This is a genomic window from Exiguobacterium sp. GL_137, from assembly GCF_057834585.1.
In genome coordinates this window covers 1,014,641-1,072,311 of record NZ_CM174406.1, presented here as the reverse complement: position 1 = coordinate 1,072,311, position 57,671 = coordinate 1,014,641, and the positions used below count along the sequence as shown (strand labels likewise).

Genomic DNA, 57,671 nt, shown 5'->3' with positions numbered 1-57,671 from the left:
CTTTCAGTTCCGGCGTCACATACCGTTCCGCATTCGCAAGTGTCTGTTTCCGTTCATAACGCCCTTCCGGCAACAGTTTGGCATTGGCCCGTGATACTTCGATGTAATAACCGAAGACGCGGTTGTATCCGATTTTCAACGTCTTAATCCCCGTCGCTTGCCGTTCGCTTGCTTCAAGCGTCGCCAGCCACGTCTTCCCGTCTTTTGACGCCACCAGTAATTCGTCTAGCGCCGGATCAAATCCTGTCCGGATCATTCCGCCATCTTTCGTCGAAATCGGTGGAGCCTCGACAAAAGCACGGTCGAGCAGATCGGTTAATTCATCGTGCGGATCAAGTCCAAGTGCAAGCTGTCCGAGCCGGTCACTGAGTAATTCTTCAAGTGCCGCTTGAATCCGCGGAATCAGACGCAGCGTTGACTTCAACTGGACAAGATCGCGGGCGGAAGCGGTCCCGTACCCGACTTTTGCGACCAATCGTTCCAAGTCATAAACTTCCCGCAATGTATCCTTCAACTGTTGTCGCTCGAAATAATGTGCCAGCAGTTCTTCGACGGCGTCCAGCCGCTCGGCAATCGTGTGTTGTGACAGCAACGGTTTTTCGAGCCAACGCTTCAGCATCCGGCCGCCCATTGCCGTACCCGTGACGTCAAGCAGTCCCAGTAACGATCCCTTTTTATCGCCGGTCCGGGCAGACCGGACCAGCTCCAGATTTTTGACCGTATTCGGTTCGAGCTGCATGAAGTCGGCCGCTTCGTAAACGATGGCCGGTTGCAAGTGGGCAAGCGACCGTTTTTGCGTATCATGCATGTAGGCATAGAGCACAGCAAAGGCGTCTGCTTGTGCCGTATCAATCGCCCGGTCACCGTGGGGATGGTTTTCCCGGCGTGCACTCTGCGTCAATGGAATCTGTAAATGGCTGAGTGCTGCCTCATGTTCACTTGTCGTCACGATGATTTCTCGCGGCAGGATGATGCTCAGCTCCTTTGCGACCGCATCAAGCGTCGCAACGCTCGTCAAGGCACTTTCGCCGGTCGAGACGTCTCCGCGGGCAATACCGAACCGTCCGTCCTGCTCGACGACGGCGACCAGGTAGCGGTTTTCTTTTTCCGTCAACGATGACATCAAGGTTCCCGGTGTGATGACTTGGACGACTTCGCGTTTGACGAGCCCTTTCGTCAACTTCGGATCTTCGACCTGGTCACACAGCGCCACCTTGTATCCCCGTTCAATCAATTGTTCGATGTAACCGTTCGCTGCGTGATGCGGGACACCGCACATCGGAATCGGATGTTCGGCATTTTTGCCGTTTTTCGCTGTCAGCGTCAATTCGAGTTCATGTGCGACTTGTTTCGCATCTTCGAAAAATAATTCGTAAAAATCACCTAACCGATAAAACAAGAAGGCATCCGGATAGTCGGCCTTAATCGAAAAATATTGTTTCATCATCGGCGTGTTATGGACTGCTTCCATGCTGTTCACCTCATTCGCGTAAAAAGCCGACGGGAATCCGTCGGCTTTTCCAATTCAATTCATTGATTAATAGCCGCAACCGCCGCTTTTATTTTCTGCATCCATGCCGCTGCCTGTTTTCCCCGCCAAGACATCGCCGTCAGTCGCTTCGATGATTTGATCCGTGATGCCGTTTGAAATCGTCACCGTCACGTATTGAAGAAGTCCGTTTACTTCTTCCTGTGATTCCTGGAATTGTTGCACGACGGGCATTTCGTCGAGTTCAGCGAATAATTTATCCAGTTTTGCTTCGACACGTGCCAAGGCTTCCGTTTTACCGTAATGCTGGCAGTTAACGGCTTCTTTTTGCAGGAACTTGATTTGTTTCATCATCTTTTGAACTTTTTCGTTCCCGTTGATGTTTGCTTCAGCAGCTTTGAATCGTTCTACTTCTGATGTCTCAGAAATCATTTTCGCGATCTCATTGGCCTTTTCGATGATTTGTTCATCTGTGTACATAAACATTCGTCCCCTCTATCGGAAGCGGTGATCCCGCTACGCTTATCATATCTACAAACGATGACTCGTTCTTAACGCATTTATTATACCGTTCTCTTAGAGGGGTGACAAGAATAGTTCCTTATTCAATCGAGCGCCACAGCAGATAGGCGGCGTGACTACGGTATGGGGCAAATTCTTCCGCCAGTGAAACTGCCTCTTCAACACTCGGCCGGGTCCCGTGCAAGTGCTCAAACGCCCGTAAAATGCCGATGTCCGACGCCGGAAACAGGTCCTCCCGTCCGTATCCGAACATCAAAACGTTTTGTACCGTCCAGGGACCGACTCCTTTTAAGGCAATCAATGTCTCCGCGATCGTTGCGTCGGATGCTTCCGTTAACCGGTCAAAATCAATCCCGGCCCGCGCTGCTCCCAGGAGGTACTCGACTTTTCGTCCGGACAGTTGCAGTACCCGAAGCTGTTCCGGTTCAAGCTTCCGTAACCGGTCTGCCGTCGGCGGGAAAATCACCCCGTCCTGTTCCGTTCCGAATGTCCGGCAAAACCGTTCCATCAGGACTTGCGCAAAGGCCAGATTGATTTGTTGATGGATGATTGACCGGATGAGTGCAGTGAACGGACTAATATCCAGCACAAGCCGCTCCGCTCCAAACGTGGCCACGACTTCTGAAAGCGAGGTGTTTGATAAGTGCTGGCTTGGATTCGTCGTATCTAGACGAAACCGGCGGCGCAATTGCTGCACCATCGGTTTCTGTGGACCGTTTCCGGACAAGAGCAGTGTCCGCGGACCGGATGCTTCCATCTGACCGATGAAGTTTCCCTCCGGCAACAAGAGCGGAACAAACAACCGACCGTCCTGTTCGACCTGTAACCGGTCACCCCGAAGGCGTTTCCGGATACCGGCAAAGTCATAGTCGTCTTCTAACAGTAACTGTTCCTGCCACATACAATCGCTCCCTCAACCAATGAATAGTTTGATCCCACCAAGAATCAGACCAATGAAAAATCCGCAAATCGCGCCGTTAACGCGAATCCATTGCAAATCGTTCCCCACCTTGTCTTCAATCATATGAATCAACGTTTCCGTATCAAAACGGTTTAAGTTTTCCCGGACCAGGCCGCCGATTTTTTGGTGGTTTTGATCCACGAACCGTACGAGCTGATCTTTCATCCAGCGGTCACTTTCTTCTTTGAACGTCGGATGCTGATCCCACTCGTTCAGCGCTTGGTTCATCAACGGTAAAGCACGATTTTCCCAGAAAGAATCAGATGCCAAGTACGTTTTCAGCTCCTCGATTCCTGCCGTGTAGGCCCGGTTCAAGACCGGTTTCAAATCAAAACGATCAACTTCTGCCGCTTTCCATTGATCAATTTTTGCAAGCCGCTCTTCATCTTGCGTCAATTGCGCCAAATTCCGGCGTACATGATCAAGAATCGCCAGACGGTTCGGGTGATGCACCTGCTTCATATCTTCAATCACACTCAGCAGGACGGATTGAATGACAAGGCTCAACCGTTCTTCCGAGTAGACTTTTTGTACCGTCTTCGCCGTAACGCGTAAAAAGGTGTTTTTTTCCTGATCAATCATGGCGTGATACGCCAAACGGCCAATTTGATCACGGATCACGGGATCTTCGAGCAACCGTTGCCCGTACCCGAGCAATTGGTCGATGGCGAGTTCATCAAGACGCCGTTCCTCGTTTAATCCCATCAGCCGTTCTGCCAATCGTTTGGATGGATACGCTTTGACCGTGTCGGAAATCCGTTCATCGACGACCTTCAGGATCGCTTCTTTCGGCAGTTTGTGTAGAATACCGGCCAACAGTTCCGTGACCGTCGAACGAAACGCCGGTAACAGGACAATTGAGCGCAACAATTTGATGAAACGGTCGGCGAGCGTCATATGCCGTAACTTTTCAACGATACTCTCTTTATTGAGCAAGTCTTTTTCGAGCATCTGGACGATCGACTCGATGACCCGCTCCCGGTTTTTCGGCAATAGGTTCGTATGGGGAATTTTCAATCCGAGCGGGTGCCGGAATAATGCCGTGATGGCAAACCAGTCTGCAATTCCGCCGACAAGCCCTGCTTCAAAACCGCTCTGCAACCAAAATACCCAATCGTTTTCTTTAAACGGCAATGAGGCGATAAAGCCGACTGCCATGAAAATCAAGGACACGGTCGCCAGACGCCGGGTCGATGATTTTGGTTTTAATTGTTGTTGCAAGATGGTTCCTCCTTCTCGCTGCATGTTTTGTCATACTTCGTATACGTTCAAAAACGCATCCAAGTTTCGACATGAAAGAGTCCCAGCCTCAACCGGACTGGGACTCATTATGTAGTTAAAACGTAAATTCACCGAAATTTTCGCCGTCCCATGTTGCTGTCGCTGTCGACACAAAGTAGACGAGTCCGTTTCCAAATGTATTTTCCATCAATGAAACGATTTGATGACCGGCTGTCTGTTCGACGAACGCCAATCGGACTTCTTCTTTTCCTTGATAAATTCGTTCATATACGCTTAATCCCCGGGCATTGATGAAGGTGCGGGCGTTTGTAAAAATCAACGGACCGACTTCCGGGCGACGTTCTTGAATGAAATCTTGACACTTGTCTTCAAACTGATTCAATCTCGTTCACTCCTTCTCTCTCTTTTTTCGCTCATGAATAACTACTTCCCGTCTCGCCTCAATCATAATCCTGTTCTCAAAAAAAAGCGACCATCCGGCCGCTTCTTTCATTATTTCCCAAACTCTTTTCTAAATCTTCACACCGAACTCCCGGGCCACATGAATGGCGGAAGTCGTCGCTCCGATTGTTCCGGCACCCGGAAATACAGTATCGCCGATGATATAAAGTCCCGGGACACCCGTCCGAAACGAGGCAGCGCGAAACAAACTTGTCGACGGCAATTGCGGATATCCGCCGACACCGCCATCCGGACGTGATGTATAGCGGACCCAGGCACCCGGTCCACCGGGATGGCGTTCAATGACTTGATCTTGAAAACCGGGGAATTCTTGTTCTAAAATCGTTTCGAATTTTTCCTGCATGGTTTCGACTTGCCGGTCATATTGCGCGCGGTCGTCGCGTGTGAACTGACCGATCGGAATATGGCAGGACATCGTCAACGTCCGACACCCGATTGGTGCCCGCTCGATGTCTCCCGTCCGGGATAAGGAGATGAACGCATGACCCGACGGTAGAAGCGGATCGTGAATTTGCCGAAAGGCGTGATCCTCTTGAATGATTGTCTCAGGAATCGCTGCGTAATACGTAAATGTTGCCCACTGCGTTAAGTCAGCTTGTCGCTTGTACGTCCGGCCCAATGCAAGTCGCAATGACGGTTCGACCAGTTTCTGCATCGCTTCGATCGGCAAGGCACCGATGACGGCATCGGCAAGTAAAAGTCGTCCCCGCCGGTCTTCCAGTAAAAATCCATCCGCCGTTTGACGGACAGAGGTGATTTTACGACCGAGCAATACTGTTGCTCCGTCCGCTTCAGCAGTAGCTTTCAGACGTTCTGCGACTTGATACAGTCCACCCGGAACGTAATACGCGCCGTCATGATAAATCGACAATGCAACGGCTCCAAGCAACGCCGAAGCTTCTTTTCCCGTCTGCATGCTATCGAGTAAAATCCCGTCGATCAGTTGTGCAAAAACCGTCCCGTCCAACTGATGTTTCCGGAGAATGTCACCAACCGTCCGCGCCAGATAGGGGAGTAGCGGCAGACTTGCTTTTGTTTCCCGGACAATCATCCGCGCATCACGCAACGTTTTGAGCGGTAACGCCGGTAATGCCTGCATTAACGGTTGGACGTGTTGCTGGATCCGGTCCAGTTCATCAAAAAAGTGTTGAATCGCATCTGCCTGCTCAGGAAACTGGTCCTTTAAATGCGCAATGAAACGGTCCCGTTCCCGATAATAGAAGATATCATGCCCGTCCAACTTGATTGTCATGACGGTTTCGAGCAATTCGACAGGCTGGTCGATTTGCAGGTGCTGCAGCACCCGGTCATGAATACCGCCGGACTCAAAACCCATTCCGAGTGTCGCACCGACCGGATAGGTAAAGTCTTTGCGGGTAAACTTACCCGCTGACCCGCCCCATTCACGGCTTCCTTCGCACAAAGTCACATCATGCCCGTTTCGAGCGAGTAACGCCGCAGCGGTGACGCCCGCTATTCCGCCTCCGATGATGACAATCCGTTTCATGACGGTTCCTCCTCTGTCTCTGTGACCAGATTTTCTTTAAACAAAAAATTGCGGACTTCTTTGAAAACCGGTTCCCGGCGATGGATCGTAAAATGATCATACTTATAGGATTTCGTTTGAATGTTATCCGTATACGCATCAAGCGCAAACGAGCTTTTGAGCGGAATCAAATTGAAGTCTCCGCCTTTCGCTCCAAAAGAATAGACCAGCACATCCCGGGGCCATGTCTCCAAACGATCCTTCAGATTTTTCATCGCTGCCGAGTTTTCAGCCAAATCCTGAATCGCCGGACTGTTTGTATTCGTACCGAACGGAGCAAGCGTCAGCCCGAGCGTCGCATAATCCGAGCCGCTGATCGGTGCATCGAGCGTCACGAGTTTTCGGATATGGTACGGGATATCTTCTTTCAGTGTATAAGCGACGACATCGACTCCGCCCATACTGTGACCGACGAGTTGGATGTCCGTAAACGTCGCCTGTTGCTTTTGGTCATATTGTTCAATTGCTGTACTGAGCCATTTTTGTTGATTAGCAAGACTTGCTTCATCGTCTTCAAAGACAATCCGGACAAGCGGATAACCGGTCGTAGACGGTTTGACGTCACAAACTACTTTCCCGTTTCGTGACACATCACATCGTCCGCCGTCATCTGCCAGCTTCTTTTTCGTGAAGTTCTCCATCATCGGCAGGAAGGTCCGTTCTGTCCCGAACAGACCGTGAACCATGAATGTCGGCGTGATTTCGCCGACCTGTTGCGCGACAATCTGTTTTGTCGGCGGTGGTGCACTCGACGTCTCATCGGCAAAGAACCACCAGGCACTGCCACCGACAAGCAGACAGACGAGTACCGAGATACCTATGGTCTGCAGTTGTTTGCGGCGTAATTTCCGGACGTGATGAACAATCCAAAAGATAAGCAGACAAACCCCGATCAACAAAAAGATTCCCGTGACGATCCAGCCGGTCGGATTCGGAACATAGGCGATCAGCTGTAACTCGTTAGCCTTTGTCCCGTACAGTTTCCACGAGACATTATTATGATTCGCCCAGTCGATTTTTTCCCCATTTTGCAGACCAATCACTTTCGGTCCATGAAGATTGATTTCAATATCTGCCTGCCGGAGATAACGATCGGCTAATTTTTTAACCTGTCCGGTCGGCTGATAGCCTTTAATGTTCAACCGGTCGATACTTAAATCAATGTTCGTATCCAGTCGATACGTATTAAACCAAAATCCTTTTTCCTGCTTGACTTCATACGTCGTATCCGGCGGGATGAGGATACCGCCGATCCCTGTTTTCCATTCATCTTTAATCGTTGCCAAATCTTCGAATTTGGCAAATTTCTTTTCCATCCGGATGCCTTCGTAATCATCCTGCGTCTTGAACGTCTTTGCCGCGTACCCGTTCTTCTCAGCCTGTTTGACATACGTATTCCAGTCCGGGTTCAGATTAAGTAATCGCGCTACAGGATGCTCTTTTGCCGCGTATGTCGTTTTCAAGGTGACACTTTTGTCGGTATGGACCGTCGCATCGTATTGGATCCGGATACATCCGCCAAGTACCATTGCCATCAACGCGAACGACAGGACAATAAGTTTTTTTCGTTTGCTGATCAAATCGTCACACGCCCTTTCTCTCTGCTATCAGCTCGTTTTTCTTTTCCCTAACTCGGAAGTCCTCATGCTTCAAAATGAGAATGTCCAAAAAAATGTAACAGACTTTAAGCCGTCACGCTCTAGTTGTTTAGACATGAAGAAGTCACTTCAGTCTTTGTCATTCTACTTTTCCAGAAAAATATCCGACGCTTGTATCTGTTGTGAACAAATACATTCATTCAACTTCTAATCATTTAAATTCTGTTGTTTTTATGATTATATCAGCTGATTTGACCGTTATCAGCAAGTGATTGCTGCTTTATTAACATATGAATTTTGTAAAATACTTCGAGATTTTTATTTCCGTATAGTTTATAGAAATAAAAAATCGGAAAGTTCAGCAAACAAAAATTGTCATTGCATCTCCAATTTTTGTTTGCTATCATTCAACTTGAAGATGACAATGATAATCATTATCAGTTAATTCGTGAAAGAAAAACACATACATATTCACAAAAGAATTGATTTGATGCATTGTCTAAAACCAAAAGGAGATGAATTAAAATGGGGACACTCAAAACATCGATGGTGATGAGCTCACTCGCCGTCTTACTTGCCGCTTGCGGCACAGCGAACGAAACGACTACAGACAGTAAACAATCTGCTGCAAAAACGGTCGAAATCACGGATGCACACGGTACGGTCAAGGTACCCGTACAACCGAAGAAAGTCGTTGCACTCGATAACCGGACATTCGAGACACTCGCTGCCTGGGACGTCGAGCTCGCTGCCGCTCCGGTCGGACTGTTGCCGGCTGAATCGCCGTACGCCAAAGACAAGGAAATCGTCGACGTCGGCATGCACTTCGAACCAAACCTCGAAGCCATCGCCGGTGTCAATCCGGATGTCGTCATCGTCGGTCAACGTTTTGCGGATTACTACGACGAGATCAAAAAGTTAGTCCCGGAAGCTGCCGTCATCGATTTGGACATCGAATTGCCTGAAACATCCGGAACACCGGGTGAACTGTTAGTCAAAGGTCTTGAAGATACGACACACACTCTCGGTCAAATCTTTGCCAAGAAAAAAGAAGCCGACCAACTCGTCTCGACCTTCGAACAGTCGATTCAGGATGTGAAAAAATCCTATAACGGAAAAGACAGCGTCATGTCGGTCATCGTCTCGGGTGGAGACATCGGTTTCTCCGCTCCGATGAGCGGTCGTGTCTTTGGACCGATGTATGACATCTTCGGCTGGAAACCGGCACTTGAAGTCAAGCAGAAATCAGGTAACGATCAAGGAGACGAAGTGTCGGTCGAAGCCATCGCGCAAAGCAATCCGGACCGTTTGCTTGTCTTAGACCGTGACGCTCCGCTCGGAAACGCCAAAGATGCTGTTCCGGCGGAAGATGTCATCAATCGTGCTCCGGCGCTTCAAAAGACGACAGCCGTCAAAGAAGACCGGATTGTGTATACACCAAAGGACATGTACTTAAACGAATCAATTCAGACCTATTCAGAATTTTTTCAAAGTGTGTCGAAAGCATTTGTGAAGTAAATGGACCAGATCAAGCCGCAACAAGTGAATGGAAGTGTTGAGCCGATTGCTCGACCTTCCTTTTCTGTCGTTTGGACGCCACCGTTTATCATCGCCCTGCTGATCATCGGTCTCCTTGCCGTTACTTCCCTGTTTACCGGAGTCTATGATCTCGGGAACACGGCAAATGACTTTTCTATGTTTTGGATTACACGCGTCCCGAGGACGATTGCCCTGATGCTGACAGGTGCAGCCATGGCGATGGCGGGACTCGTCATGCAACTGATTACACAGAACCGGCTCGTCGAACCGACGACGACCGGCACGATTGAATGGGCGGGACTTGGACTATTGACCGTCTATCTGCTTGTTCCGGCACCGACATTGATGATGCGGATGACCGGTGCGATCGTGTTCGCTTTCGCCGGCACGATGGTGTTCTTTTGGTTCCTGCGTTCAGTCCAGCTCCGTTCTTCATTGATCGTACCGATCATCGGACTCATGCTCGGTGCTGTCATCTCAGCCATTTCCACCTTCTTAGGTTTATATTTCCGGTCGAGCCAGGCGCTGGAGGGATGGTTTGTCGGATCGTTTTCATCCGTCCAGATCGGGCGCTATGAATACTTATGGATTATTGTCGGGGTCACGATGTGTATTTTCTTTCTCGCCAATCGTTTGACAGTAGTCGGTCTCGGCGAGGATATCGCGACGAGTCTCGGCATTCATTACAACCGTCTGATGATCATTGCAACGGGTCTGATCGCCTTGTCCGTCGGCATCGTCGCGACGGTTATCGGAAACTTACCGTTTCTCGGTCTGATCGTGCCGAATCTCGTCTCGATGATGCGCGGGGATGACTTGCGCAGTAACTTGCCGTGGGTCTGTATCATCGGGATGGGGACGGTTCTCGTCAGTGATTTAATTTCGCGGACGTTGATTCAACCCTTTGAATTGCCGGTCTCACTGATTCTCGGAACGGTTGGTGCAGCCGTCTTCATTCTCATCCTGTTGCGGCAACGAAAAAGAGGAGGTATTCGATGAGTACAGTCATGCACAGAAAACCGAAACCTTCCCCAGCTGAACGAACGACCGCTCATAAGAGCAGCCGGAATGCTTCGGCCTTCCCTTCTAAGCGACTTGCGCGCCGCTACTGGATTTTGTTGTCCCTGTTTTTGTCCGGTGGACTGCTCTGTTCGCTTGGTCTCCTGCTCTACAACAATCCGGTTCCCGTTCAATCACCGTCCTTTTGGCCGGTCGTCGAACGCCGGATCACAGCCATCGTGACAATGGCGATTGCCGCACTCTGCCAAAGCCTTGCCACCGTCGCCTTTCATTCGGTCACGAATAACCGGATTATCACACCGTCCCTGCTTGGATTCGATGCACTGTACTCGACGATTCAAACGTCGATGATCTTTTTCTTTGGTGCAGGGGCTCTGATCGGTTTTTCAGGGACGGGAGCATTTTTGACCCAAGTCGGTCTCATGCTCGTGATGAGTCTGCTCCTCTATGGATGGCTATTATCCGGAAAATATGCCGATTTACAGCTCATGTTGCTAATCGGCATCATCCTCGGCACCGGACTGAATTCTCTCGCAAGCTTCATGAGACGGATGCTCGATCCGTCCGAATTCGATATTCTGCAGGCGCGACTGTTCGGTTCAGTCACAAATGCCGATGCTGCCTATTTTCCAATCGTGATTCCGGTCGTTCTGATCGTCAGTATCTTGTTGTTTCTGTCGGCGAACCGTCTGAATGTCATCGCCCTTGGAAAAGACGTCGCGACCTCGTTCGGCGTCAATCACCGCCGAAGTGTCATCTATGTCCTCATCCTCATTTCCTTACTCATGTCGATGTCGACGGCACTGATTGGACCACTGACGTTTTTCGGTTTTCTCGTTGCCACACTCAGTTATCAGGTCGCTTCTACATACGACCATAAATACGTCTTACCGATGGCATTTTCGATCGGCTTTCTCGTTCTGACGAGTGCCTATTTCTTCATGTATCATATTTTCAATGCACCGAGCGTCGTCTCCGTCATCATTGAACTCTTTGGCGGTCTGATTTTCTTAACGGTGTTATTACGAAAGAGGTCCCTATGATTAAATTAACGCAAGTCAAAAAAACGTATTCGGATCATGTTCAAATCGGTCCGCTTGAACTTGAAATCCCGCAAGCCGGGCTGACCGCACTGATCGGACCGAACGGCGCCGGTAAATCGACGACACTGATGATGATCGGTCGTCTGTTGCATCTCGACGAAGGACAGATCCAGGTCGCAGGACTCGATGTCTCAAGTACGAAGTCCAAGGATCTGGCAAAAATCCTGACGATTCTTCGTCAGGAAAATCATTTTGTAACCCGGTTGACGGTTCGCCAACTGGTCGGGTTCGGCCGTTTCCCCTACTCCCAGGGGCGCATGACGCCGGACGACGAAGCCATCACATCAAAATACATCGACTTTCTTGACCTGACACCACTCGAGAACCGTTATCTCGACGAACTGTCAGGCGGACAACGTCAACGGGCTTATGTCGCAATGGTCTTATGTCAGGAGACGGATTACGTGTTGCTGGATGAACCGCTCAACAATCTCGATATCGCCCGGTCCGTCCAAATGATGGGGTATCTTCGTCATGTCGCGGATGAGCTCGGACGAACAATCATTACCGTCTTACACGACATCAATTTTGCAGCGAAATATGCCGACCATATTTGTGCCATGAAACATGGACAGATTGCTGCGTTCGGTACGGTACAGGAAATCATGGTCGCGGACACGCTATCCGATATTTTTGAGACCGATCTCGAAATCATGGATGGACCATACGGACCGATTGCCGTTTACTGAGATAATCCAGCAGGAAACATATCAAAAAGAAGGACGGCGCATCGAGTGATGGCCGTCCTTCTTTTTAGTTTCAGACTTTCTTATTTAATCAATTCTAACTCTTGTCCGACTTGCTTAAATGCTTCGAGTGCCTGCTCTAAATCTTCGCGTGTGTGTTCCGCTGTGACGATCGTCCGGACACGCGCTTTGCCTTTCGCGACCGTCGGGAAAGCAATCCCTTGTGCAAAGACACCGTGTTGACGCAGACGGTCTGACAGCTGATGACATAATGCTTCATCACCGACGATGACCGGTGTGATCGGCGTCGTTGACGTGCCGATATTAAAGCCGAGTTCACGCAAACCATGTTTGAAGAATTCCGTGTTTTCCCAGAGACGGTCAAACAGTTCCGTTTCTTCTTCCATGACGCGGAGCGCTTCCCGGTTCGCTTCGACGACTGCCGGTGGATGCGACGTCGAGAACAGGAACGGACGGCCTTTATGGATCAGATAGTCTTTGACGTGTTGTTCACACGCAACATATCCCCCGAGAACACCAATCGCTTTTGAGAGTGTCCCGACCTGTAAGGCGACTCGTCCGTCGAGACCGAAGTGATTAACGGTTCCACGGCCACTTTTTCCGAGAACACCGGATGCATGGGCATCATCGACCATGACGAGGGCATCGTATTTTTCAGCCAGTTCGACGATTTCCGGGAGTGGCGCAATGTTACCGTCCATCGAGAAGACGCCGTCCGTTACGACGAGACGTGTCCGCGCATCTTGTGTTTCCTGCAGCGCCGCTTCCAGGTCCGCAAGATCAACATGATTATAAATACGGCGTTTCGCTTTTGTCAGACGAATTCCGTCGATGATTGACGCATGGTTCAAGGCATCAGAAATGACGACGTCTTCCGGTCCGAGCAAGGCTGACAACACACCGAGGTTTGTTGCGAATCCGGATTGGAAGACAAGTGCCGCTTCCGTATGTTTAAAGGTCGCCAGTTCCCGTTCGAACGCCTGGTGCATTTCGAGTGTTCCGGCAATCGTCCGGACCGATCCTGTTCCGGCACCGAATTCAAGTGCTGCGTCCGCTGCCCGCTTCGCGAGACGCGGGTGCGCTGCGAGTCCGAGATAGTTGTTCGACGACAGTTGAATCAATTCTTTCCCGTCGACCGTCACCCGGTTGTGCTGGGCACTCTCAAGTGCGACGAGTTCGCGGAACGTTCCCGCTTGTTTCATCTCTTCTAATTCTGTCCGTAAATGCTCAAAACCCATTAATTTGTCCCCCTTGGTTGTAGTACGACCTTTCCACATTTCCCTTGTCGCATCAATTCGAATCCTTCTTCAAACCGTTCGAGTGGTAACGTATGCGTAATCAACGGTTTCACATCGACTTTTCCGCTCGACAGGAAAGCGGACACCTGACTCCATGTCTCATACATCTTCCGCCCGGTAATCCCCTGAACGCGGACTCCTTTGAAGACGACATGGTTCGTCAAATCGATTTCAACCGGTTTGACCGGCAGACTCAAGATGTTAACGTCTCCTCCTGCTGTCACCATCTCGAATGCTTGACCGATCGCGACCGGATGACCGCTCATTTCGCAGACGACATCAATGCCGTCTCCGTCCGTCATCAAACGGACCCGTTCTAGGACATCTTCATGACGCGAATCGATGACGACATCTGCACCCATCGTCTTCGCAAGTTCCAAGCGGTACGGATTGACATCGATTGCGATGACTTCCGCAGCACCTGCCGCTTTCGCGACGGATACGGCCATCAGACCGATTGGACCACAGCCGACGACTGCCACCGTTTTCGCACTGACATCACTTGCAAGAACCGTATGGACGGCATTGCCCATCGGCTCTTGAATCGATGCGATGCTGGCCGGCATGTCGTCCGGATTGACCCAGAGATTTTCTTCAGGCATGACGACGTACTCCGCGAAACAGCCTTGCGTGTCGACCCCGATGATTTTTGTGTTTTTACAAATATGATATTGACCACGTAAACATTGTTTACATTGATGACAGACGATATGTGTTTCCGCCGAGACGTGGTCCCCGAGCTTCAGACGTTTTGTCCCTTCCCCGAGTTCCACGACTTCGCCTGAAAACTCATGTCCGAAGACGTACGGTGGATTGACACGGGACGCTGCCCAGGCATCCCATTCGTAAATATGGACATCCGTCCCGCAAATTGAAGTCGCCTCGACGCGGATCAAGACTTCACCGCGTTTTGGTGACGGAACCGCCACTTCTTTTAAAACGGCGCCAAATCCCCGTTCTTCTTTGACGAGTGCCCGCATCGTTTTTACTTTCGTCGTGTCTTCTACAGCTGTCACTAGTTTTGTCATCATTCCCCGACTCCTTCGTGGTCCTTGCCTCTTTCTCTAATCGGTCAAGACCAAGTATTGAGCATCCCCAACTAACCAAACAATCATTCACTTCTAGTTTACATGAATTCAGCCGCAAGTTTACCAAATGTTTCTTCATTCATGTCGAGATTTGCAAAAGTCAGCCCCTGATCGGCATACCCGTCGATTTGGGACTGATAATCCGGACGCGAATCGTCCTGATAAATCAAGCCCATGACGAGACCGTTATGTTCGTGGACGACCCTTTTCGCGAGATCAAGATTCGTCGCATCATAGTCATCGAGATCATCCAGTTTCGTCAGATTCTGTTTGAACCAGTCGTACGTGTTGACTTTATTGAACGTCACACACGGACTGAACACGTTGATAAAGGCAAATCCTTTATGTTGCGTCGCCTGTTCAATCAGACTCGTCAATCCTTTCAAGTCATTCGAAAAGCTTTGGGCAACGAATGTTGCGCCTGCCGTCAATGCCAGTTCGACCGGTGAGACACTTTTTTCGATGGATCCTTTCGGTGTCGACTTCGTCTTAAAACCGAGCGCCGACGTCGGGGATGTCTGTCCTTTTGTCAAACCATAGATTTGATTGTCCATGACGATGTACGTCATATCGACATTTCGTTTGAATGCATGAATCGTATGTCCCATCCCGATGGCGAATCCGTCCCCGTCACCGCCGGACGCGATGACCGTCAACTCACGGTTCGCCATCTTGACGCCCTGGGCAATCGGTAACGACCGGCCGTGGACACCATGAAATCCGTACGTATTGATATAACCGGAAATCCGTCCCGAACAGCCGATACCGGAAATCAAAGCCAGTTCCTCCGGCTCCAGTCCGACGTTTGCGACCGCCCGTTGAATGGCCGCCTGAATCGAAAAGTCACCGCAGCCGGGACACCAGTTCGGTTTGACATCGTTTCTGAAATCTTTAAAGGTTGCCATGGAAAACCCCTCCTGCAACGACTTGTTCCACCACTTCCGCCGGATAGAACGGATCGCCGTTGAATTTTAAAATATGTTCAATTTTTTCTGCAAAACCGCAGTTCATCTGAATCAGTTTCGCCAGTTGTCCCGTCGCATTGTATTCGACGACGACGACCTGTTTGGCCCGCTCGAGGTGCGGACGGACGAGTTCACTCGGAAACGGATGCATCTGCCGGATATGGAGATGATCGACATGAATGCCCTGTTCTTCAAGACGCGGCATCACTTCTTCAATCGTTCCGCGCGTCGAGTTAAAACCGACAAACAGAATATCCGGTGTGGCATGCTGTTCTGTGACAAGGACGGCATCCTTCATCCGGAACCGGTTTAACTTGCGGAGACGTTTCGTCATTTGATCGACCCGATTCTTCGTCGCTTCCGACGGACGGCCTTCTTCGTTATGTTCGACTCCCGTCACATGATGAATACCGTGTTTCGTACCCGGGACGACACGCGGACTGATTCCGTCTTCCGTCACTTCATAGCGTTTGAAGTACGCTTTTCCTTCAAGTTCCGGCAGTTCATCAAGCATCAATTTCCCGCGGCGGATTTCAACGCGGTTGACATCAAGCGGTTCGACAGACTGTTTCCCGAGCGATAACATCAAATCCGTCAAGAGAATGACCGGACATTGGTATTCTTCCGCGATGTTGAATGCTTCCGCTGCATCATAAAAAGCTTCCTCGACTGTCGACGGCGCCAAGACGACTTTCGGAATCTCACCGTGTGTGCTGTAAATCATCGCCATCAAGTCGGACTGTTCCTGTTTCGTCGGCAGTCCGGTCGAAGGCCCCCCCCGTTGTGTATCAATGATGACAAGCGGCGTTTCCGTCATTCCGGACAAACCGATTGCTTCTGCCATCAGCGACAGACCGGGTCCGGCTGATGCCGTCAAGGCCCGGACGCCGGCGTAGTTGGCACCAATTGCCATCGTAACTGCGGCCAGCTCATCTTCCGTCTGAACGACGGTTCCGCCGAACTGCGGTAATTTTTTAATTAAGTACTCCATGATTTCCGACGACGGAGTAATCGGATAAGCTGCCATCAGACGGGCACCCCCTGCAACTGCACCAAGCGCAATCGCATCATTGCCGATCATAAACATCCGTTGCTGTCCGTCTGCCGGATCGAGGACGAAACGTTCCGCTGTTCCAGCCATCGCTTCAAATGCCGCTGCCCCTTCGCGAATCGCCGATAAGTTTTTCTCGACCATTTCCGGTCCTTTGCGGCCAAAAATCTGTTCCACGACCGCCTGGAAACGTTCCGGTGCAATCCCGAGAATCGCACTCGATGCCCCGATGGCAACCATGTTTTTCATCAACGACGTTCCGAGTCCGGACGCAATTTCCGTAAAAGGAATCGGATACAGGACGGCACGTGTCTGATCCGGGTTGGTCGGATTGAACTTCGCATCGGCAATGATGATTGCCCCTTGACGCAACTCATGGAAATTGACATCGATCGTTTCCTGGTCAAAGGCAACCAGAATATCGAGATCGTCGGCGACGGTCCGGACTTCGTGTGTCGCGACCCGGATTTTGTTGTTCGTATGTCCACCTTTGATGCGTGAAGAAAAATGACGGTATCCGTATAAGTAATAACCAAGGCGGTTCAAGGCAATGGCAAAGATCTCACCCGTCGATTCGATCCCTTCCCCCTGCTGACCGCCTACTTTCCATGACAATTGATTGTACATCGACGTTCGCTCCTTTAATCCCCTGAAATGATTGAAGCTGTCTGCTTCACTATCCTCCCCCATGATACCGATTTCCCGATGCTTGTACAATGCTCCGCTGACGAATCCGTTGATTTTTTCCTGTAATCCGTCATAAAAAAAGGCCATCTACTCCAACGAGTAAATGGTCTGGTTTAACGTAGGACCTATGTCCAATGATGCATCATCGTGGTTCAATGATTAATTTGATTGCCGTCCGTTCCTCGCCATCAATCATGATGTCGGTAAATGCCGGAATACAGATCAAATCCATGCCTGACGGTGCGACAAATCCTCTTGCGATTGCAACCGCTTTGACGGATTGATTGAGTGCACCTGCTCCGATTGCCTGAATTTCGACAGAACCTTTCTCTCGAAGTACACCTGCGAGCGCTCCGGCGACCGCATTCGGATTCGATTTAGCTGATACTTTCAGGACGTCCATGCATGTACCTCCCAATCAAAAATCAAAACTCAATCAAAGAAAATCGATTGATCCGTTAAATGGATGCGTTCAATCTTCGTTGCTTTTTTTGATACATCATCAATATGAATCAAGACTCCATTTAATTGTTCCCGTCCTTCAGCAACTTCAAACCGGGTTGGGAGCTGTGTTTTAAATTTTCGCAAGACATCTTCTTTGCGCATCCCGAGAACACCGTCGAGTGGACCTGTCATGCCGACATCCGTGATGTAAGCCGTTCCACCTTCAAGAATCCGTTCATCCGCCGTCTGGACGTGCGTATGTGTCCCGACAACCGCCTGGACACGACCTGCCAAGTGATAGCCCATCGCGATTTTTTCACTCGTTGCTTCCGCATGAACGTCAACGAAGATTGCATCGACTTCACCCTCGACTTCAGCAATCAGTTCATCGACTGTCCGGAATGGATCGCCGAGCGGCGGTAAGAAGACCGTCCCTTGAACGTTGATGACGGCGATTTTCTTGTTGCCGACTTTTAAGACCATCATGCCACGACCCGGTGTACCTTCCGGATAGTTCGCCGGACGGACGATCCGATCCGCGTCATCGATCCAGTCAAAGATGTCCCGGTTATCAAACGTATGGTTACCCATCGTCACACCATGGAATCCAAGTTCAAGTAACTGATGATAAATCGATTTCGTGATCCCGCGGCCATGCGCTGCATTTTCTCCATTGACGAGCATGACAGTCGGATTATATTTGGATTTAATGCGTGCTGTAAACTGCTGTAAGATATGACGGCCGGGTGCTCCGACGACATCTCCGATAAATAAGATTTTCATGAAACATTCCTCCAAGTAATTAAAAAAAGTGGCGGTCGCCCGCCACTTTACTTATTTTGCGTATTCGACCGCTCGTGTTTCCCGAATGACCGTGACTTTGATATGACCCGGATAATCGAGTTCTTCTTCGATTTTTTTCCGGATATCGCTTGCCATCTTATGGGCAAGGACATCGTCGACGACATCAGGACGAACGATAATCCGTACTTCACGACCTGCTTGAATCGCAAAGGACTTCTCTACCCCGTCAAATGATTCTGAGATTTCTTCCAGACGTTCGAGACGTCGGATGTAACTCTCGAGTGTTTCTTGACGTGCACCTGGACGGGCGGCAGATAAGGCATCTGCTGCTGCGACCAGAACGGAAATGACAGATGTCGCTTCCGTATCCCCGTGATGGGAAGCAATCGCATTGATGACGGTTGGATGTTCTTTGTACTTCGTACCAAGTTCCACTCCGATTTCAACGTGACTTCCTTCCACTTCGTGGTCAATCGCTTTCCCGATATCGTGGAGGAGACCAGCGCGTTTCGCAAGTGTTACATCCTCACCGAGCTCTGCTGCCATCATACCGGCAAGATGAGCGACTTCGAGTGAGTGGAACAATACGTTTTGACCGTAACTTGTCCGATACTTCAAGCGGCCGAGAATTTTGACGAGATCCGGATGAATCCCGTGAATCCCGACATCATATGTCGCTTCTTCACCGATTTCACGAATCCGTTCGTCGACTTCCCGGCGTGACTTGTCGACCATCTCTTCAATCCGAGCCGGGTGAATCCGACCGTCTTGAACGAGTTTTTCAAGTGCCATTTTTGCCACTTCCCGGCGAATTGGATCAAACCCGGATAAGATAACCGCTTCTGGTGTGTCATCGATGATTAAATCGATACCTGTCAACGTTTCAAGCGTCCGAATGTTTCGACCTTCACGACCGATGATCCGGCCTTTCATTTCGTCATTCGGCAAGTTGACGACAGAAACCGTCGTCTCTGCGATATGTTCCGCGGCGAACCGTTGAATCGCAAGTGAAAGGATGTTGCGTGCTTTTTTGTCTGCTTCTTCTTTTGCTTTTTGTTCGATTTCTTTTTGAAGAATGGCTGCATCGTGCATGGCAGCTTGTTTCGTCTCATCCATGATGATAGCTCTGGCCTCGTCTTGCGAAAGATTCGCAACACGTACGAGCTCTTGGCGTCCCTGTTCATACAGGTCCTCTACTTTGCGTTCTAACTCTTCAGCTTGATGCTTCCGTTTCGCGATCTCTGCATCACGCGTATTGATTTGTTCTTCCTTGCGGTCGATGGAATCAACACGGCGATCGAGTGTCTCTTCTTTTTGGAGCAATCGTCCTTCTTGTTTCGTTAACTCTTGACGACGTTCACGAAGCTCTTTTTCGACTTCATTCCGAAGTTTAAAGGCTTCATCTTTCGCTTCGAGCAATGCTTCTTTTTTCGTTGCTTCCGCTGATACTTGTGCACGTTCCACGATTTTCGTCGCTTCTGTTTCCGCGCCTTGAATCTTTGCTTCTGCAATCGATTTCCGCAAGAAGTAGCCTACGATGAATGCGATCAGTATTGCGAGGAGAAGTATGACAATCCAAGTTGTTGTACCCATGGGTTCACCTCCCCTTTACAAGGTGTTTCTTAGTTCATTTCGGTTATTCATCGAAGCTGTCTAAAAAACGTACATCTATATTGTAAGGATAGCACTCGTTCATTGTCAACGAACGGGCGGGAAAGAATTCCTATGTTTTCCTCTTTTGAACAAAAAAAGAGCAGAATCTGAATCGATTCCACTCTCTTTCGGCTTATTCTGCAAACAGATCTTCATCTTGACCTTCTTCAAAGTCAACCGGATCTTTGCGGTCGACGAGACCGTGATGTTCACGAATCAATCGTTCGACCTCATCCGCAACATCTGGATGTTCAATCATGTATTGTTTTGCATTTTCACGTCCTTGACCAAGACGCTCTGAATTGTATGAATACCAAGCACCACTTTTTTGGACGATATCAAGTTCTGTTCCAAGATCAATCAATTCACCAAATTTCGAGATACCTTGTCCATACATGATATCGACTTCCGCTTGTTTGAACGGCGGAGCGATTTTGTTTTTAACGACTTTCAGTTTCGTCCGGTTTCCGACGATATCTGTACCGTTTTTCAAGGCTTCTGCACGACGGACTTCAAGACGGACAGATGAGTAGAACTTCAAGGCACGTCCACCTGGAGTCGTTTCCGGGTTACCGAACATAACACCAATTTTTTCACGAATCTGGTTGATGAAGATGACGATTGTTTTTGATTTGTTTGTCGCACCCGACAATTTACGTAACGCCTGACTCATCAAACGGGCTTGCAGACCCATATGCGAGTCACCCATTTCGCCTTCGATCTCGGCTTTCGGAACAAGTGCAGCTACTGAGTCGACAACGAGGATATCGACAGCTCCCGAACGGACTAAAGCCTCCGCGATTTCAAGTGCCTGTTCTCCTGTATCCGGTTGTGATAACAGTAACTCATCGATGTTGACACCGAGTTTGCTGGCATAAGCAGGATCTAGTGCATGCTCGGCATCGATGAATGCTGCCTGCCCGCCTTGTTTTTGAACTTCAGCAATCGCATGAAGCGAGACTGTCGTTTTACCAGAAGATTCCGGACCATAGACTTCGATTACCCGTCCACGTGGATATCCACCTGCACCGAGCGCTATATCTAATGTGATGGATCCAGAAGAGATTACGGATACTCTCTGATCTGGACTTTCACCTAGTTTCATGATTGAACCTTTACCAAATTGTTTCTCAATCTGGCGTAATGCCATCTCAAGTGCTGCTTTACGATCACTCACGTAGCAGGCCTCCTTTTATTTATCTTACTGAGATTATTGTACTTCTTTTGAGACCGAATAACAAGCTTTTTACGAACATTTATTCGCATAGTTGAAAGAAATCATCTTTTGCCTATTTCGTCCGTCAGGCTGATATTTTGAATGAGCATGAAGTACGCATCTTTGACAGAACGTAATCTAATCATACCACGGTCGAAGGCGGGATATGTCAGTTCAAGTACTTCCGTACCGCCTGAATGTGCCAGGGCACAATAGACCGTCCCAACCGCTCGTCCGCTGTTGCTCGTCGGACCTGCTTCACCGGTTAAAGCGATCGCGAGATCCGTTTGATACAGTTTGCGTGCCCCTTCCGCCATGGCAACGGCAACTTCTCTGCTGACGGCAGTCTGTTCATCAAGTAAGGTATGCGGTACACCTAAGACGTTCACTTTAGCGGTATCCGCATAGACGACGGCACTGCCGCGGAAAACATCACTTGCGCCTTGAATATCGGTCAAACCGTTCGCAAAAGCACCTCCGGTCAGTGACTCCGCTGCAGACAGGGTCAGACCGGCTTTCCGGCAGCGGTCGAGGACGACCTCGGGTAAACTCGTTTCGCCGTAACCGTAAAAGTGACTCCCGACTTCGGCAAGTATCTGCTGCTCCAGCGTGTCAAGCATACCAAGGGCGACTTGTTCATCAAGCGCCTTTGCCGTCAAACGAAGACGGACTTCTGCTAATTCGGCATACGGTGCGACGGAAGGATTACGGGCGGTCCGGATGAGATTCGCCAACTGATCGTTTAATGCCGACTCTCCGATGCCGAAGAAACGTAATGTTCTCGATTTAATCGTTTCCTTGCCTAAAAGATGATCGAAATGGTCCGCAATGATCCGTTTCATTTCCCGCGGAACACCCGGTAGCAGAATGTATTGATGGTCCGGTGTATGAACGGACATACCCGGTGCAAGTCCCGCCTGGTTCGTCAAAACATCGGCTTGATCGATGACAAGGGCCTGTTTTTTTTCGTTCTCCGTCATCGTGCGTCCCCGCGTTTTTAAAAATGCCTCAATCCGGTCGTAGGCCGGTTGATCCACATGAAGCGTCCGTCCGAGCAGGTCCGCCACGACCTCTTTCGTCAAGTCATCTTCCGTCGGTCCAAGTCCTCCGGTAATGACAATCAATTCCGCCCGTTCCTGGGCCCGTGTGACGACTTCGACCATCCGATCCCGGTTATCTCCGACGACCGTATGGTAATGCACGTCAATGCCGCATGTCGCAAGCCACTCCGATAAATACTGGGCATTCGTATTCGCAATTTCCCCTAACAACAATTCACTTCCGACAGCAATGATTTCTGCTTTCATCCTACGTCCCCGCTTTCTTAACTATACGAAAAGACTGTTCGGTTTGACGAACAGTCTTGTTTGATCCACCTTACATGGATTTCGTAATTAATTTGATATTTTTCGAGAAATACTCGAGACCTGAATAAATTGTTAAAATCAACGCCAACCACATCGTGATTTCCGCAAAAGGAATGTTGAATAACGCAAATCCGATATCGTGCAGTAAAAAGGCGATGATGGATGTCAACTGGACCCAGGTCTTTGCTTTTCCGGAATTTCCGGCCGCAAGGACGATCCCTTCATCTGAAGCGACAAGACGGAGTCCTGTCACAGCAAATTCACGGCATAAGATGATGACGACGACCCAGGCAGCTACGAATCCGAGTTCGACTAAATAGACGAGTGCCGCAGCGACAAGCATCTTGTCGGCGAGTGGATCCATAAATTTACCGAAGTTCGTGACCAATTTGTTTTTCCGGGCAATATACCCGTCGAGCCAATCAGTGATGGCGGCGACGGAAAAGATCATCGCGGCGACGAAGTGGGAAACCGGGAGTTCCGCTCCTAAGACATCCCACTGTCCCCAGTCTGGATTGATGGCTAAGACGGCAACGAACACGGGAATCAGTAACACGCGTAAGACCGTCAATTGATTGGGCAAGTTCATTCTCGTATCCCTCCTTTTCGGGTTATGTATGTCAGCAAAACGGCTGACATGAAGAAGACACGCCTTATGGCGTGGCTACTTTCTTCAAGTAAATATTTTGAACGAGGAGGGAGCGGTTAAGCTTAAGCTCCTGATTGTTGACGAGAATCCGGTCGATTCCTTTGATGGAGCCGACCCGAATCCGAATCACGTCCGTTTTGGCATTTTTGACGACGATCGGGTTTGGATCTGACGCATTGATATGGTCAGGTGCGAGTGCTTGTCCTTCTAAAGAAGTATCCCGTACACCGACGAACGGTGACGGTGATGCATCTTTTTTGATCCGGATGGATACACTCATTGTACCATCTGTCGGGACTTCATAGGTGATGTCTTGACCGACTGTCGTCTTGACTGCCAATGGTTTTTTCGTTTCTTTTTTTACAGGTTCTTCTTTTTTCGCCGGTTCGTCTTTCGATTCTTCCGCTACCGGCGCGTCTGCTTCCTCACTCGGTGCGTCACCTTCATCAATCGTGACCTCACTTTGTTTCGGTGTCGCCGTTTTCGTTCCGTCACCATCCTGGAACGCCTGGAATCCGTAATACAAGGCTACCCCGATTGCAAAAATCAAGGCAATGATGATGATATTCGGAATCCACCGTTTGGCGACACTTTTCTTCGGTGCCGTTGATTTCGAATACGTCGCACGCCGGGACAGCTCAACGACAGGTTGCGCTTCCGGTTCCGGCAAATCACGTTTGTAAGTCGTAAACACTTCATCGACATCAAGACCGAGTGCTTCCGCGTATGTCTTGATAAAGGCACGTGCATAAAACGCACCCGGCAATTGTTTATAGTCGCCCTCTTCAATCGCAACAATGTAACGTTTTTGAATTTTTGTTGTACTTTGAATTTGTTCAAGAGAGATTCCTAGCGTCTCCCGTTGTTCCTTTAAGTAGGTTCCGAGCTCAGTCATCGGTAACACACCTTCCATTTTCAATACTTATTCGAAATTGAACCAATCGTTCCCGCCATGGGCACGAGGTGGTTCGGTGACAATGATTTCTTCTGTCGAGTTGCGTAATTCAATGATGTAATCAAAATCATCCCACGTGTATTCGCTCGATTTAACAAAAGCATCTGGATGTTCAACGATTTTTGTAGCGGGAAGTCGCATGACTTCACGTAAAATCTGCCAATGCCGCTCGTCGAAATGGCGCTGTGAGACAAGCGCATCGATGATATAAACATAATCGCCTGTCCGTTCATCATCGAACAACGAAGTCCGGACCGTCTGTTTGATTAACGTCGATGAAAGAAATAACCATTTTTTATTGGCACTGACACTCGCCGCAACGATTGATTCGGTTTTCCCGACACGCGGCATACCGCGAACGCCAATCAACAGATGTCCATCCTGTTTGCAGAGTTCGGCCATGAAATCGACGAGAATCCCTAAATCTTCCCGGACAAAACGGAACGTCTTGATTTCGCCGCTGCTGTGGTCGATGTAACGACCATGGCGAATCGCAATCCGGTCCCGGAGTTTCGGTTTACGAAGTTTGATCACGTCAATCGTCGTCATCGTCTTCAGGATGGCTGCGAGTCGCGGGATTTGATCCGGTTGCTTGGTTTGAAGCAACATGCCCCGACGCTGGTGATCGACACCGTTAATCGTGACAATCGAAATATGTAGCATCCCCATGAGTGACGCGATGTCCCCTAATATACCAGGACGATTGACGTTCAGTTCGTACTCCAGATACCACTGTTCGAATTCACTCACGCGCCCTGCCTCCTCTTCAAATCGATTATCCATCCCTCATGTTAAATGATTTTTTGAAAAATGAAAAGCATTCCCCTAAGCAAATTTCACCGGATTACATCCAACCTCCGTCAATTTTGAGAACGGCACCATTCATATACGCCGAATCTTGTCCCATTAAATACGTTATGGCGGATGCCACTTCCTCGACCCGTCCAAAGCGACCGGCAGGTATTTCAGCGAGTGCCAGGTCCCGGTCTTCTGCGGAAAAGACGGCATTCATCGGGGTCTCGATCCAGCCCGGCGTAACGGCATTCACCCGTCCATTCATCGCACCGAGCTCCTTACTGTATGACTTGACGAAACCGAGTTGTGCCGCCTTACAGGTCGAATAGACGACTTCACCGGCGGCACCGAATTCACCTAATACACTGCTGACGACGACGATCGAAAGTGATGCTGAAAAAGCTTTTCGGCTCGTCAAAGTCTGGGCAATCCGAATCAGGGATTCGACATGCAACGTCATCATCGCCTCGATCGAGGAACGGGACTGATCAACGAGCAGACCACTGAAACTCGTTCCGGCAATGTGAACGAATCCTTCAACGGACGGTAATTTCTCACAAAATGCCGTCAAGTTCCTCCGGTCAGACAGATCGCCTGTGACGATCTCCGCCGTCACAGGCAACTGCTTCACCATCTGTTCAAGCTCATGTTGTTTTTGGTGGGTGTGGAGGACGAGTTCATGCCCTTCCGCCGCTAAGCGGAAGACTGTCGCCCGACCAATTGCTCCGCTTGCCCCCGTAATTAAAATCCGCATCGGTCAAGCATACGGTTTAACGATGGAAATCGCACGATTTTCAAGCGCGAACAATTCATCGAACCGGGCTTCGATTTCTTCTTTTGTAATCGATGCAATCAAAGTCGGTAACGTAAACAGATTCGTTCCGGCAAGAGCATGACGTGAGAATTGATTTGCGATGAATTCCGGTGAGTTCAACGAACGGAGGAACTTCCCTTGCATCATGTTCCGCTTCCGGACGACTTCTGTTTCTTCAAAGTCGGGACGGACAGCCAACAGTTTTTCATAGGCTGTGATGAAACGGTCCGGATCTTCCGTCTCCATTCCGAATGTCGCGAAGGCAAATTCTTCTTCACTCGAATAATCAAAGCTGAACGTATCGTCGATCAAACCGTCTTCGTACAACTCGAGATATGTGGATGACGTCTGGTCAAATAACAGGTGTAACAACAGTTCGCTTGTCAGTTCACGACGCAATTGTTCCTGTCCGCCGAGTGAACTGTCTTTATAACCGATCAAGACTTTTGGTGTCTTGACGTCCAGCTCAAGTTCAAATCGTTTACGGAAGACATTGTCTGGTTCGACGCCGTAATCGCGTTCGATCGCCGGACGATCCGTATAATCTTTTTTCGCCTGGTTCGCTTTGATCAAGGCAAGCGTCTCGGCAGGATCGATATTACCGACGACGAACAGCACCATATTGGACGGATGATAGAACGTCCGGTAACACGTATAAAGATCATCCGCTGTAATCTGATCGATTGATTCCGGTGTCCCGGCGATATCGATCCGGACCGGATGTTTCGCATACATCGATTCAATCAGACCGAAGAATAAGCGCCATCCCGGATTATCCTGATACATCTGAATTTCCTGAGTGATGATGCCTTTTTCTTTTTCGACACTCTCTTCCGTGAAATACGGATCCTGGACGAAATCAATCAGCGTTTCAAGATTTTGTTCAATCAACGATGTCGCCGAGAACAGATACGCAGTCCGCGAGAACGATGTAAAGGCGTTTGCCGATGCACCGAGGCGTCCGAATTCTTGGAAAACATCCCCTTGCTCCGACTCAAACATCTTGTGCTCGAGAAAATGCGCGATACCGTCCGGAACATTGACCCACTGTCCATCCTTTTTAAAGCGGTTATCGATTGATCCGTAACGCGTCGTAAACGTCGCATACGTCTTTTCGTAGCCTTTTTTCTGAAGTAAATAGACAGCAAGTCCGTTATCGAGCTGTTCAAAAAATACTGTTTCGTCTGTATCGTGATACGTCAACTGTTCCATTATTCTTCACCTCGCAATAGATAAACTGCCTCAAGCTCGATCGTTGCCGCTAAACGGACGACATCCTCACGTGTTGCCGTCTCGATGAGATGAATCTCATCTTCAAGCGTCAGTCCGCGCATCTTTGATCCATTCAACCAGCCGATTAATTGTCCCGGCTGATCCAGAATTTGCCGACGGGCATTGATTAACATCGCCTTCGTCTGCGTCAGTTCCTGATCCGTGAACTGCCCTGCCTTGAGATCCTTTAGTTGTTCGCCGATAATCGTCTCGGCCCGTTCCGCCTGTTTCGTCTCTACGCCGGCATAGACATACAATGCACTGTTCAGTGCGGCATAACGGGATGCCGCGTAATAGGCGAGACTTTCTTTTTCACGGACATTCATGAACAGCTTCGAATGCGGGAATCCTCCGAATAGGCCGTTCACGATTTGCATCCGAATCGAATCGACGGACGTCGGATCGACACTGACACGATATCCTAAATGCAATTTACCTTGTTTGATCGGTTGCGTCTCTGACGAACGTTTGACACCTGCCACCTGTTTTTGAGCCGGAATGTAGTGACTCGCCTTTTGATCATGGGAAGGTAAGAATGATAAGGCATCTTCCATCTCATCTTGCGTGACATGACCGACGACAAATACATCAATCCGGTCCTGTTCGACCATCGAGCGGTATGTATCACGTAAGGAAACCGGCGTGATTTGTTCGAGTGCTTCAAGTGTACCAAGTGAAGATAATGAAACCGCTTCTCCCGGTGCCATCAGCTCGAGCAAACGCTGCTGGGCAAAACGCATCTTATCATCGTATAACGAGCTGATCCGGAGAGCATGCAACCGTTTTTCTTGTTTGACGAACTGTTCCCGGAATCCACCCTCTGTCAAGTCCGGATAAAAAATCATCTGCTCCAGTAAATCGAGCGCTTCTTCAAGCAGCGTCTCATGACGTACAAGGTTACCGCGGACGACATCGAGCTGGAACGAGATGACGTGTTCTTCCCCGAATTTCGAAGCATCGGCATACAGACCTGCGTCATATAATGTTTCGAGCGGCTCACGTAATGCCTTCATCGAAGGATAGGCAGCTGTCGACTTTTCCATGATGTAGGGCAATAAGGCGCGGCTCGTCAGTGTCTTCTCTTCGAGTGGTGCTGAAAACGTCACGAGGACCGTCGTCGTCTTGAATTTATCGGTTGGAACGAGATGAAAGGTCGTTCCTTGTTTGTTCCACGTTTGAAATGACTGACTCATGCTTCTCCATCCTTTCGTTTAAACACATGGGCACTGCGTAAATATTCGATGTCCGCTTTTTCATTGACCGCATTTTCATAACGGGCCGCTGTAAAGAAGAAATCGCTTAGACGGTTGATGAACGGTAACAAATGATGTGCCTGTTCGACATCTATCATCGCCCGTTCGACACGCCGGCAGACCGTACGGGCAACGTGCAGGCAAGCCGCTGCTTCCGTGCCTCCCGGTAAGATGAATTTATCGAGCGGCGGCGACAATTCCGTCAGACTGTCAATCCAGCTTTCGAGATCTTCCGTCGCAGTCGTGCTCAGACGGGATGCTTTCGGTTCGACGTACATCAAGTCACTCCCGCAATCGAACAGGACATGCTGGATGACCGTCAATTGTTCTTTGACTTCGATTGATGTCGCTTTTGTCCGGGCCAGTCCGACAAAACTGTTCAGTTCGTCCAGTTCGCCCATCAGCGTAATCCGCACATCATTTTTTTTGACACGTCCACCGACGAGTGACGTATCTCCCTCATCACCTGATTTAGTATAGATTTTCAAACGACTCACTCCTATAGCGAAAGGAAGCGAATCATAAAGTTCGCTTCCTTTGTTTTTTTGGTAATTGAATTCGGAAAACGGATCCTTTGCCCAGTTCACTTTCGACCTGGACTTCTCCATCGTGCGACCGGACGACGTTTGCAACAATCGCGAGACCGATTCCGGTCCCTGTCTTGCCGCGTGTCCGGGCTTTGTCCGCCTTGTAAAAACGGTCAAAGACAAACGGGACATCCTCTTCCGGAATACCGTCCCCTGAATCAATTACAGATAAAGATATAGTTTCCCTATCTTCTGTGATTTCAATCTTGATTTGTCCATCTTCTGTATACCGTAACGCATTTCCAAGCAGATTTGTCATCACCTGATCCATTTGATCCGGATCAGCTTCAAACTGCACGTCGGGACCGGTCACTTCAAACGATACCCGCTTTTCAAGTCCCATCTGCTTAAACTTCTTGATCATCCGGTTCGCGAACGGAACGGCATCAATCGGTTCAACCCGTTTTTCCTGATATCCGGCTTCCATCCGTGCCAGATCGAGCAAATCATTGACGAGGCGGGACAACCGTTGCGACTCATCGTATATGATGGACGCAAACTCTTTTGTCGCTTCATCACTTTCGGTCATACCGTCGACAATCGCTTCCGAATAACCTTGCAGCATGACAAGCGGTGTCCGCAGTTCGTGGCTGACGTTTGCGACGAAGTCGGCACGCATCTTCTCGAGTTGCTGCGCTTCCGTCATATCACGCAGGACAGCAACTGCTCCGATTTGTTCTTCCTGCTCAAGCAACGGACTGACGATGATGATATAAAAGCGGCCTTCCCGTTCAAAGGAAACCGTCATTTCTTTTTCTTTGCGCATGACCGTCTGGAACAACTCAATCAACTCATCCGGAACCGGTCCACCTGCCAGGAACGCTTCGGCCGGCGGATTAGTAGCCAGTAACTCACCTGATTCCGAGAAGGTCAAGACACCGTCCGCCATACACCTTAAGATGGACGATAACAAATGACGTTCCTTATCAAGATCCGTGACGTACTGATTGAGCTGACTGCTCATCTCATTAAACGCAAGCGCCAAATCTCCAATTTCGTCGCGCGAGCGCTGGGTCAGACTCTGATCAAACTTTCCTTCACCGGCCTCGACGACCGCTTGACGAATCGTTCGGAGCGGAGCCGTAATCCGGGTCGACAGGAAGAAGGCAAAGACGGTCGTTCCGATGATGGCCAGCAGGACACAAAGCTGAATGATTTGACGCGCTCCTTCATTGGCCTGTTCGATGTTCGTCAACTGTTCGATCAGATACATCGTCCCGCTTCCGCTTTCCGTGATGAACGGAGCACGGTAAGCAAGAGCTGCTTTTCCGTTAAACGTCTCGTAGTTCCCGATCGCGGTCTCCCCTTCTTCACCGTCAACGGCTTTCCAGTTCTGACGTTCGAGTTCCTTGATGATCCGCTTTGCTTTTGTTTCCGAGATATTCGTTTCGACCGTATTATCCTTCGTCGTCGCAATCAAGGTCGCCCCGTAAATATCGGTAATCTCGATCGCGGTCGCAGATCCTTCTTCGAGACCGCTGTGGGCCTGGAAGACCGTTTCGACCTGTTGCCCGAGTTTTGCCAAATGGCCCCGTTCCTGTTCGATATGGAACGAGTTGAAAAATTCGAGTAATAAAATCGTCAAGGCAATCAAGACGACGGAAACGAGTAATAAAATCGTTCCCCACAATTTAATGACGACGCTCTGTAACCATTTCATCGTCAGGCGGGATTATTCTCGAACTTGTAGCCGACACCCCAAACCGTCGTAATCATTTGGGCTGCATTTGGTGACAGACGGTTCAGTTTTTCACGCAGTCGTTTGACATGTGTGTCAACGGTCCGTAAGTCGCCGAAAAACTCATAGTTCCAGACTTCTTTTAATAACTGTTCCCGCGAAAAGACTTTGTCCGTCTGCTTCGCCAGGAAATACAGCAATTCATATTCTTTTGGTGTCAAATTGACTTCCTGCGATTCGACTGTGACACGGTGGGCATCATTATCAATCGTCAAGTGCGGGAAGACGATGACATCTTTTGTTTTCGCATCCGTATGCAGGAACTTCGTTGCGCTTGCCCGGCGCAGGATTGCCTTGACACGTAAGACGACTTCGCGGGGACTGAATGGTTTGACGATATAATCGTCCGCCCCCATTTCAAAACCGTGGACCCGGTTCGTCTCTTCGCCTTTTGCCGTCAGCATGACGATTGGTGTCGCTTTCGTTTTCCGCAGTTCTTCACAGACCTGCATGCCATCGAGCTTCGGCATCATCAAATCAAGTAGAATCACATCATATTCCGTTTCAAGTGCCATCTCGAGAGCCGTTTCTCCATTGTCGGCTTCTTCAATCGTAAAGTTCTCACGTTCGAGATACATTTTTAATAAACGTCGAATCCGTTCTTCGTCATCGACGACTAAAATACGCGCTTCTTCTGACATCAGTTGATTCCTCCCATAAACTAATCTGTCTCACTCTATCCTACTACTCTTCTAGTATACTATGAAACAAAAGAAATAGCGTCTCTGACCGTGGAAATCAATCGTCTCGCCTAAAAAAGGATGGACAGCGGAAGTTTCCTTCCACCGTCCATCCTTGACTGATGATTCCAGTAATTGATTTCGTTACTTACGCGTAAGAGTGAAGACCTGCAACGACCAAGTTGACGAAAACGAGGTTGAACATGATGACGGCAAATCCGCCGACACACAACCACGCTGATTTTTTACCAATCCAGCCGCGCTGGATCCGCATGTGCAGGTAGAAGACATAGAACAGCATCGTGATCAAGGCCCATACTTCTTTCGGGTCCCAACCCCAATAACGGCTCCAAGCCATCTGTGCCCAAATCATCGCGAAGATCAATCCACCGAGAATGAAGACCGGCAAACCAATCGCAATCGCACGGTAGCTGATTTCATCTGCTGTCTCGAGATCAATCTTACGGGCGATCGGTTTCAGGCTCTCCGCCAAACGTTTCCGTAAAATGACGAAGCGAAGCAGAATATATAAGACTAAACCGCCGATCAATGACCATAAGACCGTATTGACTTTATTGGCATTGAGGAAATTCGGTAATTCAACGACAGCACCAGAACCGGAAATGATCTTTCCGTTTTCAGGACCAGTCAAAACTGGCATCGTGTAGTCATGTTGCATCGTCGCACCGTTTTTCGCGACATACTCGATCGTCGAGTTCGTTCCGAGTGCATTGAACAATAAACCGACGATGATATAACCGACGACACATGCGAGTGAAAACATGACAACTTCAAGCCATGTCCGTGTTTTCGATTCTTTGTTGAAGTCTGTCGCATGGATCAGATACAGCAATCCGGTTGCGAAGCTGACTGCAAGAATCCCTTCTCCGAGTGCTGCCGTCGTCACGTGGATTTTCAACCAGACACTTTGAAGTGCCGGAATCAACGGTTGAACTTCATCCGGGAACATCGACGCGTAAGCGATGACAAGCAACGCGACCGGCATCGCCACAAGTCCGAGGACATTGTTGCGATAAATCCCGTAGACGATCAGGAAGCCGAGTACCATCATCATTCCGAAGAATGTCGTGTACTCATAAAGATTCGAAACCGGAACGTGTCCAGCTCCTGCCCAGCGTGTGAAGAAGTAGCCGAGCTGGGCCACAAATCCCAAAAGAGCAAGTGAGAAAGCAATTTTCCCGGAACGGCTTGGTCCCTTTTTACCACTTGTTGCGACGGCAAAGAAACCGGTACTGATCAGATATAAGATGAACGACGTAAGCAGTAAATTACCGCTTAAACTAAGCAGATTCATTTCGATTCCCCCTCTTCCCGCAACTTCTGCCGGTCTTCCAGTTGCGGAAGTCCCACTTCAGTCAAGGCGAGATTGACTTCTTTTTGAAGTCCAAGTGCATTTTTATTCGTAAATCCGGCAATGTTGATCTGCCCGTTTGTTTCTTTCAACCAGAGTCTGCGGTGCGGCCAGTACATGCCGAGCAGCAACCCGATCATGAATATCATACCGCCAGCGAACAGGAACGGCAGCGTCAGATCTTTTTTAATCCGGACGCCGGAAATGTTCGACAGTTCCGTACCGGCGAAGCCCATCTTATACTGGTTTTCATCGCCGCCGACATTCAGCTTAATTCCGATCAGACTCCGTTCCCCTTTTGGATGTTCCGGTGATTTGATCGTAAAGACAAACGCCGGATTGACGGGACGGGACGAGTTCGTTGTCGGTTTTCCATCCTTGACGACGAAGTCCGGCAAGAAGTCTTTCAGTTCGACGTCATAACCGTTCTTTAATTTGTAAGTTTCCTGCGGATTGCGCAAGTCGACTTTAATCGTATCGACGACTTTACCCGTTTTTTGATTCTCGATGTTGAATGACATCGTCTTGAATTCCGGATCCGCTGCATACTGCTCTTGGAAAACTTGATAATTACCGAACTCGAACGGTTGGTTGACGGCTGTTTCACCGGTTTTGACTTTCTCAAGTTTCGGTTTAAAGTCGTCCTTCATGCCGGTTTTTTTATACAACGTCATCTGGGTGTCATAGTTTTTCGGAACACTTCCACCGGCCCGTTTTAGAGCTTCTCTGAATTTCTCGGGTTCTTTTGCCGGATCATAAAACTCAATGTTAAACGAGTTATTCTCGAGATAATACTTATTGTCCGTCGCTTCGACCGGCAACGTTTCGCCTTCACGGATCCACATCAGCTCATCTTCGTGCATGCCGGGAACGATGCGTAACATCGCTCCACCGAAGAACAGGACAAGCCCGATATGGTTGATATACGGACCCCAGCGCCCGAATCGTTGTTTCTCCGCGAGCAAGGAACTGTCTTGACGACGGACCTTGTAGCCTTTTTTCTTCAGTAACGGTTCAATGGCATCAATCTGTTTGACCGTTCCAGTCGCTTCAGCGCCAAATCGCTGACCGCCCATAAAACGGTCGGACTGGATGACCGGTTGTTTCTTCAACGCACGATACAGCGGGAAGAAACGGTCGATCGATACGATGATGATGGATAACAGTAATAATGTGATTAAGCCGATGTACCACCAGGATTCAAACAAATTATGGAAGCCGAGGGCATAATAAATCTCCCCGGCCGTCCCGTATTCTTTTCCGTAAAATTCTTCCGGCGGAATCGCTTGCGGAATGTACATCTCCTGCGGGAAGATGGTTCCGACGCCGCTTGCAATGATGATTAAGCCGATCAACCACAAACCGACTTTAACGGATGAAAAGAATGTCCATGTCCGGTCGATCCATGATTGATTTTTTCGTTTTGAACGAAGCTCGGCTTCCTCATAACGCATATCCAGTTGCTTATATTCCTGCTGCATCATAAATTCCCCCTCGATGCGTTACTCGTTTGCTTTTTTGATCATTTCCTCTAACTTCGCTTGGTCAATTTCACCTTCATACTTTTCAACGACCTTACCTTCTTTGTTGATGATGAAGGTCACAGGCAGGTTGTAGATCCCGTACGCCTTCTCGACGGCACTGTTCGTATCCATCAGGACCGGATAGTCGGTTCCTCCGATTTCCTTGATGAAACTGGATACTCGGACCGGTGTCTCACCGACGTTTACTGCCGCAAAATTAACACCTTCTTTTTGCATCATGTCGTAATTGTCGTTGATCAACGGCATTTCTTTTTTACAGGGCTCACAGAATGTCCCCCAAAAATTGAGTAAAAGTCCTTTGCCTTTGTACTCGTCCATCGTATGTTGTTTTTCTCCATACAAATCGACAAGTGCAAATCCTGGCGCGTCATCTCCGGCAAGGACACGACCGTCTTTATCCCGTGTCGCCTGATCGACAAACTGCATGATAACGACCGCACCGGCGAATAATACCATCGTCATGATCATTAACCGCCAAAATGAACGTTTTTTCTTCTTTTGCTTCGCGGCTGCTAGCCGCTCGTCCGGGTTCTGATTCGTTTTTTTCATGTTGCACCGCCTCCACCCATATTGTACTTGAAATCGCTTAATTGTTGACAGAATGTGAAATACGTTAATCGTTTTGTCACAAACAAAGAAAACTCAACCCGCAGGCTGAGCTTCTCGCTTTACAAATTAACGTTTTTTTGTGTTCTTACGTCTTTTCGTAGGGGGAGCAACCGGATCCGCCAGCTCACGCAATTGATTGACTTCTTTTTTCGAAAGTTCACGCCAGTCGCCTGATGTTAATCCAGCAAGCGTCAGGAAACCAAACTGTTCCCGTTTCAACTTGATGACTTCTGCGCCGAGTGTTTCGACCATTTGACGGACTTGACGGTTATGGCCTTCATAGATGACCATTTCTAAAATCGCGGTATTTTTTTTCTTATCGACATCGCGCATCTCGACGCGTGCTTTACCGGTCTTGAATCCGTCCGGCAAGACGACACCTTTTTCAAGACCTTTGACATGATAGTAGTCCGGCACGCCTTTGATTTTGACGATGTAACGTTTCGGTACTTTGTATTTCGGGTGGAGCAGGAGATTCGAAAACTCGCCGTCGTTCGTCAACAGCAGTAATCCGCTTGTGTTGTAGTCAAGACGACCGACCGGGAAGACGCGGTGACCCGGGGGAACAAGATCGACGACCGTTTTACGGCCTTTATCATCTTCTACCGTCGAAACGACACCTGTTGGTTTATACAGCATGTAGTAAACGTGTTCTTCCCGTTCCAGCTTCACTCCGTCGACTTCGACTTCTGCACGTCCGCCGACTTTCGTCCCGAGTTCCGTGATGACTTTCCCGTTGACTTTGACGCGACCTTCTGTGATTAGTTCTTCTGCCTTGCGTCGTGATGCGACACCGGCCTGGGCAATAATTTTTTGTAGACGTTCCATTAATTTATTCTCTCCTCTAGTGACGGTTCATTCCGGAAAAACAAATCCCCGTCCGCTTCAAGTGTTTCTTCAAACTCAAGCGGCGGCAATTCTTCGATACTGTTCAGTCCGAAGTGATCCAAAAAATGATCCGTCGTCTTATACAATTTGGCACGCCCGACGCCTTTGGCACGTCCGGCTTCATCAATTAATCCTTTTGCACTTAACGTGTGGATGACACGCTCCGTCTTCACACCACGAATGACTTCAATGTCCGCCCGGGTAACCGGCTGTTTGTAGGCGATGATGACGAGTGTCTCCATCGCAGCGCGTGACAGGCTGTCCTCTGCAAGAGAACCGGCATATGCCTGCACATACGGTGACATCTCTTTCCGAGTGACCATCTTGAAGACACCGCCGGATTCGACGATTTGCAACACCCGTTCGTCCGCTTCAAATGCCGTCTGAAGAGCATGTAGCTGTTCCCGAGCCGCTGCCTCACTGATTTCAAGGACTTGACTCAGACCACGCGGATCGATTCCGTCGTCTCCGACGACGAATAACAAACTTTCAATGATTCGCTCATACGCCAATCTGATTCTCCTCCTTCACTAAGGCACGCAACAGGATATCATCGTTCATTTGCTCACAGGCGACGACCCGTTGTTTGACCAGTTCGAGTACGGCCAAAAAGCTGACGACCAATTCTTCAACGGTCGGTTGTTCCGTGAAAAAACCAAAAAACGTCGTTCCTTCATTGGCAAAAACATATTCCGAAACGTGAACCATCTGTTGTTCAAGTGTCCGTTCTTCCCGTTTGACGGTTTTTGAACGGCGTACTTTCCAGGCGACGCGTTGACGCATTTTCTCATAAGCGCGCAACAAGTCACTAAAAGACAGGTTTCCACTGTAATCCTGATTGTCCGCATCCAGATACGTCATCAAGTCTTCCGGCTGTTTTGAAAACAGTTCGAGCCGCGCTTCTTCCTTTTCCTTTAAGACAAGTGCAGCTTCTTTGTATGCTTTATATTCGATCAGTTGCTGAATCAACCCTTCACGTGTCGGATCCTCTTCAAAATCCGGAACTTCTTCGAAATCCGTCTGTTCGACAGGTAACAGTTGTTTACTTTTTAATTGCAGGAGCGTCGCTGCCATGACAAGGTATTCACTCGCAACATCCAGTTCGAGATGTTGCATGGCCCGAATATAGGACACATACTGATCCGTCACGATTGAGACGGAAATGTCATACAGGTCAATCTCCAGTTTACCAATCAAATGTAACAACAAATCCAACGGGCCTTCAAACGCATCCATCTTTACACTGTATGATTCCATGATTCTCCCTGCCCATCAACGTTTTTTGCGCCTTAGTATACCATACATCACCTGATTTCGACTATGCTATATTAAAAGGAAAGGAGATCCATCCATGCATCCAATCGAACAATTTGCCTTTGAATTCAACGTCCAACATGACTATTTCGAATGCCACGAAGTACTTGAAGAGCTGTGGCAGGCCGGGCAACGGCAAGATGAATCCCTCGTCGCCTTGATTCAGCTCGCCGTCGCCCGCTATCATCATCGCCGCGGCAATGTACAGGGAGCGATGCGGACCTACCCGAAAGCTTTCCAAAAACTCGAACGGCATGCCGGATCACTGTCCGCCCAAGGAATCGACGTCCCCCGTCTGCTTGCCTTACAACCAGTGTTCATGCAGCCGGACTACGAGCATATTCCGTTACCCCTCGCACATGACTTGGACCAACGGATCAACAGTCTGCCGATTGAACAGTTGCAGGACCTGTCGTTCTTGCGACATAAACACGTCCTGCGGGACCGGCAGGATGTCATCATGGCACGACAAGCGGCACTTGCCGCGCGGCAGAAAAAATGAAAAACCGGTCCGTAACTACATGGACCGGTTTTTATTGATTTTTCCATTTCTCAACAAGTCGACTCGTTTCGTCCGTTGCACCCGTGATTTCTGTCCGCAACATCTTTTCGGCTGCATCCAGTAACATATACGACATCCGTTCCCCGCGGAACGATGGCGACAAGGCGATATGTTTCAATTCAGCGTGGCCATCCACTAATTGAAATCCGATGATGCCGATAAAATCTTCATCCTGTTTATAGAGATACAACTGTTGATTCTCGTCTTGTTCATAGGTTTGAACCGTTTCAAGCAAATACTTCGGATCCTTCACTTCGCACGAAAAAGCGATTAACCCCATCGCGGTCCGTTCATTCAACTTTTTATATTTTACTAGCATCTGATTCTACACCTTCCTAGTTTCAACAACTCTCAGGAACATGATCAACTGAGACTTATTTATTCTACACCTTCTCGACCTGAAATGCTTCACTTTTCGTCAAATCCATCAAAAAAGCGGACTCCTCTAAAACAAATGCCTCTGCCCCATTTCAAACAAGACCTCCCTGTCCGGTGACAGGGAGGCGCGCTTTTTAGACGATACTGTTTTACTTCGAATCTTCCAGTACTTTAATGAATTCGCGCATATAGTCCGGTAAATCCGGTGGACGACGGCTTGAAATGATGTGTCCGTCAACGACGACCGGTTCATCATGCCACGTTGCTCCGGCATTTGTCATATCATCTTTGATTCCCGGTGTACTCGTGACATTGACACCATTCAAGACACCTGCTGAAATCAGAACCCATCCGGCGTGACAAATCTGACCGATCGGTTGTTTCGTTTGGTCAAAATGACGGACCATGGCGAGGACGGAATCAAACCGGCGCAATAAATCGGGTGACCAGCCACCCGGTACTAAAATCGCATCGTAATCTGCCGGATTGATTTCGTCAAACGTTTTGTCCGACACAATCGGGACACCATATTTTCCGATGTATTTTTCATCGGCCTTCTCACCAACGATGTCGACCGTGGCGCCCTCTTCGCGTAACCGGTGGACCGGATACCACAGCTCTAAATCTTCAAAATCATTACTGACAAGTTGGATGATCTTTTTTCCTGCTAAACGCATGATGCATCGCTCCTTCGTTTTTCGGTTCTGTTGTCACTTCCCGTATTGAACGAAAAAAAAACTCCCCTTCTTTCATCAAAGAAGGGAAGAAATCACTTACGCTTCGACACGAATTTCTTTAATGCCAGCGCCTTGCTTCATTTTTGTCGCATGTTCAAGACCTGATGTCACTTGTCCGAAAACTGTGTGCACGCCGTCGAGGTGTGGTTGCGGCTCATGAACAACGAAGAATTGGCTTGATCCTGTGTTACGACCTGCATGTGCCATTGAAAGTGAACCGGCTTTATGCTTGTGCGGGTATGATGTTGACGTTTCACACGGAATCGTCTTACCTGATCCGCCTGTACCGTTTCCGATCGGGCAACCGCCTTGTGAGACGAAACCAGGGATGACACGGTGGAAGTTCAATCCATCATAGAAGTTCGAGTTCGCAAGGTTCTCGAAGTTTTCTGTTGTGATCGGTGCATCGTCGTTAAACAGTTCAAACTCAATTTTATTTCCGTCTTCCAATAAGATATATCCAGTTTTTTGCATCGTATACCAACCTTTCGCGCTTTTCAGCTGTGGTGTTCGCCACGACATTCGCGGCTCCGTTACCTAGTGTATCAAATCTTTACAAAAAACGCAGGTTTTTTACTCACTCGACCGCGGATTCGAGAATTTCGAGCACAACCGTTTCACCGGCAGTAACCGATGCCTGAATGCCGTTCGGTAACGGGAAGACCGGATCCGTATGTCCGAAGTCTGCCTCAAGCACAATCGGGAAGTCATATCCACGGGTCGCCCGCAGGAGGATGTCCTTCAGCGTGAAATCCGGATCAAACTCGACTTTTCCGTGAAAACGTCCGACGACAATCGCCGAAATCTTTTCATACGCCCCGAGATGACGCAGTTGCGTAAAGTACCGGTCGATCGTCGCCGGTGTCTCACTTTCATCATCCTCAAGCATTAAAACAGCACCGTCGAACGACGGCATATACGGTGTCCCGGCAAGCAACAGCAGCGTCCCGAGATTGCCGGCGATGATCGGTCCTGTCCCTTCTCCTGCGCGGGCGACGACGTATCCGTCGTTGACGACATGCGTCCGTTTCCGGTCATCGTTGATGTCCCAGCGCAAGCCTTCATCCGTCCATTCATCCGATGCTTCGATTTGACCAATCGGTCCGGTCTGCATCAACGTTTTTTCAAACCACTTCTGCGTATATGCATCCAGTCCGTGCAGTTGACCAAACTGCGGTAAGATCGCGGGCCCGACGAACGTCGTCAAACCGGTTTTCGTCTGGATGCCGGAAAGCAGAGCCGTAATGTCACTGTACCCCATGAAGATTTTCGGATTATTCCGAATCAAGTCGTAATCGAGTTCATCGAGCAATTGATGTGAGTTAAAGCCGCCGATCGTCGCAATGATCGCTTTGACATCCGGATTTCGGAATGCCATATGTAAATCTTGAAGCCTTTCCCCGATTGTTCCTGCCGTATGACTGTAGATTGCTGTCGTGTTCGGCATCACGAGGACTTGAAAGCCCATCCGTTCAAGCGTCTCGATTCCCCGTTGCAGACGACGCGGTACGTACGCTGCGACAGCAGAAGCCGGTGAAAGAATCGCAATCGTATCCCCGACATTTAATTGAGCTGGTTTCATCTGTTTTCCCCCTCACGTTATTGTTTTTACTATACCAAAAAACAACCGACTGGGAAAGAAACCCAGACGGTTGTCAGAAAACACCTTATTGAATGACCGCGTGAACGAGCGGACGTGCTTCCGGCTTCGTATCACTAATATGATAGGCATGATCCATTTTTTCGATCGCTTGATCGAGTGTTTCTTTGTTCGAACGGAGTGTCGCGATGACATCGCCGACTTCGACTTTGTCGCCGACTTTTTTGAACAATGTAACGCTTGCTGCGTGATCGATGACATCCGTTTTCGTTGCCCGGCCTGCACCGAGAATCATTGCTGCGACACCAACTTCATCGGCAATGATTTCTGAAACGTATCCGGCTTTCGACGCGACGAAATCTTTTTCGAACTTCGTTTCGAGTGCTTTTGACATATCATCGACGAGTGAGGCGTCGCCGCCTTGCGCTGCGATGAACTTCTTGAAGACGTCGAGAGCTGCTCCGTTTGCGAGACGTGTCTCGAGATCCGCGTATGCTTCGTCAAACGTCGGGTAGAACTCACCAAGGACTGCCATGTGTGATGCAATCGTCAAGGCGATGACTTTCAAATCGCGCACATCTTTCCCTTGGAGCACTTCAATCGCTTCCTTGACTTCGTTCGCATTTCCGATTTCGTTTCCGAGCGGCTGATCCATGTCCGTGATGACGGCAATCGTCTTCCGGTTAACACTTTTCCCGATTGATACCATTTCTGTTGCAAGTGCTTTCGCGTCTTCAAATGATTTCATGAAAGCACCTGAACCCGTTTTAACGTCAAGGACGATGCTGTCCGCACCGGCTGCGATTTTTTTCGACATGATTGAGCTTGCGATCAATGGAATCGAGTTGACCGTCGCTGTTACATCACGTAACGCATATAATTTCTTGTCAGCAGGTGTCAGGTTGCCCGTTTGTCCGATGATCGCCATCTTGATGTCATTGACTTGTGTCACGAAAGCTTCTTCCGATAACTCGACATCAAATCCAGGGAACGCTTCGAGCTTATCGATTGTTCCGCCTGTGTGACCAAGACCACGTCCGCTCATCTTCGCGACAGGAATTCCGATTGACGCGACGAGTGGCGCGACGATCAGACTGATTTTATCGCCGACACCGCCTGTTGAGTGTTTGTCGACTTTTTTACCGTGGATGCGTGATAAATCAATCACGTCACCTGATTCGACCATCGCCATCGTTAAATCCGCGATTTCGCGGTCTGACATGCCTTGATAGAAAATCGCCATCGACATCGCTGACATTTGGTAATCCGGGATGTCACCGTTCGTGAATCCTTCAACCATCGCTTTAATATCGGCTGTTGGTAACTCGCCGCCGTCTCGTTTTGTTGCAATCAAATCTACCATACGCATAATAAGTTCCTCCTCAGGGGGTCGTTCGTATTTTATCGGGCTTCAATTCTTAATCTTACATTTTTTTGATCGAACCGCGGACAAGTGACAGGAAGTGCGCACGGACACGTTCCGTCGTTTCCATGACTTCGTCGTGGTGAAGCGGTTGATCGAGAATGCCGGCTGCCATGTTCGAGACACACGAAATACCAAGCACGCGCATATCCGAGTGACGGGCGACGATGACTTCCGGAACTGTCGACATACCGACGACATCTCCACCGAGCAACCGGGCGAGTTTTACTTCTGCCGGTGTTTCGTAGGTTGGACCTGTATTGCCGAAGTAAACGCCTTGACGCACTTGAATACCAAGTTCGTCTGCTGTTTCTTGGGCAAGACGCAACAATTCAGCGTCATACGGCTTCGACATATCCGGGAACCGTGGTCCCATCTCATCAACGTTTTTGCCGATTAACGGGTTTGTGCCGAAGAAGTTGATGTGATCCGTGATCAGCATCAAATCTCCCGGTTCAAATGCTTCGTTACACGCACCGGCTGCATTCGTGACAATCAGTGTTTCGACACCGATTGCTTTCATGACACGGACCGGGAAGGTAACCATTTCCATCGAATAGCCTTCATAGAAATGAAAACGTCCTTGCATGGCAACGACTTGTTTGCCTTCGAGCGTTCCGAAGACGAGCTGCCCGGCATGACCTTCTACTGTCGAGACCGGGAAGTTCGGGATATCGCTGTAAGGAATCGCAATCGGATTTTCGATGTCATCCGCCAGGACACCGAGTCCTGAACCGAGAATCAAACCGATTTCCGGTTTCGCCTGCATTTTGCTTTCTAAATACGACCGTGTTTCATTCCAATTGACTGTCATCTGAATCGCTCCCTTAAATTAAAGTTCTGACAAGAAACTCGTACCGTGCGCCGGCAGCTTCACGTTGAAGTTATCGGCAACTGTTGCTCCAAGGTCGGCAAACGTCGAACGGATACCAAGATCTTTTGCAGCCCCGTTTTTCGAATAGACCAACAGCGGAACGTACTCACGGGTATGATCTGTTCCCGGATGGACCGGATCATTGCCGTGGTCTGCTGTGATGATCAATAAATCATCTTCCTGCAGGCGGTCAAAGACTTCCGGCAGACGGGCATCAAACTCTTCTAATGCCTGACCGTATCCTTGCGGGTCGCGACGGTGACCGAACAACGCATCAAAATCGACGAGGTTCAAGAAGCAAAGTCCTGTAAAGTCACGATCGAGCTGGTTGACGAGTTGATCCATACCGTCCATGTTCGATTTTGTCCGAATCGCGTCCGTGACACCTTCACCATCAAAGATATCTGCAATTTTACCGAGCGAGATGACATCAAGACCCGCTGTTTCGAGTTCATTCATGACAGTCCGGTCAAACGGCTTCAGCGCATAGTCATGACGGTTTGAAGTCCGGACCCATGCTCCCTGCTCACCGAGGAACGGACGGGCAATGATTCGACCGAGCATATACGGGTCGTCGCGTGTAATATCACGGGCATACTCGCAAATCCGGTAGAGTTCTTCAAGCGGAACAACTTCTTCATGCGCTGCGATTTGAAGCACGGAGTCTGCTGATGTATAAACAATCAAAGCACCGGTCTCGACATGTTCCTGTCCAAGTTCATCGAGAATTTCTGTTCCGGATGCCGGTTTGTTCCCGATGATTTTTCGGCCCGAGAATGTTTCCAGGCGACCGATTAAATCTTCCGGGAATTTCTCAAAGACGCGGAACGGCGTGTCGATCCGCAAGCCCATGATTTCCCAGTGACCAGTCATCGTATCTTTTCCGGCTGAAACTTCTTCCATCTTCCCGTAAGAAGCAAGTGGCGCAGCATCTGCTGATATACCTTGAACAGGTTCGATATGCGACAGACCAAGCTGAGCGAGATGAGGCATATTCAGACCATCACGTTGTTCTGCGATATGCCCGAGTGTGTGCGCACCAAGGTCACCGAATTGTTCTGCATCCGGTGCTTCTCCGATTCCTACCGAATCCATGACGACTAAAAATACGCGTTTGAATGGTTGAGCCATATTAAAATTCCTCCTATATGCTTATTACTAAATATAAATCCCGTTAGAATTTTCCCGTAAATGGACTAGACAAAACACCCTATTTGTCTGAAGTCAGACCTTTTAAGCGTAAAACCATCATGCACGGGGATGATGGTTCTTATAGACATCATGCAGCCTGGCTTTATTGACATGTGTGTACATTTGCGTCGTCGATAAATCGGCATGCCCTAACATTTCCTGAACGACACGCAAGTCTGCTCCGTTCTCAAGAAGATGGGTCGCAAACGAATGACGCAAGACGTGGGGAGTGATGTCTTTTTCAATTCCCGCTTCTTTTGCCCGGCGTTTAATCATCTTCCAAAAACCCTGCCGCGATAAACGATCGCCGCGACTGTTGAGGAACACATAATCCGTTTGCCGTCCACCGAGACTGTTGCGGGCCAGCTCAAGATAAGTCGAGACGCTGTCAATCGCTGTCTGACTGATCGGGATAATCCGGGTTTTGTTACCTTTTCCAAGACAGGACAAGTAACCAAGTTCAAGTTGCAGATCACTCAGTGTCAACTGTAACAATTCACTGACACGCATACCGGTTCCGTAGAGCAATTCAAGCATTGCTGCATCCCGTCGGACAAGCGGATCATTTCCGACGACCGAATCAAGCAAACGGACGATATCGGTTTGACTCCAAACGACCGGCAGTTTTTTATCCGGTTTCGGCAAATCAAGATGACGTGACGGATCATGGCGGACAATTTGACGTTCCACTAAAAACTGATGGAACGATCGAATCGAGCTCGTCGACCGCCGGACCGTCGACCGTGATTTTTGCGCCTGTAACAAGGATTCAATATGAAGGACAATATGGTGGCGTGTGACTTCTTCCGCGGACGAAATCCCTTGCTGTTCAAGCGTCGTCAAATACTGGTTTAAATCATTTCGATAAGCAGCTGCCGTGTTCGCTGACATCTGCCGCTCAATCACTAAATAGTCGATAAATGTCTCCAGTTGTTGCCTCACTGAACTCATCCTCTATCATTAAGAAATCGCTTACTTTCCAATCATATCAAAGGTGTAAACCGTTGTGAAGAGGTCTGACCTATATTTTTCAAAAAGAAAAACCGTCCCCTTTTTGATGAGGACAGTCAGACGGTTTGTGTTTGTGATTGTTCCAGTGCTTCGCGTGCATGCCGCTCCTGGCAAACGCGACATACACCATGGAACGTCAAGCGGTGATCTTTGATTTTAAATTGGAAACGCGTGACAATTTCTTTTTCGACTTCTTCTAACATATCATCTAGGATTTCCTCGACAGATCCGCATTCGATACAGACGAGATGATGATGCGAATGGCTCGCACCTTCCTGCCGTAAATCAAATCGGGATACGCCGTCTCCGAAATTGACTTTATCAACGACTTCAAGCTCCGTTAATAATTCAAGTGTCCGGTAGACCGTCGCAAGTCCAATGTCTGAGTTTTTTTCTTTGACCAATAAAAAGACATTCTCTGCACTTAAGTGGTCCGACTCATGCTCCAGTAAGATCCGTACGGTCGCTTCACGTTGGGGAGTCAGCTTATATCCTTTACCGCTCAGCTGTTTTTTAATGCGTTCAACACGACTTTCCATCATAGCGCCCCCTTTGGTCGAAACTGATGGTTTTATCATAGCCGATAATCTACTGTTTTTCAAATTAAAATGATTATCAACTGAAAATCATTCGTTTTAGAATGATTTTAATGTACGAATGTGCCAATGCTGAATCGCCATGATCGTTTTGGCATCGACAATCGTCCCGTCTGCGACAAGTTCAAGTGCCCGTTCAAGCGCCAACGTTTGGTTCTCCAAGAATTCATCCGGATCGAGTTGGCGTTGTCCCGCAGTCAAACCCGTTGCTTCATAAATATGTACGCGTTCGCTGCAAAAACCGGGTGCTCCGTAAAAATCAAACACATGCGTCAGCTCATCTGCCGCGTATCCGGTCTCTTCCTTCAATTCACGTCCTGCGCACTCTTCCGGATTTTCCCCTTTTTCCAGTTTTCCGGCCGGGATTTCAATCGATAATTGTTCAAACGCTTTCCGGTATTGCTCGACGACTAACAAATCTCCCTTTTCGTCAAACGCAATGATTGCGACTGCGCCGTTATGATAGACCAATTCACGGACAGATGTATTACCGTTCGGAAGACTGACGACATGTTTCTCGACGTTAAAGACTTTTCCTTCATAAATAACTTCCCGCTCTAATGTTTTTTCTTCCATCATAGACACCTCTTCTAATCGAATTTCTTCTCTTTCACAGTATGCCTGTTTTTTGATTCCCGTTGCAAGTCTGTTTCCTTTTCCTACGGAATGCCCATTCCTTACAAATCCATCCGGGAACATCCTGTATCAAATATGCTAAACTGATACTCAGTAGCACTAGTCGAAAGAAATGAGGGATTGATATGACACTAGGTTTAGGTACGATGACGATTTTAAAACGGGGTCAAGAGGAAGCAACCGAGATACTTCGGACAGCGCTCGACGAAGGCATCGTCCACTTCGATACAGCAGATGTCTATGCCAACGGCGCAGTCGAGTCACTGATTGGACAGACTTTTTCACCGGAAGATCGCAGCCGGATGTTTTTGGCCTCAAAAGGCGGCAACCGGATGAATGATACGGGGACCGGCTGGACATGGGACCCGAGCTACGACTACCTGAAAAAAGCGTGTATTGAGAGTCTGAACCGTCTCGAAACACCGTATCTCGACCTCTATTATGTCCATGGCGGAACGATGGACGATGATTTGGACGCTTCAATTCGTGCCATGAAAGACTTGCAGGAAGAAGGACGGATCAAAGAATACGGCCTCTCGTCACTCCGTCCAAACGTCATCAACTATTGGCTTGACCATAGTGATTTCAGTTATTTGATGACACCTTATTCTCTGCTCGACCGACGGATTGAAGAGTTGTTGCCGCGACTTCAAGAGCGAAACATTAAACTCGTTGCCCGCGGACCGCTCGCCAAAGGTCTTCTGACTACAGAGAGCACGTCTCGTCTTCAATCGGTCGACCGGTTCGAACAGTACGATAAGGAACAGCTGGAACACATTTTATCGACGTTACAAGACTATCCCCTCCCGGCCATGGCACTGCAAGCCATTGATCAACAAGCTGATATCGTGCTGCCGGGTGCGTCAAGCGTGTCGCAACTGCAGTCGAATCTGCACGCGATGCGGGAACCGTTGACGGCTGAACAGATTGCGCATGTCTTATCACTTCTTCCCGTCCATACGTATACAGAACACCGGTGAGGTTTGATTTTTTCAACAGCAGGGAAACTTCTTCTTTGTAACGTTATTACAGAGGAGGAGTTTTTATCATGTCAAAAATTTTAATCGTATCTACAAGTGCTGACGAAATGAACGGCCATAAAACCGGTTTATGGTTCGAGGAGTTTGCTGCACCATATAACCTGTTCAAAGAAGCCGGTCATGATGTCACGGTCGTTTCGGTCAAAGGCGGCGACGTTCCGATCGATAAGGCATCAATGGTGAAAGAAATCCTGCCTAAATTCCAGGAAGCACGCCGTGCCTTACACGACACGACGCCACTTGCGGATGTAGATGCTACATCATTTGATGCTGTTTACTTCCCAGGCGGTCACGGGGCAGTCGTCGATTTCCCGAATAATCCGCTCGTCGCAGGTGCAATCGAAGCGATGGTCAAAAAAGACGGTATCGTCGCATCCGTTTGCCACGGTCCTGCTGCCTTTGCCCACGTTACGATTGATGGCAAACCATTCGTATCAGGTCGTCAAATCAACGGCTTCACGGATGAAGAAGAAAAATCAACAGGACTCGAAGACAAAGTTCCGTTCTTACTTGAAACTACATTACGCGGTGAAGGGGCAACCTTCCTGACTTCCGATGCCGGAAAAGAATTTGCTGTCATCGACGGTAACGTCATCACAGGTCAAAATCCTGCATCAAGTGAAGCTGTCGCTAAACTCGTCATTGCTAAACTCGCAACCGTCTAACTCAATCCTGCAAGTGAAAACCCCTTTCCGGTGTCTGCACCGAAAAGGGGTTTGTTGTTTTTACTTTATAGTAAAACCCGCTCATACGCTGCGATTTCACGACTCAGTTCTTCAAGTTTCTGTTTTTGTGTTTCGTATTGTGGTGTCAGCTCGAGATGTTCCTGCTCTAAACTCGTTTGTTCCGCCGGAGTGAACGCACGGGGAACAACCCGTTCCCGCCGGTACCACCGTTTTGGGATAATCGTCGGTTCCGGCCCCGTCTTCAGGAGATGACCGACCTGATTGTATGCCGACCGGACTTCTTCAAACTGATCTTTGACAGATGGATGCTCCTGACGCAATTGTTCGAGGCGTGTCGCGACGAACGGTTGCGACTTCAGCACCAGCTGTTGTTTAATCGATTGCTTCAGAATCTGTTTGACTTGTGACCGTTGTACATCTGATTCTGCTTCGTCTGCTACGATTTCAAGATTCAGCTCTCCCGCTTCATCTAAAATCTGTTCCATTTCCTCAAACGATAACCAGACCAACTGTTGCGTGACAAACCGGTCAATCAATCCGGATTCTTCATAATAGTCACCGATCTCTCCGCCTAATTTCAGTTCTGCGACGGCGTAATGCACTTGATGTTCAATCATCTCATCCGTGACTTCATCCAACCATTCTTCATAATCTGTAAATACACTCACGTTCGTAGTCCTCCTCTAATCCCTTTACAATTCATTTACTGTACCATATCGTCTGTCTCGAATGCTCTTTTGACGACGCAAAAAAACAATCCCCTGTTTTGACAAAGGATTGATGACATCACTGTATGGTTCAGACATTCGTCTGACTTTTCTTTATTTCCTCCATCGCCCAGTCACACCAGTCGAGATAATTCAGCATCATGCGTAAGCCGTATTCACTCGTCAAGGTTTCCCCGAGCGTTGCCCCGTTTTCTAAATGATCTTTCCGCCAGACCTTCATCATATCGACGGCAAACTGATGATGTCGCTTCGATTCCTCCAAATACAGAATCGCTTCATCCGGCGGCAAGAGATGCAATAATGACACCCGCATCAAATTTTCATCTTTCATCTTCGGCTTGAATTCGCTTGGTGCACGCAACCAGGCGACAAGTGCCGTTTGACCGGCTTCCGTAATCGAATAGACTTTTTTATCCGGTAAGTCTTCTTGGACGATATAGACGCTCGTCACAAGCTGATCGTCTTCCATCTTCAATAATTCACGGTAAATTTGTGTATGATGCGCCGTCCAAAAGTGTGTCATCTGTTTTTTGAACGTCGTACTTAAATCATATCCGGTCGCTTCTCCTTGAGTTAGCAGTCCGAGCAATGCAAATCGTAACGCCACTGGCTGCACCTTCTTTCATCAAATGTATATATTGTTAATTATCTCAAAGAAATGTCCATTATGCTACTTTTTGCCTAGCTTTACCACAAAAAAAAGACGAAAGGACTTCCGCAGAAAATAGCGTGACCGTCCTTTCGTTACATTTGTTGTACACGATATGCTTGAATCCCTTCGCTCACACGTCTAAAGTATGCAAGCGGATGCGGGACGAATTGATTTCGCCGGAGGATTTCTTGATCAACTGTCTCAAACGTTTCTGCTGTCCCGTCTGCCAGTCGTACAAATTCAGAAAATGGTAAGGCGATCAATCGACTGACCTCTTCTGTTTGCAGGACATAATGTTCGAGCGGCATTGGTGAATCCGCCAGGAACAGATGGACTCGTTCACGATCTTTCAAGTCCCCTACTATCAACTCTTCCAGGAAAACGCCAAGGGGGAACAACTGATTAAACTGCCGGACAAGCCCAATCTCTTCTTTGAGTTCGCGGATTCCATCCCTTGGCGTCTCACCTGCGAGCAGATGTCCGGCAGCCGTGATATCAATCAAATCCGGAAAATCCTTTTTCTGCTTCGCCCGTTGCTGTAACAAAACGTGTCCTTTGTCGAGATCAATGACAAAGCAATGAAACGTTTCATGCCATAATCCATCCCGGTGTACCGTTTCCCGGGTCTCCGGATACAGCCGCTGACCGGATGAATCGACGACCATCAACTGTTCCGATTCACTCATCGCAACACCTTCGACGCTTGATAAAACCGTTCGCCGACTGTGTACAATTCAGCAATCAAAAAGATGACGGCAATCCAAATGATGGCGCTTGGGAACAGTAACATTGCAGTCAGGAAAAGAAATCCTTCCGTCCGTTCGACAAGACCCGGCTGATACTGAAATGATTTGAATCCGTAATTATCGCTGACTGCACCGATTGCAAGAAACATCGTCATACCGATGACGAATGAAGCGACGAGTAATAAAATAACGACCTGCGTCTCCGGAAAGCGCAGGGCAATACCAATCAGGACGGATAATTCCACGATCCGGTCGAGGACTAAATCAAGAATCGTTCCGATCGGCGTTGTTTTTTCCCGTCGTGCCATCGTGCCATCGACGACATCAAGCGCTCCCGACAGCCATAATAATAAAATTGCAATTCCCATCATATCGTTATAGACAAAGAAACCGGTCGAAGCACCGATGATGCCGGAAATGATTGTCACTTGGTTGGCTGAAAGCCCCATCTTCTTCAATAATGTCGCCATTTGCTCAAAAAGGGGCTGGACGACTTTTCTGGCGCGCGTATCTAACATGCTACCCCTCCTTCCTCACAAGATAAGCTGTCACTTTCTCACTGAACGTCTCTGTCGTTTGAACGACAAGCCGCTCTCCCGTCTGGCGTTCAACTTCATAAAATCGAACACCGTACTGTGTCAGCTCTTTCGTAATCGTAACACGTTCCTGTAATCCGTTCGTCGGTCTTAAGACCAACTTCACTTCGGATAACGGATACCACTCTCCGTCCAGATACAATCCGTCACCAAAAAATGGACTTTTTTGCGCTAATTCAATCGGATGTCCCTGATCAATGATTTGTCCCTGTTCCATGACGTAAACATAATCCGCCATCGCCATCGCTTCCTCACGGTCATGCGTGACAAGTAACGTCGTCACACCTTCTGCGACCGTTAAGCGCCGAATCAGCGTCCGCAGTTCACGGCGGCGTGGTAAATCAAGACTTGAGAACGGTTCGTCAAGCAACAGGAAATTCGGTCCGCTTGCCAAAGCCCGTGCAAGACTGGCCCGTTGTTGCTCTCCGCCGGATAATTCATGGACATAGGCATCGGCCCGCCCTGTTAATCCGACTTTGGTCAACCACTCTTGGACGTCCTGTTGACGACCTGTCGCCATACCAATCCGGATATTTTGTCCGACCGTCAAATGAGGGAACAGTAACGGACGTTGGAACAACATCGTCACCCCCCGTTGATTTGGAGCAGCGTGCGTCATGTCGGTTTCACCGAAACGAATGATACCGCCTGATACTTTCTCAAGACCTGCAATCAATCGCAGCAGCGTCGTTTTCCCGCTTCCACTCGGACCAACAAGTGCAACACATTGACCGGACGGAATGTGTAAATCAATCGCCTGCAGGACTTGTTTTTGGCCAAATCGTTTATTGACGTGCTGAATCGTAACGTCCATCTAACAGCCTCCGAACTACTTGCACCCATCCTTCTAATAAAATGAGTTGCACAAAATAAATCAAAAAAGGTAAAACCAATAACCAAATCGTCGCTTCTTTAGCGGCAACCAAGGAATTGCCGGAATAGAACGGAAACGCTTCAAGGGCAATCATTTGAACGACTCCGCCCCCGATTAAGGTAACGAGCGCATACTGACTCAAGGCGATGACCGTTACAAGTAACGTGACGGACTGGATCGCAGAACGCATCATCGGTCCTGTCAAAAAAAGAAACCGTTTCAACCGGCTTGGTTCAATCAACACCATTTGCTCCATCATCTGTTCACCCAGTGCTTGAAACGCATTCGTATACATCCGGATCGTGTACGGTAACGTCGGAAGCAGTAAAACCAACAGTACACCGATAAATTGATCGGCGAGCCCTAACCGGATCCACGTCAGATAGAGACCAAACGACAATAATAACACCGGCAGGAAAAGCGGCAAACTGATCAACAGTTCCATATACCGGATGAGTCGTCCCGCCCGAAACGCAATCGCCTTTCCTGTGACATAACCAATCAAATGATTGAGAAATGTCAAGACCGCAATCATTGAAACCGTTGTCGTCAACGTTTCGAATAATCGCGGGTTCCAGGTCCAGGTCGACGGAATCAATCCGAGTAACGGAACGAGTACTAGCAATCCGATTCCTGCTGTTATTGCCCTTCTCTTCATTCTACCCGCCCCTTACTGATCCGCTCCGTTAACGGACGAATCGTACGTGTAAAGATCACTAACAGCAAAAATAAGATTCCGGTCAAAAGAACACTGATGGCAAAGGCTTCCGGTTGACGGGATAAATCCCCTTGCGTATATAAATCAAACGTATAGACGCCAATCAGCTTCGGATACGTCACACCGAGCAGCGCCGGGACTTCGTAAGCAAATAAGGTAAAGGCAAAAACAATGAACGCTGCCTCGAGGACGGGAAACAGTAAAAATACGCCTTTTCCATGCCAAAACCGTTTCAGTCGCGACAGTCCGAGCATTAATCCGAGTTCTTCATACCGGTGATCAAGGCGCCGGTAAACCGGTAACAAATAAAAAAAGACAAACGGAATTTCTTTGTAGAGATACGTCAGGATGATACTGAATTGATTCACTTCATGCGGACCGATGACCGGTAAATCGCTCAAATAAAGAATGGCCAAATAGGCGGCGCCAAGATGGGGTAAAAATAACGGAACGGCCAAAACCTGCGCCGTCCACCCCGTTTGTTTGGCGAAAAATCCAGCCAGCCAGGCCCCGATCAATACAGACAGTACCGTACTGCTGACTGCCACGTATAAACTGATCCCGATACTTTCCAAAAATACCGGGTCTCGGAACAATCGGCTGTAATCTTCCCAAGCCGTCATCGACAGACTGACGAAAAGACCATAACCGACCATACCGGTAATCAGCAAGGTGGCTGGCCAGGCATTACCGCGCCACACGTTCCGGCCAGTCTTTCCGGATCACATCAAAGAATGCCGGATCCAGTTCCGCACGGACTTTGCCGTCGAATGCTGCCGGTTTCGGTGTTGACGCAGCTGCCGGAACGTCTTCAAATGCCTGTCGTTCCGTTGAGCTTACTGTCGTCAAATCTAAACTTGTTCCGTCTCCCCAATACGTGCCATCGAATTTCTTGAGTTGAGCATCCGGCGACAACAACGTGTTGATCGTAACGAGTGCTCCATTCGGATTCGGCGCATTAAACGGAATCGACAGGAAATGGGTCGAAGCGATCGAACCGTCGGTCAAGACGAGCGGACGTGTCTCTTTCGGGAATGTCCCTGACTTCACTTCCTGTTCCGCCCGGCGTTCGTTGAAGCCCATCGTGAACGCAACACTTCCTTTAGCGTACAACTGGTCAAGCTGTGCCAGTGTTTTCGGATACGTTTTGCCCTCTTTCCATAAATAAGGCTTCAGTTCGTTTAAATACGCCCAGGTCTTCTTAAAGTCTGCTTTCGGATCTTTTAACGTTTCTTTTGACTCCACCCCGTACATGACATGGCGGACGAACGCATTCCCCGTAAAGTCCGTCACTTCCGGATACGTGAATTTGCCCGGATTTTCTTTCACCCAACTTTTGAGTTCCTGGAGGTCCTTCGGTGGGTTCGCGACACTCGCCTTGTCGTAATGGAACGTATATTGAACTTTTCCCCATGCCGCTTCCAAATGATCGGTCGGCGTCCCGCTGTCTGACCCTTGTGCCTGTGGATCGACATATTTCATGTTTGGCAACACTTTCGTGATCTCACCGTATAACAAGCCGTCCTTTTTCGCATTCCGGAAGTTGTCGCCGTTAATCCAGACGACATCAATGACGCCCGTTTCTTTCCCGGCTTTCTTTTCCGCCCGGAGCTTTTGAATCAAATCGGCTGTTTCAATCGGAACCCGCTTCAGCGTAATGTTGTGCTCTTTTTTTACTTTTGGTGCCACGTATTCATCGATATAGGTATTGATCCCCTCATCGCCGCCCCACATATACATCCGGACAGTCGTTGCGTTTGCGTCCTTTTCAATCGATGTATAGGAAGAACCTAATACTTTTTCCTGAACCGGTGCTGTTGGAGACGCACATCCGGCAAGAAGCAGGCCTGTTGCTGCGATTGCAGTCATTTGTTTTATCATGTGTGAAAATCCCCTTTATTTTTTATCAAAGCCTGACTTACCAAGCCATTCAATGACCCGCGGAAACAATCCGTAGGCTTTTGCCGAACCTTCCATCCACAAAGGTGCATTGACCTCGCGTTTTTCGCGGATGATGGCCCGGGTAACCGTTCGTGCTAATTTTTCTTTCGACAACACGATGCTCGCAACGTTATTTTCGTATTTCCGGCTGAGATCCGCCCGAACAAAAAATTCCGTCGCAATCGGGCCAGGATTAACGGTCATGACATGAAGCCCCTTCGGCCTCAGTTCAAGACGCAAAGCATTGGAAAACTGATATAAGGCGGCTTTTGTCATACAATAAATCGTCGACTTAGGTGTAGGTAACTTCCCTGCCTGACTTGCCACGTTGACAATCATGCCATGTGGACGAAACAGCGGGAGACAGGCTTTCGTCAATCGAATCGGCGTCAGGACATTGACCCGGTTCATTGATTCGATGGTCTCAATCGTCGTCTCCTCTAAAAAACTGAACTCCCCGAACCCGGCATTGTTGATTAATACATCAATCATGCCATATCGTTCAGCTATTTGATCAGCCAGACGCTCCGGTGAATGTTCTAAATCATAAACCACGTATTCCGCTTGAAGTGTCTTTGCAATCTGTTGCAACCGATTTTCCCGCCGGGCGACTAAGATTAAGTTCGCCCCCTGCCGGTTCAGCTCGTATGCAAGAGCTTCCCCGAGTCCACTGGAGGCACCGGTCAAGACGACCGTTTTATTCATGAGATTCATGTTCACTGCCCTTTCGCGTATACCGTAAAATTCCGTCCTGTTTTTCGACAAGGATCTGTCCACTGGCCACGAGGTAGTCGAGGCGGGCTTTCATCTCACTCATGACGAGCGGGAACGATTTCTTTAAACGGTTTCCGTACGTCACTTGTGCGAGTTCAAACAGCGTTTTCGTACCTACGATATGCTTCAGCAACTGTTCGCCGCGCGCTTTACGTTGCAACAAACGTTCTTCAATCAAGGACGGAACATCGCGAATCGGCTCACCGTGTCCGGTGTAGGCAATCTCGATCCGTTCTCCCTGCAGTTTGCGCAAAGAGCGCATATAAGCGAGAACCGGCCGTTTCATGTCCGATTCATCTCCGGGTTGCGGTTGCTCGAGCAACGGATTCGGTTCGACACGCGCCAGCAGATGATCTGCTGCAAACAGAACTCCCGACTGACCGAGAATACCGATTTGATCGCTCGCATGTCCCGGCAGTTCAATGACTCGATAGGCGCCTGACGTCGTAATCGCGTCCCCTTCTTGCAGGACATGATCCAGTTGTCCCTTCCCGAGCCATTTCAAAGCGGATAAATAACTTGGTAAAAGCGCCCGTATTTCGTCCGGCACACCAAACGACAAGGCCAATCGTTGCAGGAAATCATCCCCCCTGCTCAAAAACGCTTGATCTTGTTCTAAGTAGGGTCTTAGTCGGGCATGTCCATAAATCGGAATCCCCTGTTCGGAAAAACGATAGGCAAGCCCGGCATGATCCGCATGGTGGTGCGTCACGATCACTTTATCGAGCATCGAAACCGTCACTCCGATTTTCCCGAGACCATCTTGCATGGCTTGCCAGGCTTGATCCGTATCCGGACCACAATCGATTAAAATGGTTTCCGTATCGGTCCGTAGCAGATAACAATTGATATCTCCGACAGGAAATGGTGTCGGAATCGGTAACGTAAAGATTTCATCTTCTTGTCGCATCGGTAAACCCCTCTTCTCTCTGGATGGTTTCCTTCATTATAGAGAGAAAGAAGCGACAGCGGCAAACTTTGTCGCCCTCAAATCACTAAAGTTCTAAAAAGAATACGGCTGACGATAGCATTTGGATGCAAAAAGAAGCGACCTTTCCGCAGATTGAAAGGTCGCTTCCATAAAAATTGTTCTTATTTTAAGTTGAGCACTGTTACTTTATCGCGTGTCATCGAAGCGAGGCTTCGTCCGACACCCTGTACACCAAGACCCGATGATTTTACACCGATGAATGGGAAATGATCGGGACCACGTTCCGTCCGACCGTTAATTTGGACAGAACCCGTTTCAAGCGCATCTGCGACACTGAATGCTGCGTCGATGTTTTCCGTGAAGACACTTGCTTGAAGACCGTATTCCGATTCGTTCGCATAGGCAATCATTTCCTCGACCGAGTTGACACGGATGACGGGTAAGACCGGTCCGAATGGTTCTTCCCATGCAATCCGCATATCGCGTGTCACGTGGTCAAACAGTGTCGGCTCAATCAGGTTCGCCGTCCGGTTTCCGCCTGTAACGAGCGTTGCCCCTTTTTCTTTTGCATCTGTAATCAATCCTTCGACGAAATCAGCTGATTTCGCATCGATCAACGGGACGACAACACTTTCGTCTTCCGGCGAACCGACTGTCAATTTCGCGATCCGGGCAGACAATTCTGCGACAAGCGCATCTGCCTGTTCTTCAAGAACAAATACTCGTTTGATGGCTGTGCAACGTTGTCCGGAATACGAAAACGCACCGCTGATGATGTGATCTGCCGCTAGCGAGAGATCCGCATCCTCAAGAACGAGGGCCGGGTCTTTCCCACCAAGTTCGAGAACGAGTGGAATCATCGCTGATTGACGTGACAAGTGTTGTCCTGTTGCTGTACCACCTGTAAAAGTAATCATGTTGATGCCCGGATGCGCTGTCAAATAATCTCCGATGACTGAACCGCGTCCTGTCACGAGGTTAACAAGACCTGACGGCAATCCTGCCGCGACAAGTGCTTCAACCATCAACGTACCACTGATTGAACCTTGTGTTGCCGGTTTGAAGACGACGGCGTTTCCTGTCATCAAAGCCGGTGCAAGTTTCGCAGCCGCAAGATTGACTGGATAGTTAAACGGTGAAATCGCCAGTACGACGCCGAGCGGTGCTTTTTTAATGATTGCGATTTTTTTAGCACTTCCACCCGGGAATGAGTCTCCTTGCATCATTTGACCGTCAAAACGAAGGCCTTCTTCTGCTGTATAACGGATGATTTCCGCCGTCCGTTTGACTTCTTTGATTCCGTCAGCAAGCCCTTTACCAACTTCACGCATGATGACTTTACCAATTTCGTCCGCACGTTTTTCTAACTCCGTTGCCCAGGCATGAAGCAATTCGGCCCGTTTGTTGGCAGGGACTTTCGCCCACTGCGCTTGTGCTGTTTTAGCAGACGAAATAGCCCGGTCTACTTCTGATTTTGTCATCGCTTGAACGCGACCGACTGTATCTTCTTTATAAGGAGAAGAAATTTCAATGGTTTCATTGGATTCACTTTCCTGCCATTGCCCGTCTAATAAGTATGTGTATGTTGTTGCTGTAGTCATTCCACTCGACCTCCATTTATTTTTTCTCTCTCACTTCAGTGTGTGGCTGCATAGCCTATTGTAATCAATTGGTCAGACAAATGCCAAACTTTTTGCTTAACATAAAATGAAAGCGATTTCAATAACTTTTTTATTCTTTTTGAT

At 48.8% G+C, this 57,671-nt stretch carries 59 protein-coding genes (1 of these 59 cut by a window edge); 7 read left to right on the top strand and 52 right to left on the bottom strand.

Annotated elements, in window-relative coordinates; all coding sequences use genetic code 11:
- From mutS to AC3IRK_RS05500, 7 genes are all read right to left on the bottom strand, one after another.
- On the bottom strand, window positions 1-1,471 hold the 5' portion of the coding sequence (gene mutS, locus AC3IRK_RS05530; RefSeq protein ID WP_489170486.1) for a DNA mismatch repair protein MutS. The gene continues 1,061 nt to the left of window position 1, outside the view; 1,471 of the gene's 2,532 nt are visible here — the first part of the coding sequence; it begins with the start codon at window positions 1,469-1,471; the stop codon falls past the left edge of the window.
- 66 nt (window positions 1,472-1,537) lie between these two features.
- Window positions 1,538-1,975 carry a YlbF/YmcA family competence regulator gene (locus AC3IRK_RS05525; RefSeq protein WP_188005300.1) on the bottom strand — a complete coding sequence of 146 codons (438 nt, stop codon included), beginning with the start codon at window positions 1,973-1,975 and terminating at the stop codon, window positions 1,538-1,540.
- Window positions 1,976-2,090: 115 nt separating this feature from the next.
- Window positions 2,091-2,912: a DNA-3-methyladenine glycosylase family protein gene (locus AC3IRK_RS05520; RefSeq protein ID WP_131503015.1), complete on the bottom strand. Its 822-nt coding sequence runs from the start codon at window positions 2,910-2,912 to the stop codon at window positions 2,091-2,093.
- A 12-nt stretch (window positions 2,913-2,924) separates the two neighbouring features.
- The gene (locus tag AC3IRK_RS05515) at window positions 2,925-4,193 is read right to left on the bottom strand and encodes a DUF445 domain-containing protein (RefSeq protein WP_131973126.1); all 1,269 of its coding nucleotides are present in this window, start codon (window positions 4,191-4,193) and stop codon (window positions 2,925-2,927) included.
- A 115-nt stretch (window positions 4,194-4,308) separates the two neighbouring features.
- A complete protein-coding gene (locus AC3IRK_RS05510) occupies window positions 4,309-4,596 on the bottom strand; it encodes a hypothetical protein (protein ID WP_131503017.1) in 288 nt (95 codons plus the stop codon).
- Between the two features lie 129 nt (window positions 4,597-4,725).
- Window positions 4,726-6,183 carry a phytoene desaturase family protein gene (locus AC3IRK_RS05505; protein ID WP_489170485.1) on the bottom strand — a complete coding sequence of 486 codons (1,458 nt, stop codon included), beginning with the start codon at window positions 6,181-6,183 and terminating at the stop codon, window positions 4,726-4,728.
- Window positions 6,180-7,802 carry a DUF3153 domain-containing protein gene (locus AC3IRK_RS05500; RefSeq protein ID WP_489170483.1) on the bottom strand — a complete coding sequence of 541 codons (1,623 nt, stop codon included), beginning with the start codon at window positions 7,800-7,802 and terminating at the stop codon, window positions 6,180-6,182. The genes AC3IRK_RS05505 and AC3IRK_RS05500 overlap by 4 nt, the downstream gene beginning before the upstream one ends.
- Window positions 7,803-8,345: 543 nt before the next feature.
- Here AC3IRK_RS05500 and AC3IRK_RS05495 point away from each other — a divergent pair.
- From AC3IRK_RS05495 to AC3IRK_RS05480, 4 genes are read left to right on the top strand one after another with little or no spacing between them, the layout of a single operon-like run.
- Complete coding sequence (locus tag AC3IRK_RS05495; protein ID WP_489170482.1) at window positions 8,346-9,338, top strand: siderophore ABC transporter substrate-binding protein; 993 nt, start codon at window positions 8,346-8,348, stop codon at window positions 9,336-9,338.
- On the top strand, window positions 9,339-10,358 hold the full coding sequence (locus AC3IRK_RS05490) for an ABC transporter permease (protein WP_489170481.1): 1,020 nt from the start codon (window positions 9,339-9,341) through the stop codon (window positions 10,356-10,358). It begins immediately after the preceding gene.
- Between the two features lie 8 nt (window positions 10,359-10,366).
- Window positions 10,367-11,422, top strand: coding sequence for an iron chelate uptake ABC transporter family permease subunit (locus AC3IRK_RS05485; protein WP_370528996.1), 1,056 nt, complete (start codon window positions 10,367-10,369; stop codon window positions 11,420-11,422).
- Window positions 11,419-12,171 carry an iron ABC transporter ATP-binding protein gene (locus AC3IRK_RS05480; RefSeq protein WP_131973132.1) on the top strand — a complete coding sequence of 251 codons (753 nt, stop codon included), beginning with the start codon at window positions 11,419-11,421 and terminating at the stop codon, window positions 12,169-12,171. The genes AC3IRK_RS05485 and AC3IRK_RS05480 overlap by 4 nt, the downstream gene beginning before the upstream one ends.
- An 80-nt stretch (window positions 12,172-12,251) precedes the next feature.
- On the opposite strand, the gene AC3IRK_RS05475 is transcribed toward AC3IRK_RS05480, so the two are convergent.
- The 24 genes from AC3IRK_RS05475 to AC3IRK_RS05360 all read right to left on the bottom strand — a co-directional run bounded on the left by AC3IRK_RS05475 (window position 12,252) and on the right by AC3IRK_RS05360 (window position 37,175).
- Window positions 12,252-13,427: a glycine C-acetyltransferase gene (locus tag AC3IRK_RS05475; RefSeq protein ID WP_114596234.1), complete on the bottom strand. Its 1,176-nt coding sequence runs from the start codon at window positions 13,425-13,427 to the stop codon at window positions 12,252-12,254.
- Window positions 13,427-14,518: an L-threonine 3-dehydrogenase gene (tdh, locus tag AC3IRK_RS05470; protein WP_131503024.1), complete on the bottom strand. Its 1,092-nt coding sequence runs from the start codon at window positions 14,516-14,518 to the stop codon at window positions 13,427-13,429. The genes AC3IRK_RS05475 and tdh overlap by 1 nt, the downstream gene beginning before the upstream one ends.
- A gap of 95 nt (window positions 14,519-14,613) precedes the next feature.
- Entirely contained in the window at window positions 14,614-15,480 is an 867-nt protein-coding gene (locus AC3IRK_RS05465; protein WP_026828795.1) for a 2-oxoacid:ferredoxin oxidoreductase subunit beta, read from the bottom strand.
- Window positions 15,467-17,218 carry a 2-oxoacid:acceptor oxidoreductase subunit alpha gene (locus AC3IRK_RS05460; RefSeq protein ID WP_131503184.1) on the bottom strand — a complete coding sequence of 584 codons (1,752 nt, stop codon included), beginning with the start codon at window positions 17,216-17,218 and terminating at the stop codon, window positions 15,467-15,469. The genes AC3IRK_RS05465 and AC3IRK_RS05460 overlap by 14 nt, the downstream gene beginning before the upstream one ends.
- Before the next feature lie 202 nt (window positions 17,219-17,420).
- A complete protein-coding gene (locus AC3IRK_RS05455) occupies window positions 17,421-17,681 on the bottom strand; it encodes a stage V sporulation protein S (protein WP_131503025.1) in 261 nt (86 codons plus the stop codon).
- A 29-nt stretch (window positions 17,682-17,710) separates the two neighbouring features.
- The gene (locus AC3IRK_RS05450) at window positions 17,711-18,505 is read right to left on the bottom strand and encodes a TIGR00282 family metallophosphoesterase (RefSeq protein WP_012369931.1); all 795 of its coding nucleotides are present in this window, start codon (window positions 18,503-18,505) and stop codon (window positions 17,711-17,713) included.
- Between the two features lie 51 nt (window positions 18,506-18,556).
- Complete coding sequence (gene rny, locus AC3IRK_RS05445) at window positions 18,557-20,119, bottom strand: ribonuclease Y (RefSeq protein ID WP_012369930.1); 1,563 nt, start codon at window positions 20,117-20,119, stop codon at window positions 18,557-18,559.
- A 193-nt stretch (window positions 20,120-20,312) separates the two neighbouring features.
- Entirely contained in the window at window positions 20,313-21,356 is a 1,044-nt protein-coding gene (gene recA / locus AC3IRK_RS05440) for a recombinase RecA (RefSeq protein ID WP_131973135.1), read from the bottom strand.
- A gap of 101 nt (window positions 21,357-21,457) precedes the next feature.
- The gene (locus AC3IRK_RS05435) at window positions 21,458-22,702 is read right to left on the bottom strand and encodes a competence/damage-inducible protein A (RefSeq protein WP_489170480.1); all 1,245 of its coding nucleotides are present in this window, start codon (window positions 22,700-22,702) and stop codon (window positions 21,458-21,460) included.
- 70 nt (window positions 22,703-22,772) lie between these two features.
- Window positions 22,773-23,351, bottom strand: a complete 579-nt coding sequence (pgsA, locus tag AC3IRK_RS05430; RefSeq protein ID WP_114596239.1) for a CDP-diacylglycerol--glycerol-3-phosphate 3-phosphatidyltransferase — start codon at window positions 23,349-23,351, stop codon at window positions 22,773-22,775.
- 64 nt (window positions 23,352-23,415) lie between these two features.
- Entirely contained in the window at window positions 23,416-24,306 is an 891-nt protein-coding gene (locus tag AC3IRK_RS05425; protein WP_426354972.1) for a helix-turn-helix domain-containing protein, read from the bottom strand.
- Between the two features lie 27 nt (window positions 24,307-24,333).
- Complete coding sequence (locus AC3IRK_RS05420; protein ID WP_251135835.1) at window positions 24,334-25,149, bottom strand: DUF3388 domain-containing protein; 816 nt, start codon at window positions 25,147-25,149, stop codon at window positions 24,334-24,336.
- A 61-nt stretch (window positions 25,150-25,210) separates the two neighbouring features.
- On the bottom strand, window positions 25,211-25,915 hold the full coding sequence (ymfI, locus tag AC3IRK_RS05415; RefSeq protein ID WP_131503029.1) for an elongation factor P 5-aminopentanone reductase: 705 nt from the start codon (window positions 25,913-25,915) through the stop codon (window positions 25,211-25,213).
- A gap of 3 nt (window positions 25,916-25,918) precedes the next feature.
- Entirely contained in the window at window positions 25,919-27,190 is a 1,272-nt protein-coding gene (gene yfmH / locus AC3IRK_RS05410; protein ID WP_371819887.1) for an EF-P 5-aminopentanol modification-associated protein YfmH, read from the bottom strand.
- Window positions 27,187-28,440, bottom strand: coding sequence for an EF-P 5-aminopentanol modification-associated protein YfmF (yfmF, locus tag AC3IRK_RS05405; RefSeq protein WP_489170479.1), 1,254 nt, complete (start codon window positions 28,438-28,440; stop codon window positions 27,187-27,189). Before yfmF ends, yfmH begins: the two co-directional genes overlap by 4 nt.
- Complete coding sequence (locus tag AC3IRK_RS05400) at window positions 28,437-28,988, bottom strand: cob(I)yrinic acid a,c-diamide adenosyltransferase (RefSeq protein ID WP_114596244.1); 552 nt, start codon at window positions 28,986-28,988, stop codon at window positions 28,437-28,439. Before AC3IRK_RS05400 ends, yfmF begins: the two co-directional genes overlap by 4 nt.
- A 31-nt stretch (window positions 28,989-29,019) precedes the next feature.
- A complete protein-coding gene (locus tag AC3IRK_RS05395; RefSeq protein ID WP_131503032.1) occupies window positions 29,020-30,747 on the bottom strand; it encodes an ATP-binding protein in 1,728 nt (575 codons plus the stop codon).
- A gap of 2 nt (window positions 30,748-30,749) precedes the next feature.
- Window positions 30,750-31,466 carry a response regulator transcription factor gene (locus AC3IRK_RS05390; RefSeq protein ID WP_012369919.1) on the bottom strand — a complete coding sequence of 239 codons (717 nt, stop codon included), beginning with the start codon at window positions 31,464-31,466 and terminating at the stop codon, window positions 30,750-30,752.
- 187 nt (window positions 31,467-31,653) lie between these two features.
- Complete coding sequence (gene ccsB, locus AC3IRK_RS05385) at window positions 31,654-32,820, bottom strand: c-type cytochrome biogenesis protein CcsB (RefSeq protein ID WP_131503033.1); 1,167 nt, start codon at window positions 32,818-32,820, stop codon at window positions 31,654-31,656.
- Window positions 32,817-34,361, bottom strand: a complete 1,545-nt coding sequence (gene resB / locus AC3IRK_RS05380; protein WP_214853902.1) for a cytochrome c biogenesis ResB family protein — start codon at window positions 34,359-34,361, stop codon at window positions 32,817-32,819. The genes ccsB and resB overlap by 4 nt, the downstream gene beginning before the upstream one ends.
- Window positions 34,362-34,379: 18 nt before the next feature.
- Window positions 34,380-34,970, bottom strand: coding sequence for a redoxin domain-containing protein (locus AC3IRK_RS05375; RefSeq protein ID WP_026828810.1), 591 nt, complete (start codon window positions 34,968-34,970; stop codon window positions 34,380-34,382).
- A 126-nt stretch (window positions 34,971-35,096) separates the two neighbouring features.
- On the bottom strand, window positions 35,097-35,858 hold the full coding sequence (locus AC3IRK_RS05370) for a pseudouridine synthase (protein ID WP_014969990.1): 762 nt from the start codon (window positions 35,856-35,858) through the stop codon (window positions 35,097-35,099).
- Complete coding sequence (gene scpB / locus AC3IRK_RS05365; protein WP_131973138.1) at window positions 35,858-36,430, bottom strand: SMC-Scp complex subunit ScpB; 573 nt, start codon at window positions 36,428-36,430, stop codon at window positions 35,858-35,860. Before scpB ends, AC3IRK_RS05370 begins: the two co-directional genes overlap by 1 nt.
- Complete coding sequence (locus AC3IRK_RS05360; protein ID WP_026828812.1) at window positions 36,420-37,175, bottom strand: segregation/condensation protein A; 756 nt, start codon at window positions 37,173-37,175, stop codon at window positions 36,420-36,422. The genes scpB and AC3IRK_RS05360 overlap by 11 nt, the downstream gene beginning before the upstream one ends.
- Window positions 37,176-37,269: 94 nt before the next feature.
- Here AC3IRK_RS05360 and AC3IRK_RS05355 point away from each other — a divergent pair, with 94 nt between their 5' ends.
- On the top strand, window positions 37,270-37,734 hold the full coding sequence (locus tag AC3IRK_RS05355; RefSeq protein ID WP_489170478.1) for a DUF309 domain-containing protein: 465 nt from the start codon (window positions 37,270-37,272) through the stop codon (window positions 37,732-37,734).
- A gap of 31 nt (window positions 37,735-37,765) precedes the next feature.
- Here AC3IRK_RS05355 and AC3IRK_RS05350 read toward each other — a convergent pair whose 3' ends face one another.
- From AC3IRK_RS05350 to AC3IRK_RS05305, 10 genes are all read right to left on the bottom strand, one after another.
- A complete protein-coding gene (locus tag AC3IRK_RS05350; protein ID WP_026828814.1) occupies window positions 37,766-38,113 on the bottom strand; it encodes a GNAT family N-acetyltransferase in 348 nt (115 codons plus the stop codon).
- Between the two features lie 208 nt (window positions 38,114-38,321).
- Window positions 38,322-38,849, bottom strand: a complete 528-nt coding sequence (locus AC3IRK_RS05345) for a type 1 glutamine amidotransferase domain-containing protein (RefSeq protein WP_131973139.1) — start codon at window positions 38,847-38,849, stop codon at window positions 38,322-38,324.
- Between the two features lie 96 nt (window positions 38,850-38,945).
- Window positions 38,946-39,383, bottom strand: a complete 438-nt coding sequence (locus AC3IRK_RS05340; RefSeq protein ID WP_012369909.1) for a peptidylprolyl isomerase — start codon at window positions 39,381-39,383, stop codon at window positions 38,946-38,948.
- Between the two features lie 103 nt (window positions 39,384-39,486).
- Window positions 39,487-40,491, bottom strand: coding sequence for a S66 family peptidase (locus AC3IRK_RS05335; protein ID WP_131973140.1), 1,005 nt, complete (start codon window positions 40,489-40,491; stop codon window positions 39,487-39,489).
- 85 nt (window positions 40,492-40,576) lie between these two features.
- On the bottom strand, window positions 40,577-41,878 hold the full coding sequence (locus AC3IRK_RS05330; protein ID WP_114596253.1) for a pyrimidine-nucleoside phosphorylase: 1,302 nt from the start codon (window positions 41,876-41,878) through the stop codon (window positions 40,577-40,579).
- A 55-nt stretch (window positions 41,879-41,933) separates the two neighbouring features.
- The gene (locus AC3IRK_RS05325; RefSeq protein ID WP_026833469.1) at window positions 41,934-42,746 is read right to left on the bottom strand and encodes a purine-nucleoside phosphorylase; all 813 of its coding nucleotides are present in this window, start codon (window positions 42,744-42,746) and stop codon (window positions 41,934-41,936) included.
- Between the two features lie 18 nt (window positions 42,747-42,764).
- Window positions 42,765-43,937, bottom strand: a complete 1,173-nt coding sequence (gene deoB, locus AC3IRK_RS05320) for a phosphopentomutase (protein ID WP_188005288.1) — start codon at window positions 43,935-43,937, stop codon at window positions 42,765-42,767.
- Window positions 43,938-44,054: 117 nt separating this feature from the next.
- Window positions 44,055-44,939 carry a site-specific tyrosine recombinase XerD gene (gene xerD, locus AC3IRK_RS05315; protein ID WP_114596255.1) on the bottom strand — a complete coding sequence of 295 codons (885 nt, stop codon included), beginning with the start codon at window positions 44,937-44,939 and terminating at the stop codon, window positions 44,055-44,057.
- Between the two features lie 125 nt (window positions 44,940-45,064).
- Window positions 45,065-45,547 carry a ferric iron uptake transcriptional regulator gene (gene fur, locus AC3IRK_RS05310; protein ID WP_026828821.1) on the bottom strand — a complete coding sequence of 161 codons (483 nt, stop codon included), beginning with the start codon at window positions 45,545-45,547 and terminating at the stop codon, window positions 45,065-45,067.
- Window positions 45,548-45,643: 96 nt separating this feature from the next.
- On the bottom strand, window positions 45,644-46,180 hold the full coding sequence (locus tag AC3IRK_RS05305) for an NUDIX hydrolase (protein ID WP_131973142.1): 537 nt from the start codon (window positions 46,178-46,180) through the stop codon (window positions 45,644-45,646).
- Between the two features lie 185 nt (window positions 46,181-46,365).
- Here AC3IRK_RS05305 and AC3IRK_RS05300 point away from each other — a divergent pair, with 185 nt between their 5' ends.
- Window positions 46,366-47,220, top strand: coding sequence for an aldo/keto reductase (locus AC3IRK_RS05300; RefSeq protein ID WP_131503041.1), 855 nt, complete (start codon window positions 46,366-46,368; stop codon window positions 47,218-47,220).
- A 68-nt stretch (window positions 47,221-47,288) separates the two neighbouring features.
- Entirely contained in the window at window positions 47,289-47,945 is a 657-nt protein-coding gene (locus AC3IRK_RS05295; RefSeq protein ID WP_489170477.1) for a type 1 glutamine amidotransferase domain-containing protein, read from the top strand.
- Between the two features lie 65 nt (window positions 47,946-48,010).
- Here AC3IRK_RS05295 and AC3IRK_RS05290 read toward each other — a convergent pair whose 3' ends face one another.
- The 11 genes from AC3IRK_RS05290 to AC3IRK_RS05240 all read right to left on the bottom strand — a co-directional run bounded on the left by AC3IRK_RS05290 (window position 48,011) and on the right by AC3IRK_RS05240 (window position 57,527).
- Window positions 48,011-48,634: a hypothetical protein gene (locus AC3IRK_RS05290; RefSeq protein WP_131503043.1), complete on the bottom strand. Its 624-nt coding sequence runs from the start codon at window positions 48,632-48,634 to the stop codon at window positions 48,011-48,013.
- A gap of 130 nt (window positions 48,635-48,764) precedes the next feature.
- On the bottom strand, window positions 48,765-49,301 hold the full coding sequence (locus tag AC3IRK_RS05285) for a PadR family transcriptional regulator (RefSeq protein WP_026828826.1): 537 nt from the start codon (window positions 49,299-49,301) through the stop codon (window positions 48,765-48,767).
- Window positions 49,302-49,438: 137 nt separating this feature from the next.
- Entirely contained in the window at window positions 49,439-50,032 is a 594-nt protein-coding gene (locus AC3IRK_RS05280) for an NUDIX hydrolase (protein WP_131973143.1), read from the bottom strand.
- The gene (locus AC3IRK_RS05275) at window positions 50,029-50,610 is read right to left on the bottom strand and encodes a CDP-alcohol phosphatidyltransferase family protein (protein ID WP_026828828.1); all 582 of its coding nucleotides are present in this window, start codon (window positions 50,608-50,610) and stop codon (window positions 50,029-50,031) included. Before AC3IRK_RS05275 ends, AC3IRK_RS05280 begins: the two co-directional genes overlap by 4 nt.
- Before the next feature lies 1 nt (window position 50,611).
- Window positions 50,612-51,502 (bottom strand): ABC transporter ATP-binding protein, encoded by an 891-nt coding sequence (locus AC3IRK_RS05270; RefSeq protein WP_489170476.1) that lies wholly within the window; start codon window positions 51,500-51,502, stop codon window positions 50,612-50,614.
- A complete protein-coding gene (locus tag AC3IRK_RS05265) occupies window positions 51,474-52,220 on the bottom strand; it encodes an ABC transporter permease subunit (protein WP_489170475.1) in 747 nt (248 codons plus the stop codon). Before AC3IRK_RS05265 ends, AC3IRK_RS05270 begins: the two co-directional genes overlap by 29 nt.
- Window positions 52,217-52,981, bottom strand: coding sequence for an ABC transporter permease (locus AC3IRK_RS05260; RefSeq protein ID WP_489170474.1), 765 nt, complete (start codon window positions 52,979-52,981; stop codon window positions 52,217-52,219). Before AC3IRK_RS05260 ends, AC3IRK_RS05265 begins: the two co-directional genes overlap by 4 nt.
- A complete protein-coding gene (locus tag AC3IRK_RS05255; RefSeq protein ID WP_131973144.1) occupies window positions 52,968-54,161 on the bottom strand; it encodes an ABC transporter substrate-binding protein in 1,194 nt (397 codons plus the stop codon). Before AC3IRK_RS05255 ends, AC3IRK_RS05260 begins: the two co-directional genes overlap by 14 nt.
- A 15-nt stretch (window positions 54,162-54,176) precedes the next feature.
- Window positions 54,177-54,935, bottom strand: coding sequence for an SDR family NAD(P)-dependent oxidoreductase (locus tag AC3IRK_RS05250; RefSeq protein ID WP_131973145.1), 759 nt, complete (start codon window positions 54,933-54,935; stop codon window positions 54,177-54,179).
- Window positions 54,919-55,905, bottom strand: a complete 987-nt coding sequence (locus AC3IRK_RS05245) for an MBL fold metallo-hydrolase (RefSeq protein WP_131503050.1) — start codon at window positions 55,903-55,905, stop codon at window positions 54,919-54,921. The genes AC3IRK_RS05250 and AC3IRK_RS05245 overlap by 17 nt, the downstream gene beginning before the upstream one ends.
- 182 nt (window positions 55,906-56,087) lie before the next feature.
- Window positions 56,088-57,527, bottom strand: coding sequence for an NADP-dependent glyceraldehyde-3-phosphate dehydrogenase (locus AC3IRK_RS05240; RefSeq protein ID WP_131973146.1), 1,440 nt, complete (start codon window positions 57,525-57,527; stop codon window positions 56,088-56,090).
- Window positions 57,528-57,671: the final 144 nt, after the last annotated feature.

Excerpts from the sequence above, each read along its gene's own strand:
- AC3IRK_RS05465 (WP_026828795.1), bottom strand. The coding sequence starts at position 15,480 with ATGGCAACCTTTAAAGATTTCAGAAACGATGTCAAACCGAACTGGTGT.
- AC3IRK_RS05350 (WP_026828814.1), bottom strand. The coding sequence starts at position 38,113 with ATGCTAGTAAAATATAAAAAGTTGAATGAACGGACCGCGATGGGGTTA.
- AC3IRK_RS05250 (WP_131973145.1), bottom strand. The coding sequence starts at position 54,935 with ATGAATCTCATGAATAAAACGGTCGTCTTGACCGGTGCCTCCAGTGGA.
- AC3IRK_RS05520 (WP_131503015.1), bottom strand. The coding sequence starts at position 2,912 with ATGTGGCAGGAACAGTTACTGTTAGAAGACGACTATGACTTTGCCGGT.
- AC3IRK_RS05395 (WP_131503032.1), bottom strand. The coding sequence starts at position 30,747 with ATGAAATGGTTACAGAGCGTCGTCATTAAATTGTGGGGAACGATTTTA.
- AC3IRK_RS05240 (WP_131973146.1), bottom strand. The coding sequence starts at position 57,527 with ATGACTACAGCAACAACATACACATACTTATTAGACGGGCAATGGCAG.
- AC3IRK_RS05505 (WP_489170485.1), bottom strand. The coding sequence starts at position 6,183 with ATGAAACGGATTGTCATCATCGGAGGCGGAATAGCGGGCGTCACCGCT.
- AC3IRK_RS05295 (WP_489170477.1), top strand. The coding sequence starts at position 47,289 with ATGTCAAAAATTTTAATCGTATCTACAAGTGCTGACGAAATGAACGGC.
- AC3IRK_RS05300 (WP_131503041.1), top strand. The coding sequence starts at position 46,366 with ATGACACTAGGTTTAGGTACGATGACGATTTTAAAACGGGGTCAAGAG.
- AC3IRK_RS05265 (WP_489170475.1), bottom strand. The coding sequence starts at position 52,220 with ATGAAGAGAAGGGCAATAACAGCAGGAATCGGATTGCTAGTACTCGTT.
- tdh (WP_131503024.1), bottom strand. The coding sequence starts at position 14,518 with ATGATGACAAAACTAGTGACAGCTGTAGAAGACACGACGAAAGTAAAA.
- AC3IRK_RS05485 (WP_370528996.1), top strand. The coding sequence starts at position 10,367 with ATGCACAGAAAACCGAAACCTTCCCCAGCTGAACGAACGACCGCTCAT.
- yfmF (WP_489170479.1), bottom strand. The coding sequence starts at position 28,440 with ATGAGTCAGTCATTTCAAACGTGGAACAAACAAGGAACGACCTTTCAT.
- AC3IRK_RS05255 (WP_131973144.1), bottom strand. The coding sequence starts at position 54,161 with ATGATAAAACAAATGACTGCAATCGCAGCAACAGGCCTGCTTCTTGCC.
- AC3IRK_RS05435 (WP_489170480.1), bottom strand. The coding sequence starts at position 22,702 with ATGAAAGCAGAAATCATTGCTGTCGGAAGTGAATTGTTGTTAGGGGAA.
- AC3IRK_RS05475 (WP_114596234.1), bottom strand. The coding sequence starts at position 13,427 with ATGGGTTTTGAGCATTTACGGACAGAATTAGAAGAGATGAAACAAGCG.
- AC3IRK_RS05525 (WP_188005300.1), bottom strand. The coding sequence starts at position 1,975 with ATGTTTATGTACACAGATGAACAAATCATCGAAAAGGCCAATGAGATC.
- AC3IRK_RS05325 (WP_026833469.1), bottom strand. The coding sequence starts at position 42,746 with ATGACAGTCAATTGGAATGAAACACGGTCGTATTTAGAAAGCAAAATG.
- AC3IRK_RS05450 (WP_012369931.1), bottom strand. The coding sequence starts at position 18,505 with ATGAAAATCTTATTTATCGGAGATGTCGTCGGAGCACCCGGCCGTCAT.
- AC3IRK_RS05425 (WP_426354972.1), bottom strand. The coding sequence starts at position 24,306 with ATGACTGAGCTCGGAACCTACTTAAAGGAACAACGGGAGACGCTAGGA.
- AC3IRK_RS05495 (WP_489170482.1), top strand. The coding sequence starts at position 8,346 with ATGGGGACACTCAAAACATCGATGGTGATGAGCTCACTCGCCGTCTTA.
- ccsB (WP_131503033.1), bottom strand. The coding sequence starts at position 32,820 with ATGAATCTGCTTAGTTTAAGCGGTAATTTACTGCTTACGTCGTTCATC.
- AC3IRK_RS05360 (WP_026828812.1), bottom strand. The coding sequence starts at position 37,175 with ATGGAATCATACAGTGTAAAGATGGATGCGTTTGAAGGCCCGTTGGAT.
- AC3IRK_RS05480 (WP_131973132.1), top strand. The coding sequence starts at position 11,419 with ATGATTAAATTAACGCAAGTCAAAAAAACGTATTCGGATCATGTTCAA.
- AC3IRK_RS05490 (WP_489170481.1), top strand. The coding sequence starts at position 9,339 with ATGGACCAGATCAAGCCGCAACAAGTGAATGGAAGTGTTGAGCCGATT.
- AC3IRK_RS05340 (WP_012369909.1), bottom strand. The coding sequence starts at position 39,383 with ATGCAAAAAACTGGATATATCTTATTGGAAGACGGAAATAAAATTGAG.
- resB (WP_214853902.1), bottom strand. The coding sequence starts at position 34,361 with ATGATGCAGCAGGAATATAAGCAACTGGATATGCGTTATGAGGAAGCC.
- AC3IRK_RS05275 (WP_026828828.1), bottom strand. The coding sequence starts at position 50,610 with ATGTTAGATACGCGCGCCAGAAAAGTCGTCCAGCCCCTTTTTGAGCAA.
- AC3IRK_RS05335 (WP_131973140.1), bottom strand. The coding sequence starts at position 40,491 with ATGAAACCAGCTCAATTAAATGTCGGGGATACGATTGCGATTCTTTCA.
- AC3IRK_RS05460 (WP_131503184.1), bottom strand. The coding sequence starts at position 17,218 with ATGTACAATCAATTGTCATGGAAAGTAGGCGGTCAGCAGGGGGAAGGG.
- AC3IRK_RS05455 (WP_131503025.1), bottom strand. The coding sequence starts at position 17,681 with ATGGACGTCCTGAAAGTATCAGCTAAATCGAATCCGAATGCGGTCGCC.
- AC3IRK_RS05390 (WP_012369919.1), bottom strand. The coding sequence starts at position 31,466 with ATGTCAGAAGAAGCGCGTATTTTAGTCGTCGATGACGAAGAACGGATT.
- deoB (WP_188005288.1), bottom strand. The coding sequence starts at position 43,937 with ATGGCTCAACCATTCAAACGCGTATTTTTAGTCGTCATGGATTCGGTA.
- ymfI (WP_131503029.1), bottom strand. The coding sequence starts at position 25,915 with ATGCGGATTTTAATTACGGGGGCAAGCGGAGCAATTGGTCGGGCGACA.
- AC3IRK_RS05280 (WP_131973143.1), bottom strand. The coding sequence starts at position 50,032 with ATGAGTGAATCGGAACAGTTGATGGTCGTCGATTCATCCGGTCAGCGG.
- rny (WP_012369930.1), bottom strand. The coding sequence starts at position 20,119 with ATGGGTACAACAACTTGGATTGTCATACTTCTCCTCGCAATACTGATC.
- pgsA (WP_114596239.1), bottom strand. The coding sequence starts at position 23,351 with ATGAACTTGCCCAATCAATTGACGGTCTTACGCGTGTTACTGATTCCC.
- fur (WP_026828821.1), bottom strand. The coding sequence starts at position 45,547 with ATGGAAAGTCGTGTTGAACGCATTAAAAAACAGCTGAGCGGTAAAGGA.
- AC3IRK_RS05420 (WP_251135835.1), bottom strand. The coding sequence starts at position 25,149 with ATGGATAATCGATTTGAAGAGGAGGCAGGGCGCGTGAGTGAATTCGAA.
- AC3IRK_RS05355 (WP_489170478.1), top strand. The coding sequence starts at position 37,270 with ATGCATCCAATCGAACAATTTGCCTTTGAATTCAACGTCCAACATGAC.
- AC3IRK_RS05245 (WP_131503050.1), bottom strand. The coding sequence starts at position 55,905 with ATGCGACAAGAAGATGAAATCTTTACGTTACCGATTCCGACACCATTT.
- AC3IRK_RS05330 (WP_114596253.1), bottom strand. The coding sequence starts at position 41,878 with ATGCGTATGGTAGATTTGATTGCAACAAAACGAGACGGCGGCGAGTTA.
- AC3IRK_RS05270 (WP_489170476.1), bottom strand. The coding sequence starts at position 51,502 with ATGGACGTTACGATTCAGCACGTCAATAAACGATTTGGCCAAAAACAA.
- AC3IRK_RS05345 (WP_131973139.1), bottom strand. The coding sequence starts at position 38,849 with ATGCGTTTAGCAGGAAAAAAGATCATCCAACTTGTCAGTAATGATTTT.
- AC3IRK_RS05370 (WP_014969990.1), bottom strand. The coding sequence starts at position 35,858 with ATGGAACGTCTACAAAAAATTATTGCCCAGGCCGGTGTCGCATCACGA.
- AC3IRK_RS05305 (WP_131973142.1), bottom strand. The coding sequence starts at position 46,180 with ATGGAAGAAAAAACATTAGAGCGGGAAGTTATTTATGAAGGAAAAGTC.
- AC3IRK_RS05375 (WP_026828810.1), bottom strand. The coding sequence starts at position 34,970 with ATGAAAAAAACGAATCAGAACCCGGACGAGCGGCTAGCAGCCGCGAAG.